This window comes from Pseudomonas sp. 44 R 15, assembly GCF_900004965.1.
Classification (GTDB): Bacteria; Pseudomonadota; Gammaproteobacteria; order Pseudomonadales; family Pseudomonadaceae; genus Aquipseudomonas; species Aquipseudomonas orientalis_A.
Genome location: NZ_CVTU01000069.1, coordinates 1 through 54,476, shown reverse-complemented (window position 1 = coordinate 54,476; position 54,476 = coordinate 1). Strand labels below are relative to the sequence as shown.

The window sequence follows — 54,476 nt, the reverse complement described above, 5'->3', positions numbered from 1 at the left end:
CATCCGCAAAAACGCCTAAGCAGGGATTCAGACGATGGAAGAGCTTATCTCCCCCGGTATCTACAACCTGATCATCTTTGTGCTGGCGATTTATGTCGGTTACCACGTGGTCTGGAACGTGACACCCGCGCTGCACACGCCGTTGATGGCCGTAACCAACGCCATTTCGGCAATCGTGATCGTCGGCGCCATGCTCGCCGCCGCCCTCACGGTCACACCGCTGGGCAAGACCATGGGCACCCTGGCTGTGGCCCTGGCGGCGGTCAATGTGTTTGGTGGTTTCCTGGTCACCCGGCGAATGCTTGAGATGTTCAAGAAAAAAGCCCCGAAAGTAAAAGAAGAGGCGCCCAAGTAATGAGCATGAACCTCGTCACGACGCTCTACCTGATTGCGTCGATCTGCTTCATCCAGGCCCTCAAAGGCCTCTCGCACCCGACCACTTCGCGGCGCGGCAACCTGTTCGGCATGCTCGGCATGGCGCTGGCGGTACTCACCACCGTTGGCCTCATCTATAAGCTCGGCGCTGAGCTGGCGACGGCCGGTATCGGCTATGTGATCGTCGGCCTGCTGATCGGCGGCACCGCCGGCTCGGTCATGGCCAAGCGCGTCGAAATGACCAAGATGCCGGAACTGGTCGCGTTCATGCACAGCATGATCGGCCTGGCTGCGGTATTCATCGCCATCGCGGCGGTCGTCGAACCGCAATCGCTGGGTATCGTCAAGCACCTGGGCGACGCCATTCCTGCGGGCAACCGCCTGGAACTGTTCCTGGGTGCCGCCATCGGTGCAATTACCTTCTCCGGTTCGGTGATCGCTTTCGGCAAGCTCTCCGGCAAGTACAAGTTCCGCCTGTTCCAGGGCGCACCGGTGCAGTTCGGCGGCCAGCACAAGCTCAACCTGGTGCTGGGCCTGCTGACGCTGGGCCTGGGCCTGGCCTTCATGTTCACCGGCAACCTCACGGCCTTCGCCGTGATGCTGGCCCTGGCCTTTGTACTGGGCGTGCTGATCATCATCCCCATCGGCGGCGCCGACATGCCGGTGGTTGTCTCGATGCTCAACAGCTACTCCGGCTGGGCAGCGGCAGGGATCGGCTTCTCGCTGAACAACTCGATGCTGATCATCGCCGGCTCCCTGGTGGGCTCCAGCGGCGCGATCCTGTCGTACATCATGTGCAAGGCCATGAACCGCTCCTTCTTCAATGTACTGCTCGGCGGCTTCGGCAATGCGCCGGATGCCGGTGCGGCGGCAGGGTCGAAAGAAGCGCGCCCGGTGAAGTCCGGCTCGGCCGACGATGCGACTTTCCTGCTGACCAACGCCGACACCGTGATCATCGTGCCGGGTTACGGCTTGGCAGTAGCGCGTGCACAGCATGCGCTGAAGGAATTGACCGAGAAGCTGACCCACCGTGGCGTGACCGTGAAGTATGCGATCCACCCGGTTGCCGGCCGTATGCCGGGGCACATGAACGTTCTGCTCGCCGAGGCCGAAGTGCCTTACGACCAGGTGTTCGAGATGGAAGACATCAACTCCGAGTTCGGCCAGGCCGACGTGGTGCTGGTGCTCGGGGCGAACGATGTGGTCAACCCTGCCGCGAAGAACGATCCGAAGTCGCCGATTGCCGGCATGCCGATTCTCGAAGCGTTTAAGGCCAAGACCATCATCGTCAACAAGCGCTCGATGGCCAGCGGCTATGCCGGCCTGGACAACGAACTGTTCTACCTCGACAGGACCATGATGGTTTTCGGTGATGCCAAGAAGGTCATCGAAGATATGGTTAAGGCAGTCGATTGATACTAATGGTCAAGTATGGCCATCACCCTAACGCCTGCGCACTGAAGAAATCTGCAACGTCAGTAAAAAATTGATGTTCAGGTCATGTGCTCTAGTAGTTATGGAATAAATAATAGTGCCTTTAGACCGCAAGCAAGAGTGAGAAATAATGAAAATAAAATCTCTTCAGTTAAGCATTATGTTTTACGCAGGGTCTGCCATTCTCTCCGTAGTGGCGGTATTAGTGCTATATACGCTAATTTCTGGAGAGAAAACCCAGAACTGGATCGGTGATAAAACCCGAGAGGTTTTGGGGGGTGAGGTTAAAGAACACTTAGTAGGCCTTTCAAAGTATCAGGTTAGCGAAATTCAGAGGCAGTTGGATCAGCCAATTACGATCGCAAAAAATCTAGCAAGAGCCAATGTTTTGGCTGCATCCAAGCCTAATAGTGATCGTGAGGCAGAAGGGAAATTACTCAGTGATCTCGCTCTTGATGCGCTCGTTCAGAACCCACAACTAGTGACTGCCTACATAGCCTGGGAACCAGAAGGTATTTTTGAAGAAAGTGCTAATAGAGGTTTGAGCGAGCAAGAACGCTTCTTACCCTTGTGGTTTCGCGCTGAAGGCGGTAAATACACTCTATCAAAGCTATATGCTATGGAAAGTGAGGCGCTGCTACCTACGGGTGTAAGGGAGGGCGAGTTTTATTTGTGCCCAAAGGAAAGTCGGTCTGCCTGTGCAACCGATCCTGTAATTTATACTATTAACGGGAAATCGGTACAGTTGACTGCGTTTACCGCTCCGATTCTCGTAAAGGATAAATTCAAAGGTATTGCTGGTGCATCGCTAGATTTGGAGTTTGTCCAAAAAATCCTCGAAACAGCAAATCGTGGGTTGTATGGCGGGGCGGGTGACATGGCCTTGGTTTCCGGCAACGGCCGTTTCGTAGCGTACACTGGGGACGCTAGTAAAGTAGGGAAATCTGCTAGCGAAACGTTTGGAACAGAACTGGTTAGCTCATTTTCAACGCTAAGCACTTCAGATGAGAGTTATAGTTTTGATCAACGAGGCATGATTCAACTGGCAATTCGTTTTGCCGTTGCCAACACAGCTACGAAGTGGACGCTATTGGTACGACTTCCTGAAAGTGTCGTTTTCAAGAGCGTTAGCGACCTGAAAAATCTCTTGGAGCAGCACTACATTTCTGAGGCGCGCTCAATGGGATTAGTTGGTTTACTGGTGAGTGGCTTCGGAATTCTGATTGTCGGATTTGTGGCGCGCGGAATCGTTCGTCCACTTCACAGTATGCTGGCGATGATAAAAAATATTGCAAAAGGGGAGGGGGATTTAACTCGGCGACTGAGTAGTTCGCGGGCGGACGAGTTGGGTCTTATTGCTCAAGAGTTTAATGTATTTTTAGAGAAGTTACAGATGTTAATTATTAAGGTCGTAGACTCGACCAAAATGATTGCTGACTCAACGTCCGACGGCGCCGCTATGGCGGCACAAACCCATAAAGGGATGCAGAGTCAGCAGAGTGACGTTGAGCAGATTGCAACAGCAATTAATGAGATGACTACATCCTCGCAGGATGTCGCAGCAAATGCCATGAATGCTGCAAAAGCAACGGAGCGTGCGGAACAAGCGGTAATTGACGGGAAAGTTGCGATGGAGGACGCCGTCGCCGCTATTCACGCGCTCGCTATTCGCATGGAAAATTCTGTCAAGACGGTGAAAGTACTCGAAGAAAGCAGCAATGATATAGGAGCTGTTGTAACTGCGATCCGTGCCATCGCAGAACAAACCAATTTGCTCGCACTCAATGCCGCTATTGAAGCCGCTCGAGCCGGAGATCATGGCCGTGGTTTCGCTGTTGTGGCTGATGAAGTTAGAAGCTTGGCGCAAAAAACCCAGCTTGCGACTGAGGAGGTTAGATTAATCATCGAACGTTTGCAGGGGGGGAGTCAGTCGGTGACCCAATCAATGCTTGAAAGTCATACCCATACTCAATCATGCTTACAGCAAGCGCAGATGGCCGCGCATACCTTCTTGGGTATCACGGCGTCCGTAAACATCATCAATGAGATGAATAATCAGATTGCTGCAGCTGCAGAACAGCAAAGCCAGGTGGCTGAAGAAATCAACCTCACAATAACAGGAATGGGACAAATTACGGATCAAGTCGCCACAGCGGCGAAGAAAGCGTTGGAGTCAGGATCAACCCTTAATGCTCTATCGGCTGAGCAGTGTAGGTTAGTCTCGCAATTCAGGGTCTAACTAGCTATTAGTCACGGCTGGATGCCGACCTTTAATTAATACTCGTTAATGGTTGGCCCGCTTCAAGCGTAGGCTCAGCTAACATAGGTCGGTATGACGTAAATAAGAAGCCCATGAATATCTTTACGCATCCTGATCCTTTTTTTCAGTCAACGGATCCCCGTGCACTCTCATTCATAGCTCTCTGCGGTGATGCGAAAACAGCGTCAATGAGGGAGAGTTCGTCGATTGGCGATAAGTAGAATTAAATGGCGTAGTATTGAGTCAATTGTACTTGGCTCCTGATGTACCTCAATAAAATTTATAATTAAGTCCTTCCCTGCTTCGGCAAGAAAAGAAAATTTTTAGATTTCAATGGGGCGGGCGTTAGATGCGAGTCTCGTTTCCTGTTCCATTCTCCTGATTTTCGTATATCGTCAATCTGTCGTCACTCGCCAAGCGTTTTGCCGTAGATGATCTAAATAGTCAGCCCATCGTTGAGCCGCTTCTCGGCGTTGCGCTAGCAGTTGCGCACGCGCATAAACAGCCCCTAGCGCACCTGGCATTCTGTGGGATAACGATAGTTCGAGCACAATTGGATCGATTCCCAAGTGCTCGTGTGCAATGGTTCTGTAGGTCGCGCGAAAGCCGTGAGCAGTGATGTTGTACTCCGGCCAAATACGCTGAAAGGACTTGAGCATGGAGGTCGGGTTTATGGGACGTCCCGGATAGACCGGCGAGACGAACACCCAGCCTTTGCCTTCTTCATCCACCACGCGGGTTTTATGTAGCTCGCGTAACAGAACCAAGGCTTGTTCAGGCAACGGCACGATGTGTTTGCTCTTGTCCAGATGCTTGGTCTTGCTCACCACATAACGCCAATCGGCGCCCACCAAGTCGACATCTTCCCAGCGCATCTGCACCAGTTCGCCTGGGCGGACCGGCAACATGACCAGCAGGCGCATTGCGGTGGCAACGCTGCCGTCGTTGCAGTCATCAAGGCGTAGAAGAAACCTGCCCAGGTCGGATGGCCTTTCGATCGCCGGGTTGCTGGTCACGATGTGGCGAATCTTCAACTCCTCAATGTTGCTGAGCGCCACGTTGCGCTCCACCCAGCCGCGACCTTCGGCAAAGCCCAGAACGGCACGTATGATGGTGCGCACGCGCCGGGCCATGGCCATGGTGCGTTGGCGGCGCAACTCAGTGATGATCGTAGTGATGTGCTCCAACTTGATCTCGCTGATCGGTTTTTTGCCAATGGCAGGCAAGATGTGGTTGTTCAGAGCTCCGGTAAAGCCCGAGATGGATTTTGTCACCAGTTCGGCAGACTTGAATGCCAACCATTGCTCGGCCACGTAAGCGAAGGTGCGCTCTTCATTGAGCAACTGTGCCTCGATCTTGGCGGTCTTGGCCTTGAGCGGAGCGGTGTGGTTAGCCACGTCGCGGCGTGCGCCGCGGGCAATGTCGCGCGCCTCCTTGAGGCTAATGTCGGGGTAAGCGCCGATGGAGAAGCGGTTTTCCTTCCCATGCAGCCGATACTTCAATCGCCAAACCTTGGAAGGGGATTTGCCGACCTTACTCGACGCCCTCACCTCCAAGTAGAGGCCAGGAACTTCGCCATCGGCGTGTTTGCCAGGTTCGGTCAGTGATCGGATCAAGGCATCGCTGAGTTTTCGTTTGAAAACAACCGCATTATCTGGGGGCATCGGTGGGGGCATCCTTTTTAAGGAACCGAAATTTGCCCCCAATTATGCCCCCATGAGTCGTGGAATTCATTGGATTTAGACAGACGGCTATGGACTTAAACAACCAATAACTTGTTGTTATAAAAAGGTTTTATGGAATTTAGTAGAATTCCATTACAGGCTATCGGGGTCCCCAAAAAACATCTGAATCCGCGACCTCAACCACCGCTCCCCCGGATCATTATCCTGCGACCCGCGCCAGGCCATGTGCAGTTCGAACGAGCGCACCGGCAGCGGCGGGTCTTCGGCGCGCAGGCCGCCGGCCGAGGTCAGTGCCTCGGCGGCGTAATCCGGTACGTTGGCAAGGATATCGGTGCCTGCCAGTAGCGTCCCCAGGCCGTTGAATTGCGGAACGGCCAGCACTACGTGGCGTTTGCGCCCGAGTTTTTCCAGTTCTTCATCGATAAACCCGCTCAGGTCACCGGCGAACGACACCAGGGCATGGGGTCTTGCGCAGAAGTCGTCCAGGCTCAATGAGCCGGGCACGCTGTCGGCGCGCAGCAGTTTCGGCAGGCTGCGGCGAAGGACCTTGCGCTTGGCGTTGGCCGGCAGGTCGGCGGTGTAGCTGACGCCGATGGAGATTTCGCCTGAAGCGAGCAAGCCGGGCATGAGGATGTAGTTGACGCGACGCACCACCAGCACGATGCCGGGCGCTTCGGCGCGCAGGCGTTTGAGCAGTTGTGGCAGCAGGGCGAATTCCACGTCGTCGGACAGGCCAATGCGGAAGACCGCAGTGCTGGTGGCCGGGTCGAACTCGGCGGCGCGGCTGACGGCGGTGGAGATCGAGTCCAGCGCCGGGGAGAGCAGGGCGAAGATTTCCACGGCGCGGGCGGTGGGCTCCATGCTGCGCCCGGTGCGTACGAACAGCGGGTCGTCAAACAGCCCGCGCAGGCGTGACAAGGCCGCGCTGATGGCCGGCTGGCCGAGAAACAGTTTCTCGGCGGCGCGGGTCACACTGCGCTCATGCATCAAGGTTTCGAATACGATCAAGAGGTTAAGGTCGACACGACGCAGGTCGTTACGGTTCATCTTGTGTCCTGGAAGAGTCAGCGAACTTGACGAGAGCGGCCATATCAAGAACCTCCAAGGTTCCACTCTGAAGCATGACCGGCATGAATCTTACGGGGAAAGGCTGGTACTCTGCACAGGATAATTGAGTTTTCCTACGTTAGCTGAGGTCTATTCCTCACATGCGGAATCAATGACAAGCATGTCGACTATTAATGGCGACCTGTGGTCTTACCCGTAAAGCCCAGATAGAGTTCATGGCATTAGAGGTTACTTTGACGAGGTTTGCGATGTCCCGCACGATTCGTTTTCACAAGTTTGGTCCGGCCGAGGTGCTCAAATGCGAAGAGCATGCAGCCGCGCAGCCCGCACCGGGCGAAGTGCAGGTGCGTGTCGACGCGATTGGTATCAGCTGGTACGACATTCTGTGGCGCCAGAACCTGGCGTCGTCCCATGCACGTCTGCCGTCTGGCCTGGGTCATGAAATGGCCGGTGTGGTGGTCGCCCTGGGTGAGGGCGTGGACGATTTGGCGGTGGGCGACAAGGTCGCCAGTTTCCCCGCCGAAAGCCCTAACGATTACCCGGTGTATGGCGAGCAGATTGTCCTGCCGCGTTCGGCCCTGACCCGTTACCCGGATGTCCTGAGCCCCATTGAAGCCAGCGTGCATTACACGCCGCTGTTGATTGCGTATTTCGCCTACATGGACCTGGCACGGGTCAAACCCGGGCAATTTGCCCTGGTGACCGACGCCAGCCACTGCGCCGGGCCTTCGTTTGTGCAGCTGGGCAAAGCCCTGGGTGTACGCGTGATTGCCGCGACCAAAGACAGCGACGAGCGCGAGTACCTGCTGTCCCTTGGGGCGGAAAAAGTGATCGTCACCGAAGAGCAGGACCTGCTCATGCAAATCAACAAAATCACCGGCGATCGTGGTGTCGATGTGGTGTTCGACGGCCTTGGCGGGCCACAGATGTCGTTGCTTGGTGATGTGCTGGCGCCACGGGGCAGCCTGGTGTTGTACGGCCTGCAGGGCGGCAACCAGACGCCGTTCCCCGCCTGTGCGGCGTTCCAGAAGAACATTCAGTTCTTCGTGCATTGCATCGGCAACTTCACCGGCAAGCCGGAGCTGGGCATCATTCAGGACCACGTGGCGTTGCAGCGGGCCTTGCGTGATATCAACCAACTGACCGCCGACCGGGTACTGGTACCGCTGAAAACCACAGTGTTTCCGTTCAGCCAGTTCGTTGAAGCTCATCGCTACATGGACGAATGCCCGTGCCGCGAACGGGTTGCGTTGCAGGTTGAAGCTGTTTGAGCTGTAGGAGTATTCGCAAATGAATGCTCCAGCGTCTGCGCGGATACGGCAGATGCGCCATTTGTCAGGGCTTAACCCGCGCCAGGGTTGAGCCGCTCCGAGGGCGCTGCGCCCCGTAAACAATACCTTTTGCCCTCACGCCGCCCTGAAATCCAGCGCGGCGCTGTCGTGTGGGCGTTACTGAAGTTCGCGCTGCAGATCATCTGAGCTGCTTTCCTGCGTTGTTCTGTATCTATTAATCATTATTTGAGCGCCGATAATTGTGGCTTCACCATCATCTCAAGGATTGAGCAATGATTAGCTATTGCACACTACTGTCTCGCGTCAGCGAACTAATCAAGCGATACCCTGGCTGCAGAAATGCGCTCAGAACATCCGGCCTTGTTGTCAGGAGCAGGATTAAATGGTTGATTTAATATTTGTCGGAAGTTTCGCTAGTTTGTTAGTTAGGGCGCTGTAGGAAGTTGTCGGAATATTCCTAGGGTGTGCGACGTGACCACACGGGGCCCTGGATTTTCGCGTCTGCGCGTAGGTTCGGTCGTGCGCGGCTCAGGTGCCTGCGCCGGTGATTTTGTTGCCAGGTGCTAGTGTTTAATCATCTTTGTGCCCTCCAGCGGAAGACAAGCCTACAGATGTAATGGGTCAAGCAGCGGTATCAAAAGTTGCTTTGAAACTGATATTTCAACTCAGGTAGTAGAACGATGGGCGCAATTCACGAACAAGCCATGAACTATGTTTATCAGCAAGTTCTGCAACGTTTGATGGGGCACTTCACGCGCGCCGAAAGGACTGCACTCCAATTGTTGATCCAGCGCATAGTGGTGGCGGCAGGCGGGATGGAACAAGTGGCCAACTACAAAGTGTTGATCGCGCACGGCGGCGGTGAGGTGAGCAGTTACACCCTGGCGCTGCTGCGAGCGGCGCAGTTGAGCATCGCTGGCCGTGCGCCCAAGACTTTTCACCTGCGGGTCGCAACGTTGCGGCATGCCGGGATGACCCAGGCGACGCTCGACAGTCTGAACGAGGGCTACGGCGCGCTGTTTTTCCACGATGATCCTCGCGTGGAGCTGTTGATGGTGGAAAACCAGGAGGTGCAGCCTTTCCATCATCAGCGGCCGGCATCCAGCGTTGGCCGTGAGGTCAGCCAGCGCAATAGGCTGATGATCGGGCACCTGACGTCCGGGGATGTCCGCGCAACGCTGTGCAACGATACTTACCTGGCCATGGGGGATTTCTACCAGCGCATCAGCACGTGGAACGGCGGCGTGCACGCCCTGGTCAGCGGCGACGCGCCACGCAAACAGAGCCAATACCTGGCCTGGCTCAAGCGCGCGGCACTGGGCGCGGGCGTCACTGTGCCGCCGCGCAGGCCCGCCTCGCTCAATATCCTGTTTGCGCGCATGCAGGAGTGGAGCACCGGTTGCTACCGCGACCTCTATGGCGAGCAGTTCGTGGAGACCGAGGGCACTGGCCGTGGCGGGCACCGCCATTTGGCCTATATCGGGGTGGCCGATCTGCTCGACGAGGTCGATGTTGCCTCGGCGCCGCTGCTGACCGACTTCCTGGCCCACAAGCCGGACCCGTTCGACTTTCACTTCAGTCATCCTGACTATCCCAACCCGCTGCTCATGGCGCATCTGCATGGGCTGCAGGCTCGCTGCCTGCGGGAGTTGTCGTACGAGGAGGGCGTCGAAGCGTTCGTGCACCAGGCCAGGGGGGCGATGGGCCGTCGACAAATCCCGCAGAGCCTGATCGACGAGATGAGCAGTCACGAGGGACGCGTGTTGTCGACGACCTACGCCAGCGGGTTCTTTGGCCTGGACGAGGGCCAACTGACTTGCCTGTTGTTCTCTCCGTTCATTCATCACGGCGAGCGCCTGGAGGGTTACCTGCGTCAGTGCCACCCCGGCATGCTGGTGGGGCTTCCTGAATTGCATAAGGCATTGCAGGGCAAGCCCGCTGCCGACATGTTGCAGCAATGGCTGATTGACACCAGCGGCCTGCCATTGCCTCTCCTGCAGCACCTGTACCGCAAGCGGCCTCTGCACGCGGGCCGTGGCGTCCAGGCACGCAAACGGCGCGGAGCGCGGGTGCAGGCGCAGATTGCGCAGTTGTCGGGACGTTAAGCGTGCCTGTACGTGCAAGCCCGAGCGGACGCTCATGAAGCTGCGAGGAGAGCGGCAAGCCGATTTTGCCTATCAGGCGGTGTACCGCTACATGATCAACCTGATCAATGAAGTCAGCCTTGAGACACCGGTAAAGCTGCCTTCACTGCGGCAACTGTCGACCCGGTTGAAGGTGTCGATCTCGACGATTCAGTACGCTGTTTTACTCCACATTGTCAACGACTATGTAAAAAATTACCAAAATACATAAAGGTCGTTCAAGACGTGCTTTACAGAGGAGTGCCCGTTTCTGATTACATTGTAATTGTCAGAAAATCGTAAAAATGGGCCCATTTTTCGCCTGTCTGTTTACACTTCTGGAAATCGTCTCTTGGTGCCAGAAAATATGCCCCGTGCGAGGGGCGCATCGGGGGCGCACCTCGGCTGGCTCGGTGGCCCCGGCAAACCTTCATTTAAAGCAGGCGAAATGCCAGGATCTGAATGGGGGTTGTCACTAGAACAGCTCGGCTAATGATGTCGAGTGACGACTGCGAACCCGTCCCGAGCAACAAAGCGTCAAACAGATCTTGCCTAACGTCCGCCGGGCGCACCTCTATATCAGAGGTTGCCTAATCCCCAAAATTGCGCCACCACGACCGTAATGCCGCGTCAGCCGGGTGCGATTCCCGCATCCGCCAATAAATCAGTAAAGTGCTCAAATCCCTCACCTGTGTGGCTATGCGATATCATCGGTCATTCTCGGGTTTGGCTGGCGGAGCAGGTCGAAGCGTTTTCTCATCAAGGGTCGGCGCTGTGCCTCATGATCCCGACCGCGAGTGGCCTTCAACATTTTCAGTAAGGATGCAGGAATGGAAGTGGTTACTCAGTGGCTGGGTAGAATTGGCATCGCGGTGAGTTCAAAGATTCAAAAGGTAGTAGGGCAGGCGTCCCGGCTCCAGTCGCGAACGCTGCTGAGACATAAGTTAGCAAGCGATTACGCGCAGCCGAACGTTTTCGAGCCTTTAACACCCATAGTCATGACCGACGAGCAATCGGGTCGTTATGTGAGCGAGCTTCGCCATGCGCTGCTTAACGATCAGGTGCGAAATATTGCGATCACAGGTGACTACGGTGCTGGCAAAAGTAGCCTGATTCGAACGTTTGTCGAGAAGCATCAAGAGCTAAACTATGCTTGGGTTTCTCTGGCCACCTTCGGAAAAGACGGTGTAGTTGATGCCCCGTCTTCACCCCAACCTCAAGCAACAACACCAGCACCTGCATCAGGATCATTACCGGCAGCCGCGCTATCCCTCCAAGGCGATGAAGGTGGGAAATCGTCCGTTTCCGCCGGCCAGCCAAAGACAACCAATGATGTAAGCCTGGTCGACCGGATCGAGGAAACGATCGTTCAGCAACTGCTTTATACGGTGAAGGCAGAGGACTTGCCTAAAACTCGTCTGAAGCGAATCGTTCAGGCGTCGAAATCGTCGATCGTTTGGTCGACGGTGTTTCTGAGCGCCGTCGTACTGGGTGGCGCACGTTTGTACGCAGAGAATCTAACGACCATTTGGTCATTCGAGCCAGGCTGGTTAGTAAATATCCTGTTAAGGGTTCCAGTCTGGGTAGCCGCTATCGCAGTGACTGTTGGCGTAGTGTCGTTGATTTATCGTGCGACGAGCCTGTTCTCTGCATTCAATATAGATGGGCTCACCGTAAAGGGTGGAAAACTTGAAGCTACAAATCATGGATCAGTTCTTCATAAAAATATAGATGAAATCATTTACTGCTTCGAACGCAGCCATATTGATGTGGTCTTGATCGAGGATCTAGATCGCTTCGGTATTCAGGATGTCTTCTTCAGGCTCCGGGAAATTAATCTAATAATCAAAAACTCGCCGCAAATCAGAAGGCCTATATTTTTTGTTTATGCTTTGCGGGATGAATTGTTTGTTTCAAGCGAGAAGACAAAGTTTTTTGATGTCATCATTCCTGTAATACCTGTCGTGAATTTCGAAAACTCTCAGCAGAAGCTAATAGAATTGCTTTCGGATCGGAAGCTAAAAAATGAAACTCTTTACGATGGCCTGCACCCGGTGCTGGTGGAGACTGTTTCATATTATATTGACGATATGCGGTTATTGAAAAACATTGTCAATGAGTTCGATATGTATGCCAGCTTGTTGGCATCTGAAATTAACTTGGATAGAAACAAGCTGTTGGCTATAATATTTATTCGGAATTTATATCCGAAAGCTTATGCTGCGTTGCTGCGGCGTGCTGGGACTGTTTATGAGTTGTTCGCTCTTTTTGAATCGTGGAAAACTGTGCGCATCACTGAAATAGATGCTGAAATTCTGAGTGTGCGATCAGAATCCCAGGCAAGGAAAGAATTGGTGGCTAGAAGTGTTCAGGAATTAAGACAAAATTTTTGGTTCGAGCTGCTCAGGTTATCAGGACTTCACCACGCCTCTCATTTTCAAACCGATGGTGGTGTCTACACTATGATGCAGTTTTTAGATAATGAGATTTTTGAATCAGTCTCTACGAGTGGCGGTAATATCGTACTGGGTAATTGGGATTATCGTTTTTTATCGAGCGGCAAGCGTATCAGCCTTTCAGAAGCGCTAAATTCCGGTTCCCCTTCATATCTAAAAAAAGTTTCCTTGCTGTCAACCACTGCTGGCTCGCTCGCCGCGACTATTACCAAGCTCAGTCAAGAGAAAGAGAATCTCCGAAGGTTACCGCTCAAAAACGCGCTAAAACACAGCAGCTTCAATGAAGTAGTAGTCAGTCATTTTGCTTCCGTGCCAGCCATGAGCTATTTGGTCAGAGCTGGTTTTTTTAGCACCGATTACACGGCCTATATCGGTTATTTCTACGCGGGCGCGTTGGGAATGGAGGACATGAATCTCATCCTGGATTTGCGTGCGGGCAAGTCACCGACCGTTGATAGCCCACTAGTCAACCCTGAACTTGTGCTATCAAAATTATCACATGTCGAGTTGGAGGACGGCAGAGGGCTGTTGGCAGGTTTAGTCGGTTACCTTTGCAGCCCTACTAAGATTGGAGACGTAGGCAAAAAACATTCAGAGATGGAGTCGATTCTTGAGGGCAGCATCGATCATCTTGAGCGTGTTGCAGCGGTCATCCATGCATTGCTAGATACCGAATCCTTCCCAGGGTTGGTGCGTGCCATCTACCACCACCAAGGCACTCTCTACCAAGCCTTGTTGACCAAGAGTGAGCAATTTTCTGGCTCGCAAAATCGTCAAAAGCTTCTGCAGGGTATGCTGTCTTCGCTCAATGAGGATGAAATTGAGGATATTGAAAGCGACCCTGATGCGAGCTTCCTGCCTTTGCTTGAATCGCTTGAAGATGTCACGTTGCTCATGCCTGGACTGCGCAGCAAGACAGAAGGCTGGAAGTATATTTCCCAGCATCCGGTGGAATTTCATAGCCTGGGGGCAGATCACTCCCCAGAGTCACTCAAAGCCCTGATAGACTTCGGGTACATCAAGCTCAATATCCAAATGTTGAGCCTGATCCAGATGACTCTCGATCCGGAGTTTGAGCCTGGCTCAACCATCACCTATCAGTCCTTAAGGGAACTGTCGATCACAGGACTGGATCGCCTGATTTCCCGCAACCCTTCATCGTTCATCCGTGAGCTTTTGACTCAGAAGGGGATGCTGCCTGAGACATCGTTATCTCTGACCTTGCTCCTCCAGGGTGTCTCCAAGGACGAAGACCTTATGTTCTCATTGCTGGAGAGAACAGAAACAATCTTCGAATCTCTAGACGCTCTGCCTGAAGTTTTGTGGGCAAATATTTTAGATAGCGACTCCGTTTTGCCGTCAAAGAAATCGGTTTTTACGTTTTTCAGTTGGGCCTGGTACACCGAAAATAGTGAGTATCGCGCCATTGATCCTACTCATGATGACGCAACGCACGTTGAGGCCACCACGGCGTTTTTAAGCTTCTTAGAGAGGCACCGAGATGAGTTGAAGGGCGTCTTGTGGGATGAGACCTCGGATCATGCTAACGACCTGCAAAAAACGTTGCTTTCGGACACTCGCTTCGATGACGCATCGCTGCGTGTAATTCTTTCAGAGACAGTGATTAAAAATACCTCAGTGCTGTCGGCAGCCATACCACCGGGCCGTTGGGAGTTGCTCGTTACGCTGGACTATCTCCCTTACCACTCGAAGATACTGGCTTGCATCACCGAAAAGGCTCCGTCGTCCCTCGCGACCTATTTGACGCAGCGATGGGATCAAGCGGCGAAGGATTTTGATCCTGCTGCCGCTGACTTGAACGTTCTGATCGGGGTCACGAAGAGCGATAGGGTGTCAATCAGGGACAAGGTTGATCTCTGGAGCGCAGTCAGTGAGGAGGTGGTGAAGGAACACGCTGGGGCGCGTGCCGAGATCGCCCGAATCTGTGAGATAGGAAATCAACACAATGTCACTTTCCCATCGTCTATTTGCACCGGGATGCTCTGGTACATTTCAAGCGACAATACGATACCGTCGAAGCGTCGCATTGAAGCGTTCTTGCAGATCGTGGCAACAAAGGGGGTGGAGTGGTCTCACACGGCTGGCATCCTCAAAAGTCTCGACGAGGAAGGGTTCAACAGGTTGGCAGAGAAGGATCGTAAATTCACAGTACTCAACTCGGACGTGAATCGCCGATTCATCAAGGCTCTCGGAGCGAAGGGATTTGTCGGCAAGGTAAGCGAGAAGAAGGACAAGATAGTCGTCAATGTGTTAACCAGCGCTCTGAAGTGAGGCCAAGTTCATTGTCGCGACGATCCCCTGAACTTGTCGTTGAGTCCGGGAGGAGGGCGTTACAGCTCTTTAGTGGCACTGGAGAGCTGATCGTCCCGAATAGATCTCGAACAGGCCTCAAGGTGATTTCTGCAACAGGTAGACATCAACGACAACAACGGTAGAAAGGGCTTCACGGGTAAAGTGGCAAAACTACGCTAGGTAGCCACCTACCCGCCGGCCCGCTCAGAAGCCATCGCCGGTTTCGTCAGCACATCGAAAATTCTGCGACTGATGTCTGATGCCAGATCGTCGATGGCATCCATGGCTTCGTACACCTGCTCTGGCGTCAGCTTGATCGGCTCATTCTCAACGGTTTTCCCGTTGCGATGAACGATGTCATGACGCACCCTGCAGATCGGAGCGAAGGTCGAAACGTCCAGATCCTTCATACCCTCACCTATCACCGCCACAAGCACAGTCTTAATGGTATCCGGGTTGTGAAAAGTGATTTCGGAAAGTGCTTTCAGGATCACTCCCTCCACGCCTCGGGGGTGCTCAGCAATTTCCACCAAAGAGATTTTCTTACCCTTTTGGATGCTCTCGATCTGCCTGGCGATGCTGAGCAGGAAAGCTCTGTTCCTCAGTACTAGCGCATTGACCGAAGTACTGATCATGGTTTCAAGCAGCGTGACGCTGTGAGCGTATACGAGCTTACAGGTCGTCTGGGTATGCGGGCCGTTCACGCTATCCCTGAGCAAGGCGCGAGCGAGATCGAGCTCAGCACTGAACTCGATGTACAGCTCGTGAAAAGATTGGAGTTGGAGCCAATGGTATTCAGCCTCTTGCTCGAACGCATCGTTCATGTCCGAGTATTCTTGGGCCAACGCTTCGTAGGCTTCAGATTCTTCATCGAGGAAATCGCCACCATGGCGAGCACGGGCCCATTCAAGAAACCGCTCCTGCTCAACCTCAAAAAAAAATGCTCCTTTATCGTGCTCATAAAAATCTCATCCTGAACAACCTCCATAGGTCGTCACTCACATCTGCACCCCCCCCTAAGTCGCGAGTGTCGCAGACCCAGGTAGCTTCACAGACCCAGGTCGTGGGCCATCTGATCGTCGATCATCTTGCTGTCTGCAAAGCCGTCCTCAATCAGCCTGCGACGTAGAAGGCCTGAAAGTTCCTTGACGAGACCGCACTCCACTTTTAGAGCGGCAGGGTAGCCCTCGAAGCTGCGAAATGCATGTGTGAGGCGCTTCGAAATCCGCACTGAACCGTAGGGTGAATTGAGGACGGGGTCTCGATCGGTACGCGAAGATAGGTCAAGCACAGCGTGCAGCTCTGAAAGTTCGTAGTGGCATCGCCAGTATCGCTTAATGCGGCGCAGTTCGGTTCGGGCTGCTCGTAGATCCGCCAAGGCATTAAGTCCGGCAGCCTTGGTGGTAGGCGACAGGGGTGGCCGCAGATAGGAAAGCGCGTTTTGGCATTGGTACAATTTGCCAAAAGACCCACCCATCAACTGAGGATTGGGGCATACACCGAGGGCAGTGGCACCAGGTACCAGCGTGGTTTTGGGTGTGTGTGAAATATGAGCCTCGATGATGTCTGCGGTCGTGAGCATAGCTGAGCAGATGTCCTTATTGCGAACGCCTTGGTAAACCACCAACAAAATAACCTACGTCCCTGGCAATTATTTCCTTTTCAGATGGTTGCTCACAGTCTGCCTGGTAACCCCCAGCCGCCTCGCGACCTCCGCCTGGGTCAGCCCCTGATCCATAAGCTCAATGATCTGGGCGTGCAATTTCAAACCTGCGACCACTTCTGGGTGTGGATCTTTGGTGATGTCGGAAGGGATTTTGCTCGTCAGCAAGTCTTGATCGCTGAGGTCACCCAAAAGGTGATTAACGACTTCCTGCGGGGTTTGATCACGCTCCGCTGCATACGCCAATACAAGCAAGGTTAGGGGATCAACATTCAGAGCTTTGGCGAGCTCTTGACTAACGTCGAGGGTCACCGAGCGACTCCCCGATTCCAAGCGACTCACATAGGAGGGATTGGCGGCTGGTGCCAGATGCTGTTGTGAGACCTCACTCCGTTTACGGAGAAAACGAAGGGCGGAGGCGTACGCGATGCGAAGCGACATGAGCGTTCCTGGCAAACGCAACGATATGCTGGGATTGCCTTGTCACAAGCAAATGCCTATAGTCAATATTGTCATGTTGAGGATCACCGGCACGCTCGTACGCGATCAAAGCCGCCCATCTTCTTCAATATACGCTTAAACCGTCATTTAGCTCCGAGGTGTCGCGAACCGGGTTATCCCGATCAACCATGCCTCCAATAGCAAAGCCCGAAGCGCCCAGGCCAATGAAAGTACTGCTCTACTCAGATCTCCATGTGGAGTTTGCACCGTTCCAACCACCCGAGGTGGAGGTCGACTTGGTCGTGCTCGCCGGCGACATTGGTATCCAAAAAAGAGGTGTTTTGTGGGCAAACGAGGCCTTCCAATGCCCAGTGATTTACTGCGCCGGGAATCACGAAGCCTACAAAGGACACCTCGACCGGACGCTGGAAAAGATGAAAGCCGCTGCTGCGGGCCACGTCCATGTCATGGAGAACGAGTCATGGATATTTAATGGTGTGAGGTTCTTGGTAGGCACGGGATGGACAGACTTTTCGAGTACAGGGGACGTTGTTGCTGCGTCGACGACATGTGCCAGGGAGATGAATGATTTCCGGATGATCAGGGCTGATTCGAACTACCGCCGACTGCGGCCTGCCGATCTGATTGCGAAGAATAATGCTACCAAAGCGTATCTGAGCCGGGAGTTGGCTGAGCCATTCGAGGGCAAGACGTTCGTTATCACCCATCACTGCCCAATCCCCGAGGTCGGCGGAGACGAGCACGGCGGGCATCTCAGTGCGGCTTATTACAACCGGTGGCACAGCTTGGTTGAGCAGGCCGACTTTTGGGCGTTCGGCCATACCCATCATTCTACCGACACCGTGTTGGGTGGGTGCCGACTGGTATCAAACCAGCGAGGCTATCCAGGTGAAGTCTGCGGGTTTGACCCAGGCAAAATCATTGAAATTGTATGAGGTATGGAGAATAGCGTGAGTGTCTGTGAATTGATCGAACTCCCTACGTGGGTTGTACGGGCGAGTGCCGTTGATTGGGGCGTTACTGTCGATGGCTATTTAGTGAACGCAGCGCGGGTGGGTGATCGCTACGCAGCCATCGTCTACGGTGACCAGTCCGGGGTGATTCGCGATGGCATGACAGTCGTGACTCCATCGGTTCGCGCTGTTGAGCAGCGCAGCGGCTTCACATTGGTGCGTAGCCGGAGTGGTGATGATCACTATGTCATCGTCACCGAGCTCCTGGATCGTGATACCGGAGACGCATAGCCATTGTCCTGATGTGCACCAAGCTTAGGTGAGGGCTGGCAGGATAACTCCACGGCAAGGGACTCCCGCAGGCTGATGTAATCGTGCTGGCATCTGAACTCTGATGATTGGAAATCGATGTCATCCATGGGACGTGCACATGCCTGCTATAAAAACTTAATAGCCACTACTTGTGGCAGATAACGTTCACTAGTACTTAAGGAAAGGTATGTCCGACCTCAAAAAAATTACAGTTATAGTCAAGAACTTCAATCTGCAGGCTAGCGGTGACATTGACGCTCTTTACACAATGGTGCGATGCGAAGATGAGGAAGGAAATACGCACCACTTCAAAGAGGTGGTGATGCTGGACTACCTAAAAAGGCACGGCGCGATGACTACTGATACTCCCCGCACTTGGTTCTTCAAACATCTGGGAAAGAAATCTATCGTTCTTGTCGCATTTGAGAAAGGCAGTGGGAAAGTTGAGTATGACCTCGATCATATGCGACTCGTCGCCAAATCGACCTTCCTGAAAGGCATTGTGTACGGGTTGGCGGCAGTACCCGCAGGTGTGATTGTTGGCACAGCTACGTACGGTATCGGTTTGCTTCTTATCCCTGTATTCCTTTTTTACAGCTACAGGAACATTTTCAAACTCCCGAAAATGCTGCGCCGTAAGACCTTGATCAATGATCTGGCATCTCACGGTGTTGTCGTGCGGTAATAACGAGCGCGTCATGCATCAAGCCGTTAAAGTCTAGCTATAGATGAGAGAGCGAGCAGGATTGAGGCGATAATTTTTGACCCGTCCGGCACCTTGGCCGGAATTGAAAATCGTCAAAACCCCTATCGCCGGCTCCTTCCGTATGGAGAATCGCAGCGGCGAGCAGTGTCACCAACTGACCTGCGTTCAATCATGACCATTTAGGTCGGTCTAGCAGAGGCTGCTGATCTGCAAGGGATATAAGGGTGGCTTGCGCAGTTGGTCAACCGCCAATGCTGTCTCGATCTTAAAGTCCAGTTCATGGAACCCTTTGATGACTCACCACATAGGCAGGTTCGAAAAGCTGTAAACCTGTTTTTTGATCTGTAAACCAGCTTGATTAACAGATTAAAAAGATGGTTTACAGTCCAGCATCAGGGCTACCTCCTGATGAGAAAGGTCGTCGGAGTGAGTCCTGCGACGTCTTGTGACGGCGTGCTCGGGACATACATGGCATTTGAATCAGGTCGGAAAGGGGGAGGCCCGTTGATTTCAGCAATCGTATTCGACGCATTCGGTACCATTGTTCGCATTTCTAAGCGCACCAACCCATACGGTGCCTTGCTCAAAGAAGGCCGTCGACAAGGCTTGGTGCTGACACCCGACAGCACTCATTTCGTGATGACGGCGAACCTCAGTCTTGACCAGGTGGCAGATCATCTGAGAATCGAGCTTTCATTCTTGAAGCGAGCCGAGTTGAACGATGCGTTGGGCAAGGAACTGGCTTCTATCGAGCCATACCCTGATGCTCTAGCGGCAATTGACTGTTTGCAGGAAGCGGGCGTGGTGATTGGGATCTGTTCTAACCTGGCTCAGCCCTACGGCCCTGTGATCCGGACAGCCTTCCCGCGTGTGCAGTTTCACGCTTTCAGTTACGAGCTTGGCGTCATGAAGCCTGACCCCAGTATCTACCTGGCCATGTGCCGGGAGATGGGCCTGGAGACCCATCACGCCGAGCTTGAAAATGCCCACGCGAGAATTGGAGTGGTGATGATTGGCGATTCCAGAAAATGCGACAGAGACGGCCCGACAGCCGTGGGGATAGAGGGGTACCATCTGGATCGGTCAGGCATGGGGCAGATCAGCGATCTGAGGCAATTCGCCGACATGATCATCGGCCACAACGCGCGGGTTGAGCAGTAACCCCTGAACGATCAGAGCAAACTAGAGCTCAGCCCTAATGCCATCAATTGAACTGAGCAAGCGCTCCAGCTGAGCCAGCTTGATTGGCCCTGCGGAGGGACGCTGAGCCAGAACGGCGTGAGCGTGCTGAACCTGATGCATCTGCAAACCACACAAGGCGAAACGAATAAGTGATTTGGGCGCATGGTGGCCCTATGAAATAGCACGCTTTCTGCCTATCTTTGAGCTGGATCTGCCTCTGCCAAGGACTGTGCCATGCTCGAAAAAATACTTCTCCGCAATGTTTCCAGTTACTCGCCAAACGCTGCCGTTTCCATTGCTCCGCTCAAGCGCGTGAGCTTGTTCTATGGCCAGAACGGTACAGGCAAGACCACAATCGGTAATTTCCTACAGGCCCCTGGTGAGGCCTGTTATGGCGTCTGCGGGGTAGAGCCGGTCAAGGCGGGTCGTGAGGTGCTGGTCTACAACCACCACTTCATGGAGAAAAATTTCCAGGAGGCGGCGTCTCAGCCAGGGGTATTCACGCTCAACGAGGGAAACATTGAGGCCAAAGAGGCATTGGCAGCAGCAGAGGCATCCATTGCGGATTTAACGGTCGCCCATGATGCTGAAATGGAGAAGGGGGTTAGCAGCAGGAAGGTTCATGACGCTGCGTACGAAGTACTGTTGGAAAGTGTCTGGAAGCCGAAGCGCGAGTTTGATGGGACTGCACTGGCCTATTGCTTCAAGTTGCTCAACACGAAGGAGCGATTGCTGGAGGCCGTTCGCAATGTGCCGCTGGTTGCCTCTACCGATACTCCCCAAGGGCTGTTGGCTGAGGCGGCTGCGTTAAAGGAGACCAGCGATCAGGAGCTGCCGGGCATTGCGCCGCTGGCGTTTCAAGTGCAGAGCCTGGAGGGCGATCCGATTCTGCAAGAGGTCATCACCGGGTCAGGTGACTCTTACCTTTCCGCGTTTATCCAGCAGCTGGGAAACTCTGACTGGGTCAAGCATGCCCTGCGCTTTGAGGGAGAGTCGCACGACAAATGCCCTCTTTGCCAGCAAGTCCTGCCTCCGGATTTCTACGCTGAGGTTCGTAAGGTCTTCGACAAGACCTACGAGGAACGGCTGGACGTGCTGCGACAACTCGAAGCCCGGTACCAGGGCGGGGTCGAGCAGTTTCTACGCCGATGCGAAGCCCCGGAGTACCAGCACCAAGCGATCAAGCTGCATGTCACCAAGCTGCAGGCGATGTTCCAAAAAAACCTGCAAGCCATCGTCGACAAAGTCGCCAGTCCATCCTTGATCACTACCCTGGATTCCACTGCCCCACTGGTGGCCAAGTTGAATGGCGAAATCGCGGCTGAGCAACAGAAGGTCGACGAGATCAACGCGAAGATAAAGAACCGAAAGCAGCATGAAGACAGCATCAAACAACGCTTCTGGAGCTGGTACAGAGGGGCGTGCAATGCCTTTATCGTAACGTTCGACAAAGTCGAGAAGGCCCAAAGCCGCATACGCCAGGCGGCCAAAGATGAGGTGCAGAACCTCAGAAGTCTTATCCAGGAGCAGCAGGGGATCGTGAGGGCGTCCAGAGCATCCATCACCAATACCGACCAAGCGGTCGAGAACATTAGGTATTGGTTGCGAATGCTGGGTCTGAAAGGCTTCGAGCTGATCAAGGAGGAGGGCTCTGTGCCCCAGTATCGGCTTGAGCGCCCAGCCCAGACAGAAGGGGTGTTCAAGACCCTAAGCGAGGGCGAGAAAACGCTGATCTCATTCCTCTACTTCCTGGAGGTCTGCAACGGAGAGATGGGCTCTGGGGCTGGGAAGCTCAAGAGTGATCGGATCATTGTCATCGACGATCCGATTTCGAGCCTTTCCCATAACTACGTCTACGACATTGCGTCCTTGATCAGGCGCCAGGTGCTGATGCCGAAGGAGCGCTTCAAGCAGGTGATCATCCTGACGCACAACCTCTTCTTCTTCCATGAGATGGTCAAGCTGTTGAAAGAGGATGGAGAGAAAGCGTTTGCGCTGTTCCGCATCACCAAGTCCGAGTACAGCTCGGTGGTGGCGATGGAGGAGCGGGAAATACAAAACGACTACCAGGCGTGCTGGCAGACGATCAAGGATGCCCTGCAGGGGAGGACGTCGCCCAACGTGTTGCCAAACATGATGCGCAACATCTTGGAGTATTACTTCAGCTTCGTGCACCAGGCCCCCACGCTGCGTCAGGCGCTGATGAAGCTCAGCGAGGACAAGCCAGAATTCAGGGCGTTTTTCCGTTACATCAACCGTGAGTCCCATACGGACTCGGTCAACATCACGGACTTCGGTGAGATCGACCCTGCCACCTTCATCGACCGCTTCAAGGACGTGTTCGTGGAAACGAATTTCGAAGCGCATTTCGACAAGATGATGGCGTGAGGTTGTTCAGGGGGAGGGGAGTTGGAAAGTCAATCAGGGGTAAGGGAGCAAGTTTTGCCTGGGCAAATGATGGCCTTTTCACGCCAGCTTTCCAATGATAGCATTGCGCCTGCAGCTACCACCAAGGACTCTCCTTCCTGCCTGGCACTCATCTGCTCGCTTTGCACGTGGCGTGTAAAGGCTATCAGCGGCCCGCTGAGATCAGATGGAGAATACGCCATGACCGATCATGGAAAAGTTGTGCTGGTTCGCCAGTACAACCGTTTCCGGCTGGGGCAGTGGGAGATCGTGTGCACGCACATGCGCTCCCTTCCGCGCCGTTAATTGAACGTACCTAGGTGGTAGCTGCATCCTCCCTATCTCGCTCCTTCCTGATGCCAGCCTGGCTATCATCTGCGCCCGGCCCCAGGCTGACCTTCTTCTGAAACTCGACCACTGCCTGCACAAAATGCACGGCTGCGTATTTCTGAGCGTGTCGCTAAAAATGTCCTTTGTGCGGTCAGTATCGTACAAAGTTATTCAATTGCGACGCTTGATGCCATTTTGCGACATTTTTGTCCCCCCACCCCCTTGAAAAATTTTAAACGGGACGGAGTTTTTATATTTGAGGGCAAGAGAAAAGCGGCAGTGGCCCAGACACCACCGTTACCGCGGATTACCACCGGCTTCTACATCTGATCGGCTTCTAGATGACATGGTTTAGCCTTCGGTTGCCTGCCGACAGGCATGGCGAGGGCTGCTAGGGAATCGGTTTTTTGGGCCGGGAGGCCCAACTGTCTCTTTGGCTACAAACAACCAAGCAAGCCAGATTTTTTTGTGGGGTGACTCCGCGTCAAACCGTACCTGTGTCATCCAACATGTTTCGATGTTGGTCGAGGTCGCCCCAGATTTTTAGCGCGTGGGGTAGGGGTGATGACACTGATTGGCGATATATTGATCTGCGTGGCTCATGCCGGCGCATTGGCCATCACCAGGGCCTCTTGTAACGTCTCCAAAGCGTCTTTTAAGCGTTGATCCTCCCGAGCGTCACCGCTGGCCGGTACGAAAGTCTGGCAATGACGAAGCAGAGCTTCTGCGTCGTTCTGGTTGAGGTCAAAGTCGATGTGCATGATCGGGTTGTCTCGGCTATGGAAATGATCGGGCTGCGTTCAGCGATGGTGTAGTAGAAGCGGGGTTTGGCGTTGAAGATCGAGGTAGAAATGCTCATGTGGGAAAAGGCGTGGGGGCTTATGGAGACTCTCTGGCCATGATTTTGCGCCAGGCTTTGATGGGCTACAAGCGTACTCCCGGCCTTGATGATTTGACCCGTCTGTATCCCAGCGTTGTCGGAGATGAGGCGCTGATTATGCTTCGGCGTGAGTTGATTTTGCGCTGGCCGGACGGCTATTTCGGGCGTTCGAATTTGTGTGTTGAGCTACGTTCGCGGCCTCGATCACACTTGCATCAGTACTTACTGCGCCGACTCGTCACTGACCATCCAGATACGCCTGCTCTACGGGGTGCTCTGTTCGGAGTGGACGTCGGGGCATGATGAGCCTTTCAGATCACTGGCTGTGGCCGGCCCCGATTCACCTCTGGAACCACCATGAAAAATGACAATGTCTCTGCGGCGCTGACCGAAGCAGAGTACGTGGAAATGATGCGCGAATTCGAATCGGCGAGTCTGTGGATGAGTGAGCAGCTGGGGTTGAAATGTAATTTCGCCTCAACGGCACAAACACTTAGTTTCTGTAGTGCCAGTGAGGGTTCGGTTTCCAGTTCAAGAGATGCGAAGAGATGACTGATATCCTCAGCGAAGAAGAGATGCGCGCGGCGTTATTTGGTGGTGCGAGCACAGCCACTGGTGAGCCTAGCCGGCATCAGGATTACAACCCCCTGCCATTGCCCGCCTCTAGAACTCCCTTAACGAAGCCGCTTGTTTCTAGGTTGCGCGTAACCCTACATGTCACGAAGGTCTATGAGGGCCCACTGGAACTTTTTGTTCACGACGTGAATACCCTGGGTAGCTTGGTGGCCGAAGCAGAAGCCAAGGCTGCCGCAAAGAAGAAAAAGTATCGCTATTTCGAACTGGTGTCGGTCAAGTCTGTTCAGGTCTGAAAGGGCTCGGCGTCCAGCGCCTTTTCAGCATCGGCGACTGCTGGCTCCAACAATCGTCCTCCCGGCTGCCAGCCTTAGGGCGTTGACGCCTTCTCGCGGTCTGCAATCTGCAAGGCCGCAACGAGACGTAGCAGCTCGTCGATAGAGCGTCCGACGTTCATCGGGTACCAACTGATCGCCCGAATGATCCCCTCCGGGTCAATGATGTAGCTCACCCGCACTGTGGAACTATCGGGCGCGTCCGCCGCAATCATTCCATAGCCCTGAGCGATGGCCATCGAAGGATCCTCGATGATGGGGAACTCAATGGTAGTTCCTAGCTTGTCACGAACGTCCCTGAGCCAGGCTAGGTGCGAGTAAAGACCATCGACCGATAACGCCAAGACAGCACAGCCGAGCTCATCAAACCTGCTCTGCCGGCACTCTTGGCTGTGGGCAGTTCGCTCGTAGCAGTCACTGCTTTTGGTCTGATAACGGCATTCAACTACGCGCGCTCGGGCTTGGTTGAATGGCCGCTGGCGGTAAGCTTTGTCGTTGGTGGCTGCTTGGGCGGGCTGCTAGGTGGTTGGCTTGCGTCAGTTCTCGGCCAGCGCAAAGGTACGCTGAACTTGATCTCGGCTGCGGTCATCGCGCTCACAGGGATGTATATGCTTTGCCGCAGCGCCTTCGGTTAACGTCATCGAGCGCCGGTTGCGAAATTGCGCGCCTTGGTTGGGGAATTGCACTGATTTGACCACCTGTTTGCATTCGACTTAATCAGTCATTTGCATCGGATGTGACCAGCGCACGGCTAAGTCTTGACCGGCAGGAAACTATCCAAAGCGGACGCTCACATAGATAAATTCCGGCCCACCCTGTCAGCACTAATAAAGTTAGTGCTTAATAAATACTCGGCGGTCGAGTCTTGTGCACAGAGCAGCAAAAAAATCCTTCATAAGCTCGACCATTTGACTCAGATAGAAGAAATCCATTATTATTATTTCTCCCTTTCTGTGAAGCCCGCTTTCTAGAGTGGAAATTCTGTCAAAAAAATCAAAGTCGTTAACTCCAAGCTCTCCTCCCTCATGAACTATACAATTACGGACGAGCCTGAAGTTATTTATCCTGTCCCACATTTCATCCAGCTCATCCCACTCGACCCTGTGTATTTCAATTAGGTACCGAGCGTAACTCCCAATGCATCCGAGGAAACGCTGGTCATCTGATTTTTTCTTGTGTTTTCTTACGTTGATTTTAACCTCTGTAACATCCGAGACGACTTGCGATACAGAGTACAGGGCGGTTTCAAAGGCAGAATAAATCATGGCGGCTGATGATTTTAAGAATAAGTTGTACTTTGTCTCATGGGAAATGCGATCCATCTGTACAAGAAACTTTGAAGCTTCCTGCTCGCCGCCCTCATCAATTATCTCGACCCACTCAAGCTTGTACTCCTTGGCTTCTATTTTAATTTCGTCAATTCGGAAGAAATTATCTATTTTGCGTAGATATGAACTCACCTCTCGCATCGACATGCGCCAGGTTCCATTTGCATATTTAGGCAAAAAATCATGTAAAAAATTAAATTCGTTCATAATAGCTCCACTCCATTGAAGATCAGCACTCTATCTTATCTTCAGGCTTCAGGTCATATCAATGTTTTTGTAAAATAGAAATTAATTAAATCTAGTATAAGCTGTGTGCGAATTTGCGAATCCGCATTTTATGCCTCAGCTTTTGGGGTGGGGTATTCCATCTGTCTTCCTTGAGCTTATAGCGACTGACTTTGAAGGGCAGCTTCGGGTTGATTGTGTTGAAAAAGTCGGTCCTTCCAGGCTGCGCATGTACTGACTGCTGAAAATGCCTTTTTTGCGCGCAGCTACGCGAAATCTGAGCCCGGAACCCTCTGCTCAAAGTAAAGATTTCAATCTCAAACGCGTACTTTTCTGCCGTGGAAACCATGGCCGACTTTTTCAACAGAATCGGTTGAAAGCGGTCGCTAGCGACGGGCTTCTTTCAACCCATAGTGGCCACCGGCGAAGGGGCGGCTGTCGGCCATGAACGGTCATACCATCATTGGTCTTTAACGATTCATACCAAGTTCTCATTTCAAAATTTTTAGCCCCCCCAGAGACACATTTCGGATTGCCCAATTTCATCGCTACTGATAGGCTTATTTTTATTATAACGACTAGATATTTTGTCTTTTATCTAGATCTACCTAGTTTTCGGGTGAGGGTTCGTAATGCATATCGACCTAGATGCAAAAAGAATTGACAGTCCAGCGTACAAATTAATTATGTATCTAAACAAGTATGAACCAGGACTTCTGGATGACGAGAATATTCAATTCCTTTTCAAGAACTTAAAAACGCACTTTAAGAAATTATTTTATGCAATCACGTACATTGATAAAGTCCAAAGGAATAGTGATTTTATTGACGCTCATGATCAAACTGCAATTGTCAGCATAAGTTCGATTGAATATTGCTACTATAAAATCAGCACTATTTTTGACATTGCCTATCAGATAGCAGATAGTTTAATATTTCCCAGAAAAAAAGAAGGAAATAAATACGAATACTTGGAGGGCAGGTTTGATGAGTATGCAAATACACTTATTGCCTTGCAGTTGGGTTGGTATAAAAACCTTAATGCAATTAGAAATAAAATAGTTCATGGCGGGATTACAGTTAATCCTTTTTATATTAACGATGATCGTGTAAAAAATAGAATTTGTTTTCAGGCATACAATTTTGATCTGGATGACCTTATTGAAATTAACTTCATGTATTCCAATAGGTATAACGATAACATTAGCTTTGCTGACAATTATTTTGCCTTTCATACGCATCTTCTGTACTCGTACCTAACCGATTTTTTTGAGTTTGTGCTGATGGAGCTGAATAAGAACAAGGGGCATGATGTAAGTGACTTAAGCTTCCATGATCTGCCTTTTGATTTTTTTGAAAGAAATCAAAAAACGTGGTTGCTCTCAGAGGTTGATGCATTTGTTGATATGACTAAGAGAATGATAGCTCTGTATTTAGCTGGCGGGGATTTGAATAATATTGATCAAGTAAGTCCGGAGGAAGTTAGCCAGTTGTTCCAAGGATTCCCATTCACCATGATGAATAAAATTGGTGAGGGTGATTGGGTCTTGATGGAGGAGGAGAACTAATAATGCAAGTTAAAATGGTGGCTTCGCGTGTCGGCGATTGTAGTGGTGATGTGCAAATTATTAGTTTTTGAACTTTAGCCCTTATCTAACTAGTGTGGGGTAATTGTGGGGTGGTTTGCATTTTGTCGATGGCCGCAATCCATCAGCGGCTTGCTGCTGGTGGGCTGTGCGTATGACATCTGCTAAGCGCCGCAGGCCTTCGTCCAAGCGCTGCGGATCGATATGGCTGAAGTTGAGGCGCAGGTGTCCCAGGTTGTTTTCCGGGTCAGGGAAGAATGGCTCACCTGGCATAAATGCAACGTTCGCCGCCAAGGCGTCGCTCATCAATGCGCGGGTATCAATCCGTTTCTTCAGGGTGAGCCAGAAGAAAAGCCCTCCTTGCGGCATAGTCCAGTCGGCGAGGTCGGAAAAATGATGCTCCAGAGATGTCTGGAAATCATCCCGGCGCGCGCGATAAAACTCCCTAAGCGCAACCAGATGGTTTTGGAGCTGTTGGGTACCTATCCACTGCATAGCTTGCCATTGCCCCATGCGATTGGTGTGCAAATCGGCGGCCTGCTTGAGGCGTAGAAGATTTGGGAACAGGTCGGGACTGGCAATCAGATACCCCACTCGTAATCCTGGCAGCATTGTCTTTGAAACGGTACCGGTGTAGATCCAGCTGCGCGCGCTGGAGGAGGCTGGCATCATCCAAGGCTACCGTGCGCAGCTCTCGGCCACGGGGCTCGGCCTGAATTTCTCGTCAATCGTGTTCGTGACGCTGCGAGAGGGGCATCAGCAAGCAGTCGCTGAGTTTGAAGCGGCGCTGCCGGGTATTCCTGCCATCATCCAAGCGCAGCGCTTGTTTGGCGATCCGGACTACATGTTGATGGTGGTGACCACTGATCTTCCTGCGTTTCAGAAGCTCTACGATGAAGAGCTATCCAGGCTTCCGAACGTCCAGCGTTTGATCTCCACCCTCGTCATGAAGCATGTGATTACTGACCGTCCGCTTCCTTTCGCCTAAGCAGTGAAGGCAGGTAAGGAAGATGGGGTGGGGGCACCGCTGAGAGCTGTATTTCAGCCATGCTCCAGCCATTCCGCAAGCTTCTCCACCTCATCAATCGCGGCATCAAGCGCATCGCGGGTCACATGAACGGTGGACGCGCTTACGGCGTAGGTCTGTACCAGTCTTACAAAGCCCCCGCGATGGTGCCAGGCGCAATGCTGAAACCTACCGCAAAATGGGCGAATCACTGAGGTTGCGAACGTTATCTTGATTCTGCGGGTGATGACCACAGACTCAACCCATCACTATTCAATCTTGACCGTTATCCTGCCAACCTTTAGATAGGTATCCATTAGTAGCTGAAACCTCCAGTGGAGGCGGAGAGTTTTTCCATGAGACCGCTATTGCCGAATGACGCAATGTACAATCAGGCCGTGGACGCTATGAAGAAATACAACCAAGCCAGATCTGAGGGGAAACCAGAAGCAGAGGTTGAGCGCCTTCGGCTTGAAGCCGAATATACGTTCCAGTCAGTCACTGACTATCAGCTCGAAGCCCTTGGTGGCCCGCGCTCAACACGGCACTAACACCGAGCAAGGATGCGACCATGCTGTGCGGTGGCTGGAGCTCTTGGTCAGTCTGTACCGACAACTTGAGCTTTCACAAGCGCACCAACGAGCGTCTCCATAGCGTCAGCTAGCCGAGCATCCTCACGCGCATTCCTCCTGCTAGGAACAAAACCGTGGCAGTTACGCAGTAGCACGCCTAAGTTGCTTCGGTTGCTTTGCATTGAGGGGTGGTGACCTCAGTTGACTAGCATGGTAGAAGCTATCTCTATAGTCAGGCGCATGGCGCGCCTCGCTTCTCAACGTAGAAGGAATACATCTTGTTTGATAAAGCAACTTGGCAAGGCTGCTACGAGAGAAGCGCCATCCCGAAGTTCCGTTGCCCCCAATGCCGCAGTGGGCGATTGATCGTGGATCCGTCGAACATTCGAGTTAGGCACCCAGAATTCTCACAGATTCAATGCCAGCGTGACGACTATGAACCTGGCTGGGAGAGGGAGCGGTTCAGCGTAGAGTTGAAGTGCGACGAGGCCAGCTGTGGTGAGGTCTCATTCGCGATTGGCGATACAAGTGCAGAGGAGTATTACGAGCCCGAGGTCGATGCTTACGCGTGGATGACCCTTCTTAACATTCGCGGTTTTTTCCCTGCGCCCCCGATCATCAACGTTCCAACGCAAATGCCATATGAGATACAACATGAGCTGGAAAAGGCATTTGGATTGTATTGGTCAGACCTGAATGCAACGGCAAACCGGCTTCGGGTTACCGCAGAGCGCATCATGGATGATCAAGGTGTACCTCACGAAGCACTCACCAAGAAAAACGTCCTGAATCGGCTGGATCTTAACGGTCGGATAGCGCTTTTCAGTCATACGCACCCAGAGCATGCCGATACGATGACGGCCCTGAGGATGGTTGGTAATCTGGGCTCACACGGTAATGACGTCCAGCGAGAGGCCATTTTGGATGCTTTTGAGGTGTTCGAAGATTGCCTTTCAGAACTATACGGCGAACGAACTGCCCGACTCAAAAAGCTTAAGGATAAGTTGATTACCTCCAAAGGGAAATACTGACCCGATTCCCGTTAGTGGTCGAGGTGACCCACCCATAGGCACCTAGCTCCTAGCCAGGCGCGCCGTCACTTCTGTGACGGCGCACGCCCTTTGAGTTATTTTCTACGTTTGTGTCGTCGCCGTTTCGACACTGGTGTAGCTGTGGTCGGGCGCTGCTCCAGTTCGTTCTTCAGATCCTGAATCTGGGCCCTTAGCGCAGAATTTTCCTGCTCCAAGCGTGAGTCGACAGCTATAGCCTCCAGTGCCTGGTGGAGTAAGGCGGCAGTCTGAGGTGCTTTTTCGGGCGTCAGTGAATCATATTCAATGCGTGCTAGATCGTCAGCGGATAGTTGACGGTCACCTTGCTGATGCGCATCTTGAATTAGTCGATCCCTGACAAAGCGCATTAGCGTGCCACGCTTTGCCCAAGGCAAAGAATAATTACCACTAGATCGCACAAGTCTTAGCAAAGATCGTTCGAGCTCAGAAGAAAAGCCGCGCCTTTTTTCGTCAAACAAGAAAGCTTTCATTGCGGAAAGTCCAAGTGACACGTCAGGCAGCAGGGCTATAAGCTGCAGCAGTGCTGCGACTGATATAACTAGTTGCTGCTCGCCGCTTTTTTGGAATTGAGTATCTACCTGTACTAGTCGCCGCGCAGAGCTAACCAGTAAGCACGTAGCCGCAGGGTCGTCATTTTTCAGCTTTTTCAAGTGGTGTATTAATGCTGAATAGATTTGGGCATCGCGTGCCGCTTTATCTAGAGCATTTCTTTGGGCGCGACTGGAGAGTTTTCCAATGGCCCGCTCATTCAGAAATTGTCTGACTTTTTCTTCCAGCTCTTGCTCCTGTATGGAACGGCAAGGGAGTTGCTGGATTTTATAGTCGGATAATGCTGCGCTCACTTTGCGGAAGTCGTACTCAGTGTCTCCTTTGTAACTGTTAAGGTACGTCGGCCAATGGGAATGTTGAACCTTTTTATCTGCCATCAATTGAGCAAAAGAACGCACAAAAACGTTATCGATTAATTGTAAGCGATCCTCCTCCGTCCCAGGTAGGATGTGCCTTATTTCGCGGTAATCGCGCGTGGCGATAGATGCGTGATAGGCAACCTCTTCAAGAACAGGAGTGGGAGCGAAAACGCTACCATTTAGGCGCGTCCAGCGATCAACAATCGTCTCGATCGATTTATGCTCGGTCTCGCCTTCGCCCAAGAGAGATAAGACAACATCGGTGTCCAATACGAGAGTAGTTCTAGCGAACAATCTTGAAAGCGCAGCGCTGCTTGAGTGTTCTAGCCCTGCAGCGCATAGGGATAAGAAGCTAGCACTAAGGCGAACTAGCCAGTCGGTAGCTGCGCTAGTTCGATCTGTGAACATGTCTCGTACAGCTTGTCTAAGCTCCTCTCGTTGCTCCTGGTGCGTAGAGGTAGACGCTACGGCAGACGCGAAATCATCGAGAAAGCTCAATGGTGATATTGGTTCTACAGTATCATGATCATCATTGATGAGTGCGCTAATTTCTTCCACTAAAGCATCGCCGCGCGAAAGGAAATATTGAGCCATCCTTTCTTCGAAAACTTCCCAAATGCGGTTGAATTGGCTATCCAAAAATCGAGATCCAATTGAGCTTTCTAACACTGCCCTGATAGCTTTCCGACCTTCGAGTAAGCGCACAACCGCATTTTTTTCACGCTCCTGTCTTGAGGCATGACCTTCAGGTGTAATGCCATAGATTCCACCTTTGGGCTCTTTAATAAGACCTTTTGCATGGAGGCGTGAAATAGCAGGTAGCAGAGCCTCGTGCGCTACATTTCTTTGCAGTTTGAGTGCCCCTGAGAAGTCACGGGTCAATGCCTCCAATGTGCGTGTTTTGTTATCAGCGAGTACGTCGAGAATGCCTGAAGAGTAAACCTCTGATCTGATTTCTGCGGAGTTGTCACCTGATGATGAAATTAATGCCAGCCGGAGGCCTCGTATTTCGGTATCTTCGTTAGGGCCTCGGCCTATAGATCTGATGGTATTGCTTATTTCTGAACCGTAGTGCCGCTCAAGCAATCCGGATCCTTTATGTAAGTCAGTCTCCACCAGTTGAGTGGAACCTAGAATTACAATCGGAAATGCGTAATTTATTTTTTCCGAGATCGCAATTTCATTTTCGCGGCGTCGATGCTCGCTCAAGGGGTGGGATGAGCAGAAATATATACGAGTAATATTACGTGTCGTGGAGGTTATCCTTGCAATGTCTGAGAGGCACTTGTCGTCTACATCATCTCGTAAACTGGTGCAGGCATATACGCCTGAAGCTCTGCCAGCGCCGACGCCATCGCGCCCAAGATCCCAGGAGCGTGACGTAGAAAAGACGAGCGCCCCTCCTTCCAATGTCGAGACAATTCCATTACAGAAGTTCTCGAATCTGTAATCGCTGGTCTCCATCGCCAGGACTGTGGTGCTCACAGTCTGCTCTAAATCAGTGTTGTCCTTGAACATTTCTCTCCCCGCGATCAGCTAAATCACGCTGTAAAGTAAGAACACTACACCTCACGAGCTATTCGTTCACCTATTAAGTCAATTCGAGGCCTCGCCTAATCGATCGACGTAACTGGACTGCACGATCTGGTAGGAAGTAACGGATGAATCTGGAAAAAGCTGATTGAGATGTACCCGCGCGTGTATCACATGGCGGAGCGGTGCTTGGGACAGCATTCGCACCCACGGGCTGATGAGCACCACCGCCGTGCTCGACCATCTCGAAGTTGAGGAGGATGACCGACCTCGGTTCGAGAGCGAGCATCGCGATCAGAAGATGGATGTGAGGGCAGGGCATCCGTCCAATATCGTGCTGCGTGATCAAAAACCTATGCCCGAAAAGCGTTTGCTGCAGGCGCTTACGGACGGAACAACTCCGCAGCAGTGGTATGAGCTGATCAACGAGAAGGTCTTCTTCTGGGTCGAAGAGGAGCGACTCCACCGTCTGCTTGGCGCACGTGACTATTCGTTGAAAAAACCGGGATCATGAAACGGGCAAGCGATCGGCGACGACCACTACCCAGGTCTGGGCGGTGCCAGGACGGACTGTTGGCTACAGACGATAAGCCGCTTGGCGCCACGCGTCATGGCAACGTATAGGTTTCGGGCGTTCATTTGCTCAGGCTCTAGAATGACCGCAACATCGGCCTCCAGTCCCTTCAGCAGCAACGTGCTGCCTACTGCTCGGCGCGACAATGGACGTCCTTGCATGCGGTTGCGTTCGCGGATCTGAATAGCCGCTTCGCGGAAGGTGTGTGTGTTGGATGCTGCCATTCGTAATGCGGCGATACAGCAGCGAAGGATTTCCGGGCGATATACGCGGCAATCCTGCTGTTGGGAGAGCTGCTGGAGGAGATCAATCACACCGGCAAAGCTGGGGGCTGCCAGGTAGGTCACCGCGAAGGACTCGGCGACAGTTGGTGGCGTACGATTACGACCATTGCGTATGGTTTCGACCCGAGCGAGGTAAGCAGTGACGCCTACCCCCGTCATCAGGCTCGCGGCGAAGTTGGCAATCTGGCTCAGCGCCATCGGCCCTGCCAGCTCGAAGCTCTGAGCGAAAGTGATCAGGTCGGGCAAGTCCACAGCCTCTACCGTCGTCGCACCTGGTGTCTGGCTTGTCAGTCGCTGTCGGCCAGCAGTATTTCTGGCATCCCCAATGATGAGCGCTGACTCCCCGTTTTGCAGCGGAGTCAAGGCAGCGTTTCTTCGTTGCGCGTCGGCATTGGCAGGATGAGCCTGCACCCATTGAACCTCGGGCGGAGCATTGGTCAGGTCGATCGGCTGACCTGCCTCCAGCCGCTCTCTCACCTGGAGCAGCCAAAGCCCCAGGTTTTCCGCTTGGGCAAGGCGCCATCGCCAAGGCGTGGCCAAGCCACCAATCCTGGGAAAGTGGTGGAGAACATCGGTGTTCCAGTTCACCAGGCGATTCTGCGCAATGTCGAAAATGGCCTGCATAGGGTCGCCCAGGACATAGGTGGGCAAACTGGCAGCCAGCCAGGTGACGATGATGTGTTGAGCCTGATTGCAGTCTTGGTATTCGTCGACCAATAGGTGCGAGTAGGTTGAGCGCAAGACTTGATCCAGGTGCTGCCCGCTCAGCAGTGAGATGGCGGCTGCGCGGATTGCTGGGTAGTCAGCGCCGCGATTGGCCAACTGCATGATTGCGGGATTGTGTCCGCTTCGGGCGGGAAATTTGCCGATCAGCTTCATGGCGAAGCCATCCAGCGTTGCAATGCGAAATGAGGCAGGCGGCACCCTTGAACGGGCCATGCGAGCTCTCAGAGCTGCAACTCCAGCGTTGGTGTGGGTCAGAATCAGAATGGGTTTTGGCCCTGCGTGCTGGATCAACGTGTCCGTAATTAGCTGCGTTTTGCCGCAGCCTGCCGGCGCCGTTATCGAGCCTCTTGGAAAATCGAACAGTGCGATTTCAGGCGGCATGAATCCAGTCCCTGATTCGGTTGATGGTCGTTTGGAGGTCAGGGTGAGACGCTTGCAGATTAGGGCCAATGATCTGCTTGGCGATGAACTCGTAAGTTGTCACCGACTTGAACCAGCCATTCTTGCGAATTCGTGAGGCAAGTCCTAGATAGATCCGAGTGCCCGGTGCATAGGGTTCCGCTTGCGCTCGAAACACCTCGATTTGCTCCAGATTCAGGTTGTTTTGCGAACGATCACGTATGTGGCCAGCTACCAGCTCACGATCACGCACCTCAATCGCTTTTTCGAGCAGCCGGTCAATGGCCGTGTCCGGCAAGCAGGCGAATAGCTCGTCTTCCAGAGCACGTCCTTGCCCCCATGTTGCGGATTGTCCACCCGCCAGAAGGAAAGCGTTTTGGATGGCGGGATTTACGGGCTTGTCCGCATCGACGATCACAAGCACCTGGTACCCGAGACTGAGCAGCGCGGAGCCGCGCGTGTAGCAGTTATCAGGGCTGCCGCCGTTGACGTTGACATAGGCTCCTCCCAGCGCCAGGAAGGAAGGCCTGCCAAGGGTGCCCCAGTATTGATCCAGGCCGCGCATCAGACCCACTTCACTGGCACCTTCACAGACCACGATACGTTTGGCCAGAAATGCCTCGGGATCAGCCCGGAGCGTGCTTTGTACATCATCGGATGTTCCGGCCTGGCGAACCTCGTGATGGCCCTGACGTGGACGAACCACGAAGAGCTGATGCCCCGACAGTTCACGCAGGGCAACTGGGGAGTGGGTGGTCAGGAACACCTGCAAGGGCTCTGGGAAGTCCTTGGCGCCGAGAGAGTCCATGAAGCGAATCAAGCGATGGGGTTCCAGGCCATATTCCACTTCATCCACCAGTGCGATGGAGGCTGCCTGTGCAACCTGGCGTTGTAGGCCTGCTACCAGCAAGCGAGACGATCCGGTGCCGAGCGATCGTAGAGGAATGCCTTGGTCGTTGTGCAGGGCAATGGCGCCATCACCGATCGAGACTGCATGGGCATCCAGCAATGCCTGGGCGGCTGCACCGACAGGTACGCCGAGATAGTTGGCTGTCTGCGTCACAATCTCCAGAGGCCGCTGAAGCTGAGCTCCGGCTTGTACACCGAAACTGTTGCGAGCGTCTCGTGCGGCCTCTGCCAAGGCACCGCCGAGCGCAGGCCGCTCTTCGGTCAATCGATTGAGGATGGAGCTACGGCTCCATGACAGGTTCGTGTTGGCATAACTTCCAATACGAGCGGGAGAGATGCGAGCCCGATCCTTCCAAGCCAGGCTCCGCTCAATGCCCTGCTGGCTCGCACGGTCAGAATAGAGCCGCCAGGAAGGCTCCAGATCGCTCTCTACCTTGAGTTGTAGGGTCAGTACAGTTTCGATACCGAAACGCGGCTCATCTTCTTGCGCTCGGTTCGTGTGATCGAAACCGCGTAAGAAATCCCCATAGCTGTCGAGGTTGATCAGATCGTCGGGTAGGCCACCCAGCGTCACAGTGATCAGGATCGGCTGTGCAACATCCAACTGGTAGAAATCAGTATCGCCGAAAGGCGCGTTGCGCCGGGCACCGAGGCAAAGGTCGATGGCATCGAGAATGCTGGACTTACCGCTGTCGCCAGGGCCGATCAAGCAGTTGAAGCCGGGTGAGGGTATCCAATCCAAGTTCTGAATAGAGCGGAAGTTTTGGATCTGGAGTCGACGAATCCTTGCCATACAGAGAGCCCCTGCGATGATCTGCCCGATGCCGCTTCGCTTTGATCATAGCTAGGTTTCGGGGCTACACAGTTGCGTGCAGCTTCCTAAATTATTTGAGTTTGCCCAGCACCCAGCCCATTACCTGAGTCAAGACTTTCAGCCTGCGATAAAAGTTATCCGCATCGATCAGGAAACCCAGTTGCTTGCGCAGCTGAGCGCTCTCGCTACTCACGGTCATGTGCGCATCGGTGCCAGCCAGGCCTGCTGCAATCATCGCCTGGTCAACCTCGCACAGTCGCCGGTGCCAGGCAATATCATCTGCGTGGCGTTCGAAATGGCGGTGGTTGAACATGCGGTGCTTATTCAGCAGGAATAGGTAAGCGCCAAAGCCCGCCAGAAAAACCTGCCACATGCTGAATCCGAGGCCTCGGGCGTTCAGGAATTGGGCAATCTGTGGCGTTTGCCAGCAGCTGATCGCGAACAGTACGGGACAGAGGGCAATGGCGAACAGCGCTTCGCAAGTGTCAGGGAAACGTGTCAGTTGAGTGGGAGGGACGCGGAGACGGATCATGGCAACTCCTGGTGGAATAGTGTCCTGGCACGAGGGGCCAGGAATCACTCAAGCTTCCGGTCTTGCCTAGGTCTGATGCAACCTAAGTGGATGCATTTGCTATCCATCGCCAATAGAGAGGCGCGCGCAGCAGCTCGTCAGAGAGACACTTCACCCTTGAGAGGCCAGCCCTCAGGCACCAGTGCCGGAGGTTTGCTCCAAGGGGCTTCGACCAAGGACTTCTGGAACCAGTCATCCCGTAGATTGGCGTGCTCAGTAATGATGATCTGGAAGCCTGGTACGTCTTCGACCGTGAATTGGTACAGCAGGCTGAACAGTTTTCGTACCGAGTCCATGTCTGCGTCGGATTGCTCAGTATTCAGTACCGTACCGTCGACCGCTTTGTAGGACTCCTCTGAAGGGAAATACACTTGGGTCGGCTGGTCGATCACCAAGAAGCGCGGCATTGGTTGATTGCTCTTGGCGCAGTACCAATGCAGGGCCAGTAGCGCAGAGAGATGGTAGGCCAAGTAGTTCTCGCCGCCCCCTGTCCGAGACATAGGCACAGAGCGTTCGGGACGGTCAAAGATGATGGTCAGCTTCTTCAGGTCGAATCGGGCCGGGTAGGCACTGAATTCAGACTCGAAGCGTTTGTTGAGCAAATTGAACTGTGCCGAGATGCTATTCAGGATCGACGCCAGGCGTTCGTCCACATCAACATCTGCCAGTGCTTTTTCAAGCTCCTGTACACGCATTTCCCGACGGCGGTAGTCAGCCTCCTGCTGTTTCAGCGAATTGTCAGGGACGAAGCCTTCAAGGAAAAAGCTGATGCGCCCCACGACATGCTTGGCAGCGTCGCTTTGCTTCTGGGCATTGGCCAGCACCCTATTGGCTGCGATGGCGGCTGTGAGTTCCGCCTCCTTCTCGACAATCGACGTGGTTGTATCCTGAAGGCGTTTGTTTTCCCCTGCCAGATAGCCCTGAATTTGCGGACGTTGCCCCATCACCGTCTGCATCTCTGCTTCGAGGGATGCCAGTTCGCCGAGGAGCGATTGGGCGATGGGGGTATCCATGGCCAAGTTCTTTTCGGCAAAAGGCCACTGCCATTCGCCTGTTGTAGCATTCTTCGGAAGCGACTTGATGGATAGAAGGCGGTCGATGTGTTCCGATGCCTCGCTCTGGAAGCCACCGGCACGCCGTTCGAATATTTGGCCGGCCTCAATTTTGGATTTGATCTCGCGCCTAGTTTTCCTGAGCCTGGCCAGTTCAGCCTCCAACTTGGGTACCTTGTCCTCAGGTTGGGCGTGTGGGTTGGCGGGAGTCCAATGCGCTGCTGTTCTGATGGCAGCAATGATCTCCTCGGCTTCCCCGATAGGCGACTCTTGAGGGAGTATTCCTACCGCCTTGGCTTCGGTCAGCAGTGCGATGGCCTGGTTTCGGTTGTTCCCTACTGCTTGCTTTGCCTGCGCCAGCAGCTTTGCCTGAGCTCTCAAGTCTCGCTGAGCTGTCCGCAGCCGGGTTTGCAGCTCGTAGCGCTCATTTGTTGAAGCGCCTAGTAGGATGGGAAGCGTATCTTTGATCGCCTGGGGTTGGAACGGCTCGTTCTGGCGATAGAAAAGCTGATCTTTGTTGGTGACGAGACCTTGCCGCTGGAACAGGTAGTAATACGAATGCTTGATGGAAGCTTCGTAGCTATTACGCGTGTGCTCTTCAGCCACCTCTGTGCGGTTTTCTGGAATTCCCAGTTGACGGGAAAGCAACGAAGTGACTGCGATGTCGTCCGTGTTGACCACCAGCTCGGAAAATTCGGGGGGCTGCACAAACTCCCCGGTACGTGTCATGGCCAGGCTGCAGCTCGCGCCCCCTGATCGCGGGGTCGGTTTGGCCACCATGACTTGCACGTCCGGAAATTGAAAGATCACTGCGAACCAAGACACCTTGTCCTGGATAACGCCATCCGAAACATTGAAGCTGGATTGACCCATGCAGTATTCGATGATGTCCGAAAGGGCCGATTTGCCTGTCGACGACCGACCCGTAATGATATTGAGCCCATCGACCTCGAAGTTGATATCGCGGCGCTTGCCATCGTGGCTGTATACATGGATGGAGCTAATTTTCATGGTCGAATTCCAAAAGCGGTGTACACGGTAACCCTGTCTGCAATCTTCGCGAACTCTCTCCCCAGCAGAGACGCTGCGCGTTGGCACGCCACTGATTCCTCGGTGCCGTCAATGTCCGCTTTAACCCTCCTGGCTTTCGGGAGGAGTCGCCCTTGCGGGGTAACTTCGAAGCAATCGGTGTAGTGCGCCAATCCAAATGCCTCGAAAGTAAAAGGGAGCATTTCAGTTACCCGCTCGGCCAGCCCGATTTGCATCTGGGGGTGAGTTTCTACCGTCTTGAGTAGGTAGCCCTTATAGTGCTTGAGCAGCGCGCTTCGAGATTCGTGGTGGAGACTCAGCGGCAACACAAGCAGTGACATCGAAAACGGCATGCCCTTGGGATCAACCACCGCATAGGCCTTGAGCGCGCGCATTAAGACGACCGCGCAGAAGGCTGGGTTGAAGAGATTCTTGGTCTCAAAAGGACGCTTATCCCAGCGAATCATTCAGTTTCTCCAGCAGCCTTGGATAGGCGATCCAGAAGCTGCGGATGCCAGTGAACGGTGGGGTAGGGGCGTTTGTTGGCAAGAATCTGGTAGCTGCCGCGAAGTACGTAAGGCTCTGTCACGCGTGCGCGAATTTTCAGATGAGCAAGCTTCTGGGCTTCCGTCTCGGCCCAGGTGTAGAGCTTCTTGCCGACGGCAATCAGTTCCGGATCAGAGTAGTCCTCGATTGGCGCATCGAGCGCGTCATCGAACAGGACGTCCTTGGTGCGCTCCCACTCATCCGTCAGCCGCCTTTCATAGCGGATGATTTCTTCGGAGCCCACCAGGCGCTGCCTTGCCCAGGCAGAGCGCTGCTCAAATGCCCTGTAGTAATCCAGAATCGCATTGCGGATGCGGCTGGGGCTCAGTTTCAGATCACGCAGTTGACTCACGAACAGCCGGGTATCGGTACTCGCATCGATGGGAGCTGTAGGCGTCGCGTCCTCAAAAGTGATGGGAAGATTGTCATCCTTGTACTCCTCACTGAAGGTGAACAGCTTCTCCGAAACGTCTCGGCCATAAACGGGCTCGCTCTGAGGGTCACACAGCATCTGGATGATCAGGTCATTCCACCATCCCTCCAGCCGCTCGAAGACCGCATCCCGATGCTCGGGGCGTATGGGTCTCATTTTCTGGGCCTTGATGAGCGCGGGGAGGTCGCCGATCCGAGGAGTGCTATCAATAATCGTGATTCTCGATACGAAGTCCTCTTTCTCCAGCGCTGTGAGCTTCGAAAGCAAGTCCTTTATCTTGGTGAACGATTTCGACGTACTGGTGGCGAGCGTGCTCTCTGTCAGTTCCCACAGGTTTGGCTTCGCCTTGGTTACATCGGCGCCGTACAGGAAAAAGTTCAAGAATGAATCTGGTGCAACGGACGATGTTGTGAACAGGAAAAACTGGTAGTCGGACTCAACCCGCCCGTTGTGCTGGTAACGGGTTAGCCAAATATTGACCGACTTCCAGAAGTCGACGGACAGATCATTCAGACGTTCCCCCGCCGCCTTGTGTTTGAGTGAGGCCAGTGTCTTCTTACCGGAGGACTCCAGGAAATCCAAGTCATCTTCCATCTCGATGAGTATCGCGGTGTCCTCAGGAAGCTCTAATGCCTGATACAGCGCAAAGCGGGGCTGGAAGATGTAGCCCAACCCCTGTTCTCTGGCGCTATAGGGATCGTTGTCTTTCTTTTTGCCTGCGGAGTCATTACTTGCTACAGCACTCATAGTTCAGCCCATGTTCCAAGATCGTTCATTCGGGGCTTTCTGGGCCCGGAATGGGGGCGAATCGAGTAGCTCGATCGCCTTCTGCTGCGGTTTCGCACGGCGCAAAAAGCAGCGCCTGATGTGTGGTGGTTGATTATTGTCTGAGTGGCGGTGGGCATTGAAGCGAAAGCTCGCCCACGAAGCCACCACGTCTTGCGAGTGAAAAGCTGGATGGTGCCCGGTGAGCGCGTTAAAACGACGCCGGCACAGGACGAAGTCTGGGTAAGATCCGAGAACGCCCAAGAGTCAGGGCAGTGGCCCCGCACGAATAACATGTCCTGGCTATCGATGCTTTTGGGCAGAGGAGAGGAGGTTCGACGCTCGATAGCGAGAAGGGAGCGATCTACCCCCGTGCAGGGTGAGGCAAGTTGCGCTGCCTGATCCAGAACGGACACGAGTTGGGTCTGGATCTCCCCAGCGCATAGGGCACGTAACGGCATCCTTTCTATGATCGACATGACCTGACCAAATCTCCTTTTGGCGTATTCTGATTTGGATAGTGGCATATAGCAATCGCTCACGAGTCTCTGGCTCAGCCCTCCGCAGAGATTCAGCCGGTCAGAATCGCGATGCCCACGTACCTGCCAGGCCTGCTAGTCGTCGCTGAGTCGCTGTTCTGGCACAATCAGAGGTATGTCGCTTTCAACCAGGTGAACCAGGAATACCTTCGCGTTTTGGCTGGCTGCCCCGAGCACACCTGATTCTCCAACGCCGCAGTGACAGCAGTGCTCCCATCAGCCGTTTTGCGAAGAGCTGCTGCCGAATCTGGAATGGACACCCCATGCAATCGAATGAACCGAAACAGCCCGAGGGCCTGCTTGATCCTGCACAACTCGTACGTATCGAATCTGTACATAGAGGCTACCTTTACCAACATCTTTATGCTGTAGGCTGCCTGTTCTTGGCTCAGGTCTCTGGGGTCGACGAGGTGCTGGTCGAGCTGGATGAGGACGTAGAGCTCAGCACTGATTCGGGTCGGGTCTACGTCCAGGTTAAAACCCGCTCCCGCCCCCTGATGCCTGGCGACGTCGCAGGCGCGTTGGAGCGTTTCGAGCTGATCCGGCAGGAGCATGGAGCTGGGCGGCGTGCCGGAAAAGCTGAGTTCGTGATCGTCGCCAATAAGCCGCTTGGCGCAACGCTTCAAGCTGAGGTAGACGAGAACAAGATTCCCTCGGACATGCTCTACCTTCATCCTGAGTTGAAACTGCCGCGTCCAGGTTACCTTCCACCTGCGTGGGCGACGGTGGAGGATGCGGCACGGTGGTGCACGGAAGAGGCTGGAAAACTGAATTTCTCTCTCCTGTCACCCTCTGCTCTGACCTGGAAAATGGCGGGATTGGTGATGCTGGCATCCGCCGCCGGCAATGGTAATTCCAGGCACGTGTTCCGTACCTCAGATTTGCCGGGCCTGTTCGAGCAACTGATCGTACAACTGCAAGATTTTCCCACGCCGCCTGATTCATACAGGCCACAGCAGAACGAGCCATCACTCACGTCTGAAGAGCGGGTTCGAATCATTTGTGGGTTGTCTGGCGCAGGAAAAACGACGTGGGCCGCCCATGCTGCCCTGCATAGCCCTGAACCTTGTGCCTACTACGATGTAGGCGATTTACCTGGGCCATCGATCGCAAGCTCCATCGTACGGGAGCTTGCCTCGAAGTATTCCAAGCGAGACCCGGAAGGAATTCGGCAGATCCTCTTGCCTGGTGCTAGTGGCTACGAGGCGCTTCGGGCGTTCGATCGTTTCGTGGAGCAATCTGAAGCGCCCTTGCTCGTTGTCATCGACAATGCCCATCGCGTCCCCGTGGCGAATCTGCGAGACCTCTTGAACGCGACTCGCCACATCCGTTTCATTCTCCTCGGCCAGCCCCATGAGAATGTCCGCGAGCTCGAAGCGGTCATGACGTTACGGCGTGAGACGCTGCTCGGGTGGGATCTCGATACCGTTGCTCGTGTGGCTAGTAGTGCCGGTGCGTTCGGTAGCCCTCAGGCATTCGAGCGCCTCCGGACTTACTCAGGCGGACTGCCTTTGTACGTCGATAGCGCCGTTGCAGTTGCTGTCTCGGAGTACGGCGGAGACATCGAGGCTCTTTGTGCTGATCTCGGTCAGCAAGCGAATGTAGTGGAAACGGCCCAAGAGGTCATCCTGGCTCGCGTTTACCATGGCTATGACCAGATCACACAAGACGCCTTAGCAGTGGTCAGCCTTGCTGATACATGGCTCACCCATGAAGAAGTTGTGAGCTTGTTATCAGCCACGCTGGAACTGTCAAAGGGCGGCGCAGCCACAGCCATCAGGAAAATCCAAGCCACCGGGACGGTTGAGGTGTTTGGCTCGAAAACACTCAAAGTCCATGACGCCGTCCGAGCTCTGGGCCTGCGCCACCTGGAGCTGATGGGTGAGCCGGTGATCACTGCTGCACTGGTCGCGTTGAAGAATCTGCTGATCGAGAGCATGGAGAAGAACCGTGATACGTCACGGTTTGCGCTTCTCACTCGGATATTCATCAAGCTCAACGACGTGATGACACTGATTGGGTTGGCAGGGGAGGAGCTGTTCTACGAGATGGGACTCTCGGTCGACATCACCTCAACCTTAAAGCAGGCGCTTGATGGGGGGGGGCTGGATCCCGATCAGGCTTTCTGGGCGCTTGATGGGCTTGTGTTTTCGCTGATGCGAGAAGGTCGCTTCGGCGAAGTGGCTGAGCCTTTGCTCGCAATGGAGCAGCTTCTGAACGAGCATGAATTTGAGTTCCGTGAGCAGGTCGCTTGGGCGATGAGGAAAATTTTGTTTGCCGCCGATCAAGGCTGCGAGGACGAGGTGAGGCAGACAGTGGAGTACGCTAAGCCAAAAATTCCGGACGCTGACAACCAGCGGGTTTTTGACTACAACCACGCGATCGCTCTGTGGAAGCTGAAGCGCCATAAGCAAGCTGAAGCGCTATGCAAGAAAGTGGTTGATGAATACTTTGAAATTCTCGGGCTGACGCCTAAGGAGGTCATGGGCAAGAATCCAGATGTCCTTTGGAAGATTATCAAGCGACCACCTGACGTCCATGAGCATATCAAGCACCTTGCCGATGCATTGGAGGTGTATGCCAAAGTTCGCGAAGCTCAAGGCCTGCATGCACCTTTCCAACGCATCCATTCGATGAAGTTCTTTCAAATGGTCGAGGGCTATGAGTCAGTTGTTCGCGTAGGCCAGGATCTGGCGGATATGTTTGTCGGCATCAAAGATTTCGAAGGTGCCAAAGAAGTAATGGAACAGCATGTTCTGCCGGTCGTTGCCCAAGCAGGCTTAATCGGCAGGATGGTTCAAGTACGGAGTCAGTACTCAGTGATCCTCGCTTGGTGCGGCGATCACCAAGGGGCTGTGAGTGAAATAAAGCGGCTAGATTCCTATCTGGAGGGTCTGGACGACGATCAAAGGCAGGAAATTGAGGGACAAACTGCCTTAATCGCAAGCATCATCGGCGAAGCCAGGCGTGTGGCGGCGAAGAAAACGATGGTGGGGGTGGCCCGGAATGAGCGGTGTCCGTGTGGTTCGGGGCTGAAGTTTAAGAAGTGTCACGGTGCTTAAGCTTCGGGTCGGTGATGGCATGTCGGGAAGTTCAGCGTTCGAGGAACGACTGACCCGCACTCACCAAGGTGATGCAATGGTAGGGCTATTGAGGTTACCAACCTGGAGCGGCTCCAAGGCTTGGATAACCGACCGGTGACGAGTGGCATGCAAACCGAGATTAGGAGGGCTTGGCGGGAGTGCCTTTTCTCTTACAGGTGCTACTCCTTGCTTGATTGCCGGTAGGCCAACCTCACGCAGTGATGTCGAGTCCGATAGAGAAGGGGGGGGAACATGCAAAATTTAGACTTGGTGTGGCAACAAGCGGAAAGGGTTTTTGGTGACAAAGCTAAAGCTGCCGCATGGCTGTCGACGCCGAGGCAGTTGTTCGGTGGCGTTACTGCAATCGAATTCGTGAAAGACCAGGAAAGCTTGCAGCGCGTGATTGAGGTGCTAACTCAGATCGAGCATGGGCTCGTTTGTTGAAAACTCTGCGCAACGTAGGTCGTTCAGCAAGTCTCGCTCGGCGATATGGGCGCGCTAGGCATAGGTCTGAGGCTTGGCACTGGTGCTGTGAGGACATACAGTATTCCCCCAGACCGTTTGTTCCGAGGGATCACAATAAAGGTGTTCGTTAACTCCGTTGTCAGCGATGGCCACCAGAGCTCTCTGGCAATTCGCCATCTGCAGCTTGATCATCGGCTTCAGCGCCTCAGACTAACGGAGCTTAGCCAGGCGATCGAGCTCGGCTCTAACCTTGACCAACTTGCCCGCGTTCATTCGGGCAGCCCATTTTTTAGTTGCTCAGAGTCATTATGAACAATCAGTCACTTCGGTTAGGCCTGTTAATAGGTGCGGAGAGTTGCTGCGGTGTCAATCGTTTGTCGTGTAGAGCAGCGTTGTGAATGAAGCGCTCCGCAGTTTCAGCCATAAGCTGAAGTTGATTATTGAGTACTTCAATCTTCTCCTCAAGACGCCTGATCGTTTCAGCGGCTGCCGTGAGACTTTTAGGCTTCGGAAGGCTCGCCGCTCTATCTCGATGGGACGTTATTGCGGCCTTTCTAAGCTTGTATGCGTTGACGATGATAGGCTTTCCGGAAAGCGCTTGCCGCGTCGGTGCAAAATCCAGAACCAATACGGATGCCTTGCAAATCGCGTCCCAGGTGAGTTTGTTGCCGACTGGCCAATCGCGAATGAGATTGACGATGGCTTTGATTTCTTTCGGAGTGAACGCGCGAGGCATTAGTCAGATTCCATTAAGCTCTTAAGACAGCTCATAAGATCATCAGAGTATTCAATGCTGAAGGCGTCTGAAGCAACTTTTTCTGGATGCTTACTCGCCATGATCCGCTTAGCATGTGTGAAGTCCTTACCAGCCATCTGCACAGGGCTACCATCTGGCAGATTTGGATCCTTGTGCATCGCTACGATGGCGTTTAGGCGTTCCAGATAACGAGTGTGTGAATCAACCCAGCGTGTGGCAGGGCGATTTCCCGCCTCGATTTCCTTAAGTGTAGCCCCCAAGTTTTCAGCAACCATGTCTCGCTCGCGCTCAACAGCTGCGAGCGATTTCTTATGGCCCTTACAGTGCACAAGCTCCGAGCAATTGAGGCAGTCTGCGGCCTTCTGGCACGGATCTATCGTCCACGGATGCACACAGATACCGTAACGAGTGGTGATCATTGGGCCCTTATCACGGATGTCGTAGTCAGCAGCCGTGACAGGGACTGGATTCACATCCACGACAGGAATCATCGCGTCGCCTAGCTGCCGGGCCGAACGGTCAGGATCTTTATGCATGTAGACGCGGGATTGCCCAACAGAGGCCCGAGTACTCCAATCGGTGATACGGTCAATGCCAATACCTGCTTCTTGTGCGGCAGTATTAAGGAAGTGGCGCAGTTGATGTGAGCGCAGCCCAATGTCCCGGTACCCGTGGCGAGTTAGGAAAGACTCATATGTCTTCCCGTTGATGCTGCTAACTTTGTCCGTCGTAACGCGCTTGGTATAGTAGTCGTGATTCACTGGTGCCAAGAAGATTGGGCTCGTCTGGTGACGCTCAGCAAGCTGGGATTCACGGATGCAAAACAATGATTCCGACATCTTTGGGGGCATTGCACCGTACAGTTTGGGATCGACCTGATAGGGAAAATGCGGATTCATTTTCAGGTTGTACTCGCGAACCACTGCCCACAACGTCGTTAGCGTCCAGCCCGCGAGCTTATGGGCACCTTGCATGATCTTCATCAGGTTTTCAGCTGATTTTCTAGAAGGCCGTCCCAGCGCTTGAACGACCTGGTCTCTCGTCAAGAGCTGACCCGGAGCAACGTCGGGCACCGTGCTGTGTGGGTAAAAGCTCGTGGAGCCGCTCTCGTAATGTCGGGCTAGTCGACGAGCTTCTTCCGTCATTTCCCGCACCCTCCGAAAAGCTTCTTCACAGTGCCCTGCCATTACAGCAGGAACGCCCTTCGTAGCCATTTTCTTGTTTTTGGTGGAGTAATAATGCAGGAAAAACTGCGGCTTACCTTCGGTGTCAGTGCCTGACTGGAGCGTGTTGAGCCGGAACCAGCGATGGTCATTGATTCGCATCGGCGCTGATAACAACATCGCAGTCAAGCTGGTAACGTAGACCGCCTCATCATCTAACTCTCCCTTGTAGCCATTCGAGAAAATTTCGGCGAGCGACAGAAGCGCCTCATCATCCGGAAGTTTAGTTCTGCGGACTTCCAAACTGTCGGTGAACTCACGTCCTCGGAAGGGATGCTCCCAATACCGGAGCGAGTTAGAGCTGATGTTTTGATCCGCTACCAGCCTGGCAAGATTCTGTACGGCAATACCGGCATTAAGGTGACCTTTTGGCTTCTTTTTGATGATCTCAATTGCTTTGTCAAGGTGCCTCGTAGAGAGCTCGGTGATATCTGCAACTCCATCCAGCTGTATCAATGCCGCCTCAACATGTTGAAGGGCTCCATACTCATGGCGGAATATTTTCCCTGAGTTGCCTTTTCTTGAGTTAATGATGTATGCCTTCGCGAACTCCATGTACATGCCATCAAACTGCTGCTCTTCGGTGGGTAGGGCGCTCTTGTGAATTTTTACATTGTGTTTTATGAAGCGAAGACCGCCCCTTGGAGTGTTCCATGCATTAGCCCCCCAAGTGAAACCTGGGACGTCTCTCCACATCGTCGAGATGTGCTGCGCATGGTGTATGTATGCATTCAGATGCTGTTCGTTTTCCAGCTGAGCTTTGGATTTAAAGGGGACTGTATTCGTCATGGTGTTCGATTCGTTTGGTGAAGATTGTGCGGATTACTGATTGTGGAATCAGCAATCCACCGCAGGCGTTACCACATGTCTTAGTCAAGCGCTGGTAATTGGCGCCAAAGTCAGCGCGTTCCGATGGCTATATCGTTGGGCGCCTGCACAGTTTCGAGTTTTCTAGTCATCATCATCGTGAGGATCGGCTCCGGCGTTCACTACTGCTTCCGCCGCAAGCTCTGCTTTACGGGCGTCGCAGAGCCTTATCACAAGTTTGACTGCATCGATGTCCTTGGTGATTTGCAATGGACGGAGGATTGAGCGCGCTGAGCTCGGAATGTGGATGTTGTTTTCCTCTTCCTGCCGCTCATACAGGCGGAGCAAGACTTCCTCATGAGGGCCATCCACCCACGGTTCAAATTTGTTACAGCGATAGCAGGGAATGGGTACCGATGCTGTGCAGAAGTCAGACCCGCAGGAACCTACTGCTTTACGCCCGTCAAGTTCCACTCGGGTTGATGGATCCCCCCCACGAGAGGCGTGCGCCTCGCTGTCGCGGAGAGTACCGGCAAACGCCTGTGCCAAAGGGGACATGATGGGCTTGATATCTTCATTGAGCTTTCGGGCATCCTCTGCTGGATCGTCATAGTAGTGATCGATCGACTTCAGCGATTCGTGCCCTAGCCAGTACGACAGTACTTTACGTGAGACTCCTAAGCGCGCGAGCTGGCGAGCCCTCGTGTACCTCATCCTGTAGGCGAACTCGTAGATCGGCTCTCCCGTCACATGGGAGAAAACCGGAGTGCCATAGGCTCGCTGGCACATCTGGGCAATAGAGCTGCCTGACATGTGCCAGATAGGGGTAGCGAGCTGTTCAAGCAGAGTGCTGTTCGCCTGAACAGATTTCGCACGTCTGGTCATGCTCCTCTTATGATGGCGTTGCCCTATCTGCAAAAAGGGCAGTTGTAGGCGCTCTTCTGAAGTCATGGTTCTGCCAAAATGGCTCTCGAAAGCTTCGACGCTCTCGCTGATCTGCGCTTGGCAAAGCGACCATAGGTCATCACCCATGGGATGGACTTCGGATTTAGAACCGCGAAACCATAGGTCTGAACCCCTATCTTTAACGCCGGGAAACTCGACTCGTTTGCCGGTTACACCATCAGTTTCACCCAGCTCTTGGAAGTCGCAAATCTTCAGATGAGAATATTGTAGCCCTCTGCGACCATACTGAGCGTTGAGTAGGAGGACAACAGTGTTCACGAGGGACTTACGGCCTGCCTCATAGTCGTCCCAATACGTCTGGACTAGGTCGTCATACTCTTGTTCGGTGTACCATCCCTGCGTTGGGTCGCCGGAAGTAATTCTTTTTTGATATATAGTGTACGATCGCTGTTCCAGATTGACGACGTCGATCGTGGCGTCATCTACGCCTGCATATCCTAGCTTGTGCCAATGGATCAAAAACAAACTTATCGCATTGACATCGGAGTTAGACAAATTCTTTATTAGGTGTGGGTAGAGATCGCTGGTGATTCTGTCGACGTTCGAAAGCGTCACCGCCCGGTTAAAGCTGCGAAGTCTTACTGCAAGCGTTGGCGGCGATATTTTTGAGCTGGAAGCGATCGATAAGATGGTTGATTTAATCCCTTGGGCGGTCTCAGGCTCCATGGATAATAACGCGCCGATATTGGCTCGATGGACGCCATAGAGTTCAACCACTCCCTCTTTGAAGACTGCGCTATAACCACCACTAGCTGTAGAGCTGATGGTGTCGAAAGTATCCAAGGTTGTGAGCTCTTCAGCACTGAGATCGTGACGGGAGATAGCTTCTTCCGTTTCATAAGCCGGATTGGAAGTTTCCACAGTCGGAGCTGCCTTCATTGCAATCGAATCGCTCATTGCTTTCTATCCTCTTTGTTCTTTGCGGTATGCGAAGCGATTGCAAGCCCATGTTCAAAAGCGGACTCTTGAATGTGACGCATGTCGTAATCTCTGGCTGATTCTGATCCGGCGCTCCATCCCATCCAGAGTTCTCTCTCGATACGAGTCTGTTCGTCTGATATGCCCCGCGCTGTTGCATGTTTGGAAAAATTATAGTTCCAGTGGTGGCGGAGAAGGTGAGGGTGCAGGCCTATGAGTTTTGGTTCCCGCTTAAGAATCTCCTTAAACGCAGATCTGAAAGTAGAGAATTCAATTTCTTGACCCTGGTTTTGTCCCGCTTTATGGTTTACAAAAATGAATGATTCATCTGTAAACCCTACATTCGGGATTTTCGAGCGATAGGTGTCCAGATAAATGATCATCATCTTTTCCAATGCAGGGGAGATTGGAATCTTGCGGCCCACGGTTTTCGCCACAGGCTGATTCATTCTCCTGTCGAACTTATCGTCGTGATTACGCTCGATTTGCAGATAGGCATGGTCACCGCCTCGCGCAGGAATAAAGTGCGGGTATTTCAGACTTAATAGTTCGCCAAGTCTCATCCCCGTGTCATAAAGAGTCCTAAGAGCTAGGATGTTGCGAAATAAAAGGCCGCGCTGGAAATGGGTTGCCGACAGATTGGCATTGCCATCCTCATAATCTTCAAACCAGCGCAATAGCACTTCTTCAGCTTTTGCGTCCAAACGTTTTGTGAGACGTCTGCGCTTCTCACGGGCCTTAGACGGGGTTTTGCGTTTGCGGGCTAGGAGCTGCTCCCTGAAGCCTTCAATGAGCGTCTTGTTTGATTCCTCATTTCGATTGGTAACGTGGTAATCGAACATCCAGCCGAAGTAATCAGCGACTACCTTGAGGGTGTAATTCAGTTTGGTGCTTTTGATCGATGAACCATCGTTTTTTTTGGTATTGGTCGCCAAGGCGTTAACCAGCGAGTCGATCTCTAGTGTAGACAAAAGGGCTTTAGTCGCGAACCGGTGCTCAAGATCAATCCCACGTTCACTCGCCCACGTGTAAACCTTCTTCAGGATCAACAGGGTAATGCGCTGGGTGTTGGCCATCAGGCTGGCCGACCTGATGGTCATGTATGCAGTGGGGTAGAAGAGCGGGAAGCCGTCCCCATCCTCATCAAACAGAAGCGAGAACCTCCAACCACTTCTCGCTTTGTAGTTTCTTATCTTGAGCTTCATCTGTTTACATTTTCCATCGGAGTTTCTGAGGTCGTCTTTCTATTTTTACACAAAAATCTGGCTGCTTGTGTGAACAAAGGCCTATAGTGCCCGTTACAGAGGGATTAACCTGGGCAGTGATGACACTATCTGACTGACAGTATGGAATACTCGATATTGGAGAAAGAAGGGCGGATCTACTCCGTGGCCAAGTCAGGCTACTTTGCCTGGCCGGTGGCCGCCAACGCACAAATGACCACCGGTACCGACTTGCTTGAGCGCCTGTATGCGGCAACGCGGCGGCCGGCCATGGTGGTGCTCAGCGGCGATGAACCGGCGCTGCTGGGCTCACTCGATGGCGCATTGCTGACGCTGGAGCGCCAGTTGATCCGCCGTTATCCCCACCACCTGCAAACTCGCTTGCAACCCTCTGGCGTCTGGGAGCTGCGCGCGGCGCTGGCGGCGCGGTATACCTCCTCGCCCACGCGTTGCTGGCAGGCGGATGAGGTGTATATCGGCGCCGACTTGCGCGGTGTCCTGGAGATCCTGATCGACGCCCTGGGTCTCAAGGGCACGGTAGTGGTCGTCGAGTCACCTTGCGATTATCGGGTCTTGCGCCTGTTGCAGGGCGCTGGCGTGCGGGTTATCGAACTGCCGTGGCAGGCCGATGGACACTTCGATTTGACGACCTTTGAACACCTGCTGCGCCACGAGCCGGTGCATCTGGTGCTGCTGTCGTCGGTGGCGAGCATGCCGTCAGGCAGCGTGTTGTCGCTACAGGAGCGGTTGCAGGTAGCGCACCTGCTGGAACGCTACGGTTGCTGGCTGCTGGAGAATGACACCTTTGGCGAACTGAGCTTCGTACCGTCCCCAACGGCGTTGCGAGACCTGGTCAACCCCGAGCGACTGATGGTGTTTTCGTCACTGGAAAAAACCCTTGGTCCGGAAGCACCGTTTGGTTTTGTACTGTCGCGGCAACTGAGCAGCCAATTGCAGCGCCAGTTTTTGTTGCGCGCATTCCGTTTGTCGTCGATCCGCCAGCGGGCCATTGCGCGCTTGTACGAAAGCGGGCGGTTTGACCAGCACTTGCAGACGCTGCGCCAACGGCTTGGCGAACAAGCGCAGGCCATGAGTCATCGTCTGGACGTGCGGTTGGAGGGGCGGGTGAGCTACCGAATGCCTGGCGCCGGTGCCAGCTTCTGGCTGCAGTCGACCACGGCGGTGGACATGCATCAGGTGTTCCAGCGCCTGGTGACGCAACAGGTGGTGATCGCCCCGGGTGAGCTGTTCAGCCTCAGCGGCCTGCATCACCAGCATATGCGCCTGAGTCATGCATTCAGCGGTCATCCGAACTTGGATATCGTCCTGGATACGTTGGCCGCGGCGCTGCAGCAGGCACAGGTCTGATGGGTATGAAATTTCTGTTTGAGTTGTGGGATCGATACCGTCGCGCAGTAGTCCAAGTCCCCGTAAACTGTCATTTTTCCGAATACTCATTTTCCGAGGTTTATGCATGACTATCAGTCCTTTTGCGGGCAAGCCGGCACCAGCCCAGTTGCTGGTGGATATCCCGCGACTGGTCACGGCCTATTACACCGGCCAGCCTGATGCAGCGATCTCCACCCAGCGCGTGGCGTTTGGTACTTCCGGGCACCGTGGCAGCTCGTTCGAGCTGAGCTTCAACGAATGGCATGTGCTGGCGATCAGTCAGGCTATCTGCCTGTACCGCGAGGCCCAGGGCATCGATGGCCCGCTGTTTGTCGGCCTGGACACCCACGCCCTGTCGACGCCGGCCGGCGCCAGTGCGTTGGAAGTGCTCGCCGCCAATGGCGTGCATGTCATGCTCGCCGAAGGCGACGAATACACGCCGACGCCGGCGATTTCCCACGCCATCATCTGCTACAACCGTGGCCGCACCCGTGGCCTGGCCGACGGTATCGTGATCACGCCGTCCCACAACCCGCCGCAAAGTGGCGGCTACAAGTACAACCCGCCTAACGGTGGCCCGGCCGACACCCATGTCACCAAGTGGATCGAAGCCAAGGCCAACGAACTGTTGGCCAACCAGCTCGCCGGGGTCAAGCGCATCACCCACGCCCAGGCGCTCAAGGCTGATACCACCCACCGCCATGATTACCTCAACAGCTACGTGGCCGACCTGGTCAATGTGATCGACATGGATGCCATCCGCAGCGCCGACTTGCGCCTGGGCGTCGATCCGCTGGGTGGAGCAGGGGTGCGTTACTGGTCGGCGATTGCCGAACACTACCGTCTGAACCTGGACGTGGTGAACACCGAAGTCGACGCGACCTTCCGCTTCATGAGTGTGGACTGGGACGGCCAGATCCGCATGGACCCGTCTTCCAGCTATGCCATGCAAGGGCTGATCGGCCTCAAGGAGCGCTTCGATGTGGCGTTCGCCTGCGACCCTGACCACGACCGTCACGGCATCGTGACCCCGTCGGGCGGGCTATTGGCGCCGAACAACTACCTGGCGGTGTCCATCGATTACCTGTTCCAGAACCGCCCCGACTGGCGTGCCGATGCGGCCGTGGGTAAAACCGTGGTCAGCAGCGGCCTGATCGATCGTGTTGCGGCGCGTATGGGCCGTCGTTTGTACGAAGTGCCGGTGGGCTTCAAGTGGTTTGCCGATGGCTTGTTTGAAGGTTCGCTGGGGTTCGGTGGCGAAGAAAGCGCCGGGGCTTCGTTCCTGCGCAAGGACGGTAGCGTCTGGAGTACCGACAAGGACGGCCTGATCCCGGCGCTGCTCGCCGCGGAAATGACCTCGCGCAAGGGCCAGGACCCGAGCCAGCTCTATCGCGGCCTGACTGACGCACTCGGTGAGCCGTTCGCTATCCGCGTCGATGCCAAGGCGACGCCGGCGCAAAAAGCCTTGCTGGGCAAACTGTCGCCGCAGCAGGTTACGTCCACGCAATTGGCCGGGGAGAGTATCCAGCAGGTTCTCAGCCATGCGCCAGGCAACGACCAGGCTATCGGCGGTTTGAAGGTCATGACCGAAAACGGCTGGTTCGCCGCGCGTCCATCGGGTACCGAGGATATTTACAAGATCTACGCCGAGAGCTTTATCGGCGAGGATCACCTCAAGCAGTTGGTGCAAGAGGCTCAGGTGCTGGTAGACGGGGCGATCTCTGAGTAACTGACACCCCTGAGGTCCAAATGTGGCAGGGGGGCTTGCCCCCGATGGCCTCTGGGCTGGCCAGGGTGTTGTGTCGATCCCGGTCCAAATGTGGGAGGGGGCTTGCCCCCGATGGCGGCCTCTGGGCCGACCAGGATGTTGGATCGGACCGAGTACATATCCGTTTCTGCGGTAACGGCTGCTAATGGTTCCGCTTTTACAGCGGCTCACTTTTGAAAAGCGCAAAAGTAAGCAAAACG

The 54,476-nt window shown here is 53.8% G+C and carries 39 protein-coding genes and 5 pseudogenes; 24 read left to right on the top strand and 20 right to left on the bottom strand.

Annotation, left to right across the window (positions count from 1 at the left end; all coding sequences use genetic code 11):
• Positions 1-34: 34 nt before the first annotated feature.
• From BFP93_RS09005 to BFP93_RS29630, 4 genes and pseudogenes are all read left to right on the top strand, one after another.
• The gene (locus tag BFP93_RS09005) at positions 35-355 is read left to right on the top strand and encodes an NAD(P) transhydrogenase subunit alpha (protein WP_003187417.1); all 321 of its coding nucleotides are present in this window, start codon (positions 35-37) and stop codon (positions 353-355) included.
• Positions 355-1,791, top strand: a complete 1,437-nt coding sequence (locus BFP93_RS09000; RefSeq protein ID WP_065892812.1) for an NAD(P)(+) transhydrogenase (Re/Si-specific) subunit beta — start codon at positions 355-357, stop codon at positions 1,789-1,791. The genes BFP93_RS09005 and BFP93_RS09000 overlap by 1 nt, the downstream gene beginning before the upstream one ends.
• Positions 1,792-1,939: 148 nt before the next feature.
• A pseudogene (locus BFP93_RS29635) lies at positions 1,940-3,190 on the top strand (HAMP domain-containing protein); the annotation flags it as partial.
• 339 nt (positions 3,191-3,529) lie between these two features.
• Positions 3,530-4,048, top strand: a pseudogene (locus tag BFP93_RS29630) (methyl-accepting chemotaxis protein); the annotation flags it as partial.
• A 416-nt stretch (positions 4,049-4,464) separates the two neighbouring features.
• Here the strand turns inward: BFP93_RS29630 and BFP93_RS08990 are convergent.
• Complete coding sequence (locus BFP93_RS08990; RefSeq protein WP_065892810.1) at positions 4,465-5,733, bottom strand: tyrosine-type recombinase/integrase; 1,269 nt, start codon at positions 5,731-5,733, stop codon at positions 4,465-4,467.
• A gap of 153 nt (positions 5,734-5,886) precedes the next feature.
• Complete coding sequence (locus tag BFP93_RS08985) at positions 5,887-6,801, bottom strand: LysR family transcriptional regulator (protein ID WP_065892809.1); 915 nt, start codon at positions 6,799-6,801, stop codon at positions 5,887-5,889.
• A 269-nt stretch (positions 6,802-7,070) separates the two neighbouring features.
• Between BFP93_RS08985 and BFP93_RS08980 the strand changes: the two genes are divergently transcribed.
• From BFP93_RS08980 to BFP93_RS08965, 4 genes and pseudogenes are all read left to right on the top strand, one after another.
• Positions 7,071-8,093, top strand: a complete 1,023-nt coding sequence (locus tag BFP93_RS08980) for a zinc-dependent alcohol dehydrogenase family protein (protein ID WP_065888106.1) — start codon at positions 7,071-7,073, stop codon at positions 8,091-8,093.
• 701 nt (positions 8,094-8,794) lie between these two features.
• Positions 8,795-10,219 carry a hypothetical protein gene (locus tag BFP93_RS08975; RefSeq protein ID WP_083205638.1) on the top strand — a complete coding sequence of 475 codons (1,425 nt, stop codon included), beginning with the start codon at positions 8,795-8,797 and terminating at the stop codon, positions 10,217-10,219.
• A gap of 34 nt (positions 10,220-10,253) precedes the next feature.
• A pseudogene (locus BFP93_RS08970) lies at positions 10,254-10,427 on the top strand (PLP-dependent aminotransferase family protein); the annotation flags it as partial.
• Between the two features lie 640 nt (positions 10,428-11,067).
• Entirely contained in the window at positions 11,068-14,985 is a 3,918-nt protein-coding gene (locus BFP93_RS08965) for a YobI family P-loop NTPase (protein ID WP_065892807.1), read from the top strand.
• A 209-nt stretch (positions 14,986-15,194) separates the two neighbouring features.
• On the opposite strand, the gene BFP93_RS08960 is transcribed toward BFP93_RS08965, so the two are convergent.
• The 3 genes from BFP93_RS08960 to BFP93_RS08950 all read right to left on the bottom strand — a co-directional run bounded on the left by BFP93_RS08960 (position 15,195) and on the right by BFP93_RS08950 (position 17,110).
• Positions 15,195-15,830 (bottom strand): hypothetical protein, encoded by a 636-nt coding sequence (locus tag BFP93_RS08960; protein WP_083205637.1) that lies wholly within the window; start codon positions 15,828-15,830, stop codon positions 15,195-15,197.
• Between the two features lie 224 nt (positions 15,831-16,054).
• Positions 16,055-16,588 (bottom strand): hypothetical protein, encoded by a 534-nt coding sequence (locus tag BFP93_RS08955; protein ID WP_065892806.1) that lies wholly within the window; start codon positions 16,586-16,588, stop codon positions 16,055-16,057.
• Between the two features lie 69 nt (positions 16,589-16,657).
• A complete protein-coding gene (locus tag BFP93_RS08950; RefSeq protein WP_065892805.1) occupies positions 16,658-17,110 on the bottom strand; it encodes a helix-turn-helix domain-containing protein in 453 nt (150 codons plus the stop codon).
• 224 nt (positions 17,111-17,334) lie between these two features.
• Between BFP93_RS08950 and BFP93_RS08945 the strand changes: the two genes are divergently transcribed.
• From BFP93_RS08945 to BFP93_RS08925, 5 genes are all read left to right on the top strand, one after another.
• Positions 17,335-18,066 carry a metallophosphoesterase gene (locus tag BFP93_RS08945; RefSeq protein WP_065892804.1) on the top strand — a complete coding sequence of 244 codons (732 nt, stop codon included), beginning with the start codon at positions 17,335-17,337 and terminating at the stop codon, positions 18,064-18,066.
• Between the two features lie 15 nt (positions 18,067-18,081).
• Positions 18,082-18,375, top strand: coding sequence for a hypothetical protein (locus BFP93_RS08940; RefSeq protein ID WP_256095188.1), 294 nt, complete (start codon positions 18,082-18,084; stop codon positions 18,373-18,375).
• Positions 18,376-18,583: 208 nt separating this feature from the next.
• Positions 18,584-19,081: a hypothetical protein gene (locus tag BFP93_RS08935; RefSeq protein ID WP_065892802.1), complete on the top strand. Its 498-nt coding sequence runs from the start codon at positions 18,584-18,586 to the stop codon at positions 19,079-19,081.
• A 525-nt stretch (positions 19,082-19,606) separates the two neighbouring features.
• Positions 19,607-20,263 (top strand): HAD family hydrolase, encoded by a 657-nt coding sequence (locus BFP93_RS08930; protein WP_065892813.1) that lies wholly within the window; start codon positions 19,607-19,609, stop codon positions 20,261-20,263.
• Between the two features lie 255 nt (positions 20,264-20,518).
• Positions 20,519-22,672: an AAA family ATPase gene (locus BFP93_RS08925; protein ID WP_065892801.1), complete on the top strand. Its 2,154-nt coding sequence runs from the start codon at positions 20,519-20,521 to the stop codon at positions 22,670-22,672.
• 947 nt (positions 22,673-23,619) lie between these two features.
• Here the strand turns inward: BFP93_RS08925 and BFP93_RS28850 are convergent.
• Positions 23,620-23,781 (bottom strand): hypothetical protein, encoded by a 162-nt coding sequence (locus BFP93_RS28850; protein ID WP_176717558.1) that lies wholly within the window; start codon positions 23,779-23,781, stop codon positions 23,620-23,622.
• A gap of 476 nt (positions 23,782-24,257) precedes the next feature.
• Here BFP93_RS28850 and BFP93_RS08920 point away from each other — a divergent pair, with 476 nt between their 5' ends.
• Together BFP93_RS08920 and BFP93_RS08915 are read left to right on the top strand one after the other, a co-directional pair.
• The gene (locus tag BFP93_RS08920; protein ID WP_065892800.1) at positions 24,258-24,452 is read left to right on the top strand and encodes a hypothetical protein; all 195 of its coding nucleotides are present in this window, start codon (positions 24,258-24,260) and stop codon (positions 24,450-24,452) included.
• Complete coding sequence (locus BFP93_RS08915; RefSeq protein WP_065892799.1) at positions 24,449-24,769, top strand: hypothetical protein; 321 nt, start codon at positions 24,449-24,451, stop codon at positions 24,767-24,769. Before BFP93_RS08920 ends, BFP93_RS08915 begins: the two co-directional genes overlap by 4 nt.
• 74 nt (positions 24,770-24,843) lie before the next feature.
• On the opposite strand, the gene BFP93_RS08910 is transcribed toward BFP93_RS08915, so the two are convergent.
• Positions 24,844-25,152 carry a redoxin domain-containing protein gene (locus BFP93_RS08910; protein WP_065892798.1) on the bottom strand — a complete coding sequence of 103 codons (309 nt, stop codon included), beginning with the start codon at positions 25,150-25,152 and terminating at the stop codon, positions 24,844-24,846.
• A gap of 42 nt (positions 25,153-25,194) precedes the next feature.
• Here BFP93_RS08910 and BFP93_RS27250 point away from each other — a divergent pair, with 42 nt between their 5' ends.
• Positions 25,195-25,443, top strand: coding sequence for a TSUP family transporter (locus tag BFP93_RS27250; protein WP_370737779.1), 249 nt, complete (start codon positions 25,195-25,197; stop codon positions 25,441-25,443).
• 198 nt (positions 25,444-25,641) lie between these two features.
• Here BFP93_RS27250 and BFP93_RS08905 read toward each other — a convergent pair whose 3' ends face one another.
• The gene (locus tag BFP93_RS08905) at positions 25,642-26,343 is read right to left on the bottom strand and encodes a hypothetical protein (RefSeq protein WP_141687957.1); all 702 of its coding nucleotides are present in this window, start codon (positions 26,341-26,343) and stop codon (positions 25,642-25,644) included.
• 650 nt (positions 26,344-26,993) lie between these two features.
• On the opposite strand from BFP93_RS08905, the gene BFP93_RS08895 reads away from it, so the two are divergent.
• On the top strand, positions 26,994-27,929 hold the full coding sequence (locus BFP93_RS08895; RefSeq protein ID WP_065892795.1) for a hypothetical protein: 936 nt from the start codon (positions 26,994-26,996) through the stop codon (positions 27,927-27,929).
• 144 nt (positions 27,930-28,073) lie between these two features.
• On the opposite strand, the pseudogene BFP93_RS08890 reads toward BFP93_RS08895, so the two are convergent.
• Positions 28,074-28,592 (bottom strand): annotated as a pseudogene (locus BFP93_RS08890) (aminotransferase class I/II-fold pyridoxal phosphate-dependent enzyme); the annotation flags it as partial.
• On the opposite strand from BFP93_RS08890, the pseudogene BFP93_RS08885 reads away from it, so the two are divergent.
• Positions 28,588-28,935: pseudogene (locus tag BFP93_RS08885) on the top strand (Lrp/AsnC family transcriptional regulator); the annotation flags it as partial. The pseudogenes BFP93_RS08890 and BFP93_RS08885 sit on opposite strands and share 5 nt — an antisense overlap.
• Positions 28,936-29,803: 868 nt before the next feature.
• Positions 29,804-30,556, top strand: a complete 753-nt coding sequence (locus BFP93_RS08875) for a DUF4145 domain-containing protein (protein ID WP_065892793.1) — start codon at positions 29,804-29,806, stop codon at positions 30,554-30,556.
• A 95-nt stretch (positions 30,557-30,651) separates the two neighbouring features.
• Here BFP93_RS08875 and BFP93_RS28300 read toward each other — a convergent pair whose 3' ends face one another.
• Positions 30,652-33,021: a hypothetical protein gene (locus BFP93_RS28300; RefSeq protein ID WP_141687956.1), complete on the bottom strand. Its 2,370-nt coding sequence runs from the start codon at positions 33,019-33,021 to the stop codon at positions 30,652-30,654.
• Positions 33,022-33,253: 232 nt separating this feature from the next.
• On the opposite strand from BFP93_RS28300, the gene BFP93_RS08865 reads away from it, so the two are divergent.
• Positions 33,254-33,550, top strand: a complete 297-nt coding sequence (locus BFP93_RS08865) for a DUF7002 family protein (protein WP_256095186.1) — start codon at positions 33,254-33,256, stop codon at positions 33,548-33,550.
• 26 nt (positions 33,551-33,576) lie between these two features.
• On the opposite strand, the gene BFP93_RS08860 is transcribed toward BFP93_RS08865, so the two are convergent.
• The 6 genes from BFP93_RS08860 to BFP93_RS08835 all read right to left on the bottom strand — a co-directional run bounded on the left by BFP93_RS08860 (position 33,577) and on the right by BFP93_RS08835 (position 41,120).
• Entirely contained in the window at positions 33,577-35,001 is a 1,425-nt protein-coding gene (locus BFP93_RS08860; protein WP_065892791.1) for a UvrD-helicase domain-containing protein, read from the bottom strand.
• Positions 34,991-36,721 carry an ATP-dependent nuclease gene (locus tag BFP93_RS08855; RefSeq protein ID WP_065892790.1) on the bottom strand — a complete coding sequence of 577 codons (1,731 nt, stop codon included), beginning with the start codon at positions 36,719-36,721 and terminating at the stop codon, positions 34,991-34,993. The genes BFP93_RS08860 and BFP93_RS08855 overlap by 11 nt, the downstream gene beginning before the upstream one ends.
• Before the next feature lie 91 nt (positions 36,722-36,812).
• Positions 36,813-37,274, bottom strand: coding sequence for a hypothetical protein (locus BFP93_RS08850; protein WP_065892789.1), 462 nt, complete (start codon positions 37,272-37,274; stop codon positions 36,813-36,815).
• A gap of 137 nt (positions 37,275-37,411) precedes the next feature.
• Positions 37,412-39,376, bottom strand: coding sequence for a DUF3732 domain-containing protein (locus BFP93_RS08845; RefSeq protein WP_065892788.1), 1,965 nt, complete (start codon positions 39,374-39,376; stop codon positions 37,412-37,414).
• The gene (locus BFP93_RS08840) at positions 39,373-39,861 is read right to left on the bottom strand and encodes a three component ABC system middle component (RefSeq protein WP_065892787.1); all 489 of its coding nucleotides are present in this window, start codon (positions 39,859-39,861) and stop codon (positions 39,373-39,375) included. The genes BFP93_RS08845 and BFP93_RS08840 overlap by 4 nt, the downstream gene beginning before the upstream one ends.
• Positions 39,858-41,120 (bottom strand): ABC-three component system protein, encoded by a 1,263-nt coding sequence (locus tag BFP93_RS08835; RefSeq protein WP_065892786.1) that lies wholly within the window; start codon positions 41,118-41,120, stop codon positions 39,858-39,860. The genes BFP93_RS08840 and BFP93_RS08835 overlap by 4 nt, the downstream gene beginning before the upstream one ends.
• 820 nt (positions 41,121-41,940) lie before the next feature.
• Between BFP93_RS08835 and BFP93_RS08830 the strand changes: the two genes are divergently transcribed.
• Entirely contained in the window at positions 41,941-44,739 is a 2,799-nt protein-coding gene (locus tag BFP93_RS08830) for an AAA family ATPase (RefSeq protein ID WP_065892785.1), read from the top strand.
• A 273-nt stretch (positions 44,740-45,012) separates the two neighbouring features.
• Positions 45,013-45,204, top strand: coding sequence for an MbcA/ParS/Xre antitoxin family protein (locus BFP93_RS08825; RefSeq protein ID WP_065892784.1), 192 nt, complete (start codon positions 45,013-45,015; stop codon positions 45,202-45,204).
• A 337-nt stretch (positions 45,205-45,541) separates the two neighbouring features.
• Here BFP93_RS08825 and BFP93_RS08820 read toward each other — a convergent pair whose 3' ends face one another.
• The 4 genes from BFP93_RS08820 to BFP93_RS08805 form a co-directional block, all read right to left on the bottom strand.
• Positions 45,542-45,961 (bottom strand): hypothetical protein, encoded by a 420-nt coding sequence (locus BFP93_RS08820; RefSeq protein ID WP_065892783.1) that lies wholly within the window; start codon positions 45,959-45,961, stop codon positions 45,542-45,544.
• Positions 45,961-47,994 carry a hypothetical protein gene (locus BFP93_RS08815; protein ID WP_065892782.1) on the bottom strand — a complete coding sequence of 678 codons (2,034 nt, stop codon included), beginning with the start codon at positions 47,992-47,994 and terminating at the stop codon, positions 45,961-45,963. Before BFP93_RS08815 ends, BFP93_RS08820 begins: the two co-directional genes overlap by 1 nt.
• A gap of 162 nt (positions 47,995-48,156) precedes the next feature.
• Positions 48,157-49,875, bottom strand: a complete 1,719-nt coding sequence (locus tag BFP93_RS08810; protein WP_065892781.1) for a site-specific integrase — start codon at positions 49,873-49,875, stop codon at positions 48,157-48,159.
• Positions 49,872-51,101 (bottom strand): site-specific integrase, encoded by a 1,230-nt coding sequence (locus BFP93_RS08805; protein ID WP_065892780.1) that lies wholly within the window; start codon positions 51,099-51,101, stop codon positions 49,872-49,874. Before BFP93_RS08805 ends, BFP93_RS08810 begins: the two co-directional genes overlap by 4 nt.
• A 141-nt stretch (positions 51,102-51,242) precedes the next feature.
• On the opposite strand from BFP93_RS08805, the gene BFP93_RS08800 reads away from it, so the two are divergent.
• Together BFP93_RS08800 and pgm are read left to right on the top strand one after the other, a co-directional pair.
• Complete coding sequence (locus BFP93_RS08800; RefSeq protein WP_083205632.1) at positions 51,243-52,487, top strand: aminotransferase-like domain-containing protein; 1,245 nt, start codon at positions 51,243-51,245, stop codon at positions 52,485-52,487.
• Positions 52,488-52,593: 106 nt separating this feature from the next.
• Positions 52,594-54,237, top strand: coding sequence for a phosphoglucomutase (alpha-D-glucose-1,6-bisphosphate-dependent) (pgm, locus tag BFP93_RS08795; RefSeq protein WP_065892779.1), 1,644 nt, complete (start codon positions 52,594-52,596; stop codon positions 54,235-54,237).
• Positions 54,238-54,476: the final 239 nt, after the last annotated feature.

Coding starts and splice junctions, on each gene's coding strand:
- BFP93_RS09005 (WP_003187417.1), top strand. CDS start 35: ATGGAAGAGCTTATCTCCCCCGGTATCTACAACCTGATCATCTTTGTG.
- BFP93_RS09000 (WP_065892812.1), top strand. CDS start 355: ATGAGCATGAACCTCGTCACGACGCTCTACCTGATTGCGTCGATCTGC.
- BFP93_RS08990 (WP_065892810.1), bottom strand. CDS start 5,733: ATGCCCCCAGATAATGCGGTTGTTTTCAAACGAAAACTCAGCGATGCC.
- BFP93_RS08985 (WP_065892809.1), bottom strand. CDS start 6,801: ATGAACCGTAACGACCTGCGTCGTGTCGACCTTAACCTCTTGATCGTA.
- BFP93_RS08980 (WP_065888106.1), top strand. CDS start 7,071: ATGTCCCGCACGATTCGTTTTCACAAGTTTGGTCCGGCCGAGGTGCTC.
- BFP93_RS08975 (WP_083205638.1), top strand. CDS start 8,795: ATGGGCGCAATTCACGAACAAGCCATGAACTATGTTTATCAGCAAGTT.
- BFP93_RS08965 (WP_065892807.1), top strand. CDS start 11,068: ATGGAAGTGGTTACTCAGTGGCTGGGTAGAATTGGCATCGCGGTGAGT.
- BFP93_RS08960 (WP_083205637.1), bottom strand. CDS start 15,830: ATGAACGATGCGTTCGAGCAAGAGGCTGAATACCATTGGCTCCAACTC.
- BFP93_RS08955 (WP_065892806.1), bottom strand. CDS start 16,588: ATGCTCACGACCGCAGACATCATCGAGGCTCATATTTCACACACACCC.
- BFP93_RS08950 (WP_065892805.1), bottom strand. CDS start 17,110: ATGTCGCTTCGCATCGCGTACGCCTCCGCCCTTCGTTTTCTCCGTAAA.
- BFP93_RS08945 (WP_065892804.1), top strand. CDS start 17,335: ATGAAAGTACTGCTCTACTCAGATCTCCATGTGGAGTTTGCACCGTTC.
- BFP93_RS08935 (WP_065892802.1), top strand. CDS start 18,584: ATGTCCGACCTCAAAAAAATTACAGTTATAGTCAAGAACTTCAATCTG.
- BFP93_RS08925 (WP_065892801.1), top strand. CDS start 20,519: ATGCTCGAAAAAATACTTCTCCGCAATGTTTCCAGTTACTCGCCAAAC.
- BFP93_RS28850 (WP_176717558.1), bottom strand. CDS start 23,781: ATGCACATCGACTTTGACCTCAACCAGAACGACGCAGAAGCTCTGCTT.
- BFP93_RS08920 (WP_065892800.1), top strand. CDS start 24,258: ATGAAAAATGACAATGTCTCTGCGGCGCTGACCGAAGCAGAGTACGTG.
- BFP93_RS08915 (WP_065892799.1), top strand. CDS start 24,449: ATGACTGATATCCTCAGCGAAGAAGAGATGCGCGCGGCGTTATTTGGT.
- BFP93_RS08905 (WP_141687957.1), bottom strand. CDS start 26,343: ATGAACGAATTTAATTTTTTACATGATTTTTTGCCTAAATATGCAAAT.
- BFP93_RS08895 (WP_065892795.1), top strand. CDS start 26,994: ATGCATATCGACCTAGATGCAAAAAGAATTGACAGTCCAGCGTACAAA.
- BFP93_RS28300 (WP_141687956.1), bottom strand. CDS start 33,021: ATGTTCAAGGACAACACTGATTTAGAGCAGACTGTGAGCACCACAGTC.
- BFP93_RS08865 (WP_256095186.1), top strand. CDS start 33,254: ATGAGCACCACCGCCGTGCTCGACCATCTCGAAGTTGAGGAGGATGAC.
- BFP93_RS08860 (WP_065892791.1), bottom strand. CDS start 35,001: ATGCCGCCTGAAATCGCACTGTTCGATTTTCCAAGAGGCTCGATAACG.
- BFP93_RS08855 (WP_065892790.1), bottom strand. CDS start 36,721: ATGGCAAGGATTCGTCGACTCCAGATCCAAAACTTCCGCTCTATTCAG.
- BFP93_RS08850 (WP_065892789.1), bottom strand. CDS start 37,274: ATGATCCGTCTCCGCGTCCCTCCCACTCAACTGACACGTTTCCCTGAC.
- BFP93_RS08845 (WP_065892788.1), bottom strand. CDS start 39,376: ATGAAAATTAGCTCCATCCATGTATACAGCCACGATGGCAAGCGCCGC.
- BFP93_RS08840 (WP_065892787.1), bottom strand. CDS start 39,861: ATGATTCGCTGGGATAAGCGTCCTTTTGAGACCAAGAATCTCTTCAAC.
- BFP93_RS08835 (WP_065892786.1), bottom strand. CDS start 41,120: ATGAGTGCTGTAGCAAGTAATGACTCCGCAGGCAAAAAGAAAGACAAC.
- BFP93_RS08830 (WP_065892785.1), top strand. CDS start 41,941: ATGCAATCGAATGAACCGAAACAGCCCGAGGGCCTGCTTGATCCTGCA.
- BFP93_RS08825 (WP_065892784.1), top strand. CDS start 45,013: ATGCAAAATTTAGACTTGGTGTGGCAACAAGCGGAAAGGGTTTTTGGT.
- BFP93_RS08820 (WP_065892783.1), bottom strand. CDS start 45,961: ATGCCTCGCGCGTTCACTCCGAAAGAAATCAAAGCCATCGTCAATCTC.
- BFP93_RS08815 (WP_065892782.1), bottom strand. CDS start 47,994: ATGACGAATACAGTCCCCTTTAAATCCAAAGCTCAGCTGGAAAACGAA.
- BFP93_RS08810 (WP_065892781.1), bottom strand. CDS start 49,875: ATGAGCGATTCGATTGCAATGAAGGCAGCTCCGACTGTGGAAACTTCC.
- BFP93_RS08805 (WP_065892780.1), bottom strand. CDS start 51,101: ATGAAGCTCAAGATAAGAAACTACAAAGCGAGAAGTGGTTGGAGGTTC.
- BFP93_RS08800 (WP_083205632.1), top strand. CDS start 51,243: ATGGAATACTCGATATTGGAGAAAGAAGGGCGGATCTACTCCGTGGCC.
- pgm (WP_065892779.1), top strand. CDS start 52,594: ATGACTATCAGTCCTTTTGCGGGCAAGCCGGCACCAGCCCAGTTGCTG.